At 64.8% G+C, this 47,161-nt stretch carries 40 protein-coding genes; 14 read left to right on the forward strand and 26 right to left on the reverse strand.

Translation table 11 applies throughout. The features are described 5' to 3' along the window. Nucleotides 1-575: 575 nt before the first annotated feature. Together tyrS and CH281_RS00015 are read right to left on the reverse strand one after the other, a co-directional pair. The gene (gene tyrS, locus CH281_RS00010; protein ID WP_094692579.1) at nucleotides 576-1,850 is read right to left on the reverse strand and encodes a tyrosine--tRNA ligase; all 1,275 of its coding nucleotides are present in this window, start codon (nucleotides 1,848-1,850) and stop codon (nucleotides 576-578) included. Between the two features lie 38 nt (nucleotides 1,851-1,888). Continuing rightward, a complete protein-coding gene (locus CH281_RS00015; protein WP_032374312.1) occupies nucleotides 1,889-2,542 on the reverse strand; it encodes a DNA-3-methyladenine glycosylase in 654 nt (217 codons plus the stop codon). A gap of 73 nt (nucleotides 2,543-2,615) precedes the next feature. On the opposite strand from CH281_RS00015, the gene CH281_RS00020 reads away from it, so the two are divergent. Beyond that, entirely contained in the window at nucleotides 2,616-3,347 is a 732-nt protein-coding gene (locus tag CH281_RS00020; RefSeq protein ID WP_027497226.1) for an ABC transporter ATP-binding protein, read from the forward strand. Then, nucleotides 3,344-4,099, forward strand: coding sequence for an ABC transporter permease (locus CH281_RS00025; RefSeq protein ID WP_027497227.1), 756 nt, complete (start codon nucleotides 3,344-3,346; stop codon nucleotides 4,097-4,099). The genes CH281_RS00020 and CH281_RS00025 overlap by 4 nt, the downstream gene beginning before the upstream one ends. A 10-nt stretch (nucleotides 4,100-4,109) precedes the next feature. On the opposite strand, the gene CH281_RS00030 is transcribed toward CH281_RS00025, so the two are convergent. The 17 genes from CH281_RS00030 to infC form a co-directional block, all read right to left on the reverse strand. Continuing rightward, nucleotides 4,110-4,316, reverse strand: coding sequence for a Trm112 family protein (locus CH281_RS00030; RefSeq protein ID WP_027497228.1), 207 nt, complete (start codon nucleotides 4,314-4,316; stop codon nucleotides 4,110-4,112). 104 nt (nucleotides 4,317-4,420) lie between these two features. Further along, a complete protein-coding gene (locus CH281_RS00035) occupies nucleotides 4,421-7,438 on the reverse strand; it encodes an AMP-binding protein (protein WP_032365532.1) in 3,018 nt (1,005 codons plus the stop codon). A gap of 101 nt (nucleotides 7,439-7,539) precedes the next feature. Continuing rightward, the gene (gene argH / locus CH281_RS00040; protein WP_027497230.1) at nucleotides 7,540-8,988 is read right to left on the reverse strand and encodes an argininosuccinate lyase; all 1,449 of its coding nucleotides are present in this window, start codon (nucleotides 8,986-8,988) and stop codon (nucleotides 7,540-7,542) included. Beyond that, on the reverse strand, nucleotides 8,985-10,184 hold the full coding sequence (locus tag CH281_RS00045) for an argininosuccinate synthase (protein ID WP_032370344.1): 1,200 nt from the start codon (nucleotides 10,182-10,184) through the stop codon (nucleotides 8,985-8,987). The genes argH and CH281_RS00045 overlap by 4 nt, the downstream gene beginning before the upstream one ends. Before the next feature lie 52 nt (nucleotides 10,185-10,236). Then, nucleotides 10,237-10,752 (reverse strand): arginine repressor, encoded by a 516-nt coding sequence (locus CH281_RS00050; RefSeq protein ID WP_032365512.1) that lies wholly within the window; start codon nucleotides 10,750-10,752, stop codon nucleotides 10,237-10,239. After that, nucleotides 10,749-11,684, reverse strand: a complete 936-nt coding sequence (gene argF / locus CH281_RS00055) for an ornithine carbamoyltransferase (RefSeq protein ID WP_032365513.1) — start codon at nucleotides 11,682-11,684, stop codon at nucleotides 10,749-10,751. The genes CH281_RS00050 and argF overlap by 4 nt, the downstream gene beginning before the upstream one ends. Beyond that, the gene (locus CH281_RS00060; RefSeq protein WP_094692581.1) at nucleotides 11,681-12,886 is read right to left on the reverse strand and encodes an acetylornithine transaminase; all 1,206 of its coding nucleotides are present in this window, start codon (nucleotides 12,884-12,886) and stop codon (nucleotides 11,681-11,683) included. The genes argF and CH281_RS00060 overlap by 4 nt, the downstream gene beginning before the upstream one ends. Continuing rightward, on the reverse strand, nucleotides 12,883-13,797 hold the full coding sequence (gene argB, locus CH281_RS00065) for an acetylglutamate kinase (RefSeq protein ID WP_094692583.1): 915 nt from the start codon (nucleotides 13,795-13,797) through the stop codon (nucleotides 12,883-12,885). Before argB ends, CH281_RS00060 begins: the two co-directional genes overlap by 4 nt. Next, a complete protein-coding gene (gene argJ, locus CH281_RS00070) occupies nucleotides 13,794-15,032 on the reverse strand; it encodes a bifunctional glutamate N-acetyltransferase/amino-acid acetyltransferase ArgJ (protein ID WP_048318716.1) in 1,239 nt (412 codons plus the stop codon). Before argJ ends, argB begins: the two co-directional genes overlap by 4 nt. Beyond that, nucleotides 15,029-16,084 carry an N-acetyl-gamma-glutamyl-phosphate reductase gene (argC, locus tag CH281_RS00075; protein WP_094692586.1) on the reverse strand — a complete coding sequence of 352 codons (1,056 nt, stop codon included), beginning with the start codon at nucleotides 16,082-16,084 and terminating at the stop codon, nucleotides 15,029-15,031. Before argC ends, argJ begins: the two co-directional genes overlap by 4 nt. 52 nt (nucleotides 16,085-16,136) lie before the next feature. Continuing rightward, on the reverse strand, nucleotides 16,137-16,691 hold the full coding sequence (locus tag CH281_RS00080; protein WP_032374313.1) for a hypothetical protein: 555 nt from the start codon (nucleotides 16,689-16,691) through the stop codon (nucleotides 16,137-16,139). Nucleotides 16,692-16,760: 69 nt separating this feature from the next. Next, entirely contained in the window at nucleotides 16,761-19,247 is a 2,487-nt protein-coding gene (gene pheT, locus CH281_RS00085) for a phenylalanine--tRNA ligase subunit beta (protein WP_032386898.1), read from the reverse strand. A gap of 55 nt (nucleotides 19,248-19,302) precedes the next feature. After that, complete coding sequence (gene pheS, locus CH281_RS00090; protein ID WP_027497240.1) at nucleotides 19,303-20,370, reverse strand: phenylalanine--tRNA ligase subunit alpha; 1,068 nt, start codon at nucleotides 20,368-20,370, stop codon at nucleotides 19,303-19,305. A 70-nt stretch (nucleotides 20,371-20,440) separates the two neighbouring features. Further along, entirely contained in the window at nucleotides 20,441-21,247 is an 807-nt protein-coding gene (locus tag CH281_RS00095) for a TrmH family RNA methyltransferase (RefSeq protein ID WP_094692588.1), read from the reverse strand. Between the two features lie 38 nt (nucleotides 21,248-21,285). Further along, nucleotides 21,286-21,675, reverse strand: coding sequence for a 50S ribosomal protein L20 (gene rplT, locus CH281_RS00100; protein ID WP_008715924.1), 390 nt, complete (start codon nucleotides 21,673-21,675; stop codon nucleotides 21,286-21,288). Between the two features lie 86 nt (nucleotides 21,676-21,761). Continuing rightward, complete coding sequence (gene rpmI, locus CH281_RS00105; protein WP_008715923.1) at nucleotides 21,762-21,956, reverse strand: 50S ribosomal protein L35; 195 nt, start codon at nucleotides 21,954-21,956, stop codon at nucleotides 21,762-21,764. Between the two features lie 116 nt (nucleotides 21,957-22,072). Then, nucleotides 22,073-22,813, reverse strand: a complete 741-nt coding sequence (infC, locus tag CH281_RS00110; RefSeq protein ID WP_045841242.1) for a translation initiation factor IF-3 — start codon at nucleotides 22,811-22,813, stop codon at nucleotides 22,073-22,075. Nucleotides 22,814-23,192: 379 nt separating this feature from the next. Between infC and CH281_RS00115 the strand changes: the two genes are divergently transcribed. Beyond that, nucleotides 23,193-23,573: a DUF1844 domain-containing protein gene (locus CH281_RS00115; protein ID WP_032365519.1), complete on the forward strand. Its 381-nt coding sequence runs from the start codon at nucleotides 23,193-23,195 to the stop codon at nucleotides 23,571-23,573. 81 nt (nucleotides 23,574-23,654) lie between these two features. Here the strand turns inward: CH281_RS00115 and uvrA are convergent, their stop codons facing one another. After that, entirely contained in the window at nucleotides 23,655-26,579 is a 2,925-nt protein-coding gene (gene uvrA, locus CH281_RS00120) for an excinuclease ABC subunit UvrA (RefSeq protein WP_032374518.1), read from the reverse strand. Nucleotides 26,580-26,837: 258 nt separating this feature from the next. Between uvrA and CH281_RS00125 the strand changes: the two genes are divergently transcribed. The 3 genes from CH281_RS00125 (at nucleotide 26,838) to CH281_RS00135 (ending at nucleotide 31,326) form a co-directional block, all read left to right on the forward strand. After that, on the forward strand, nucleotides 26,838-27,527 hold the full coding sequence (locus CH281_RS00125; RefSeq protein ID WP_032391115.1) for an MBL fold metallo-hydrolase: 690 nt from the start codon (nucleotides 26,838-26,840) through the stop codon (nucleotides 27,525-27,527). 140 nt (nucleotides 27,528-27,667) lie between these two features. Continuing rightward, on the forward strand, nucleotides 27,668-28,858 hold the full coding sequence (locus CH281_RS00130) for a DoxX family protein (RefSeq protein WP_027497246.1): 1,191 nt from the start codon (nucleotides 27,668-27,670) through the stop codon (nucleotides 28,856-28,858). Between the two features lie 146 nt (nucleotides 28,859-29,004). Further along, a complete protein-coding gene (locus CH281_RS00135) occupies nucleotides 29,005-31,326 on the forward strand; it encodes a HelD family protein (RefSeq protein WP_094692591.1) in 2,322 nt (773 codons plus the stop codon). A 78-nt stretch (nucleotides 31,327-31,404) separates the two neighbouring features. On the opposite strand, the gene CH281_RS00140 is transcribed toward CH281_RS00135, so the two are convergent. Beyond that, nucleotides 31,405-31,857, reverse strand: coding sequence for a universal stress protein (locus tag CH281_RS00140; protein WP_008715916.1), 453 nt, complete (start codon nucleotides 31,855-31,857; stop codon nucleotides 31,405-31,407). A gap of 182 nt (nucleotides 31,858-32,039) precedes the next feature. On the opposite strand from CH281_RS00140, the gene CH281_RS00145 reads away from it, so the two are divergent. Continuing rightward, on the forward strand, nucleotides 32,040-34,910 hold the full coding sequence (locus tag CH281_RS00145) for an alpha/beta fold hydrolase (protein WP_057473439.1): 2,871 nt from the start codon (nucleotides 32,040-32,042) through the stop codon (nucleotides 34,908-34,910). Beyond that, a complete protein-coding gene (locus CH281_RS00150) occupies nucleotides 34,907-35,764 on the forward strand; it encodes an ABC transporter permease (protein WP_032365525.1) in 858 nt (285 codons plus the stop codon). The genes CH281_RS00145 and CH281_RS00150 overlap by 4 nt, the downstream gene beginning before the upstream one ends. Before the next feature lie 6 nt (nucleotides 35,765-35,770). Here the strand turns inward: CH281_RS00150 and CH281_RS00155 are convergent, their stop codons facing one another. Together CH281_RS00155 and uvrB are read right to left on the reverse strand one after the other, a co-directional pair. Next, the gene (locus CH281_RS00155; RefSeq protein ID WP_057473437.1) at nucleotides 35,771-36,637 is read right to left on the reverse strand and encodes an SCO6745 family protein; all 867 of its coding nucleotides are present in this window, start codon (nucleotides 36,635-36,637) and stop codon (nucleotides 35,771-35,773) included. Between the two features lie 64 nt (nucleotides 36,638-36,701). Next, on the reverse strand, nucleotides 36,702-38,864 hold the full coding sequence (gene uvrB / locus CH281_RS00160; RefSeq protein ID WP_027497251.1) for an excinuclease ABC subunit UvrB: 2,163 nt from the start codon (nucleotides 38,862-38,864) through the stop codon (nucleotides 36,702-36,704). A gap of 78 nt (nucleotides 38,865-38,942) precedes the next feature. On the opposite strand from uvrB, the gene CH281_RS00165 reads away from it, so the two are divergent. Further along, nucleotides 38,943-39,488, forward strand: a complete 546-nt coding sequence (locus CH281_RS00165; RefSeq protein ID WP_094621181.1) for a DUF402 domain-containing protein — start codon at nucleotides 38,943-38,945, stop codon at nucleotides 39,486-39,488. A gap of 14 nt (nucleotides 39,489-39,502) precedes the next feature. Here the strand turns inward: CH281_RS00165 and coaE are convergent, their stop codons facing one another. Beyond that, nucleotides 39,503-40,720 (reverse strand): dephospho-CoA kinase, encoded by a 1,218-nt coding sequence (gene coaE / locus CH281_RS00170; RefSeq protein ID WP_094692593.1) that lies wholly within the window; start codon nucleotides 40,718-40,720, stop codon nucleotides 39,503-39,505. 129 nt (nucleotides 40,721-40,849) lie between these two features. On the opposite strand from coaE, the gene CH281_RS00175 reads away from it, so the two are divergent. Continuing rightward, nucleotides 40,850-41,059 (forward strand): hypothetical protein, encoded by a 210-nt coding sequence (locus tag CH281_RS00175; protein WP_027497254.1) that lies wholly within the window; start codon nucleotides 40,850-40,852, stop codon nucleotides 41,057-41,059. Between the two features lie 148 nt (nucleotides 41,060-41,207). Here the strand turns inward: CH281_RS00175 and rpsA are convergent, their stop codons facing one another. Continuing rightward, the gene (gene rpsA, locus CH281_RS00180; RefSeq protein WP_027497255.1) at nucleotides 41,208-42,686 is read right to left on the reverse strand and encodes a 30S ribosomal protein S1; all 1,479 of its coding nucleotides are present in this window, start codon (nucleotides 42,684-42,686) and stop codon (nucleotides 41,208-41,210) included. A gap of 214 nt (nucleotides 42,687-42,900) precedes the next feature. On the opposite strand from rpsA, the gene CH281_RS00185 reads away from it, so the two are divergent. Beyond that, nucleotides 42,901-43,728: a class I SAM-dependent methyltransferase gene (locus tag CH281_RS00185; RefSeq protein WP_032382851.1), complete on the forward strand. Its 828-nt coding sequence runs from the start codon at nucleotides 42,901-42,903 to the stop codon at nucleotides 43,726-43,728. A gap of 12 nt (nucleotides 43,729-43,740) precedes the next feature. On the opposite strand, the gene CH281_RS00190 is transcribed toward CH281_RS00185, so the two are convergent. Next, a complete protein-coding gene (locus CH281_RS00190; RefSeq protein WP_094692595.1) occupies nucleotides 43,741-44,838 on the reverse strand; it encodes an isocitrate/isopropylmalate dehydrogenase family protein in 1,098 nt (365 codons plus the stop codon). Between the two features lie 9 nt (nucleotides 44,839-44,847). Here CH281_RS00190 and CH281_RS00195 point away from each other — a divergent pair, with 9 nt between their 5' ends. From CH281_RS00195 to trxA, 3 genes are all read left to right on the forward strand, one after another. After that, the gene (locus tag CH281_RS00195) at nucleotides 44,848-45,354 is read left to right on the forward strand and encodes a 2'-5' RNA ligase family protein (RefSeq protein ID WP_027497258.1); all 507 of its coding nucleotides are present in this window, start codon (nucleotides 44,848-44,850) and stop codon (nucleotides 45,352-45,354) included. 210 nt (nucleotides 45,355-45,564) lie between these two features. Beyond that, nucleotides 45,565-46,563 (forward strand): helix-turn-helix domain-containing protein, encoded by a 999-nt coding sequence (locus CH281_RS00200; RefSeq protein WP_032365530.1) that lies wholly within the window; start codon nucleotides 45,565-45,567, stop codon nucleotides 46,561-46,563. A gap of 89 nt (nucleotides 46,564-46,652) precedes the next feature. Continuing rightward, on the forward strand, nucleotides 46,653-47,024 hold the full coding sequence (gene trxA / locus CH281_RS00205) for a thioredoxin (protein WP_027497260.1): 372 nt from the start codon (nucleotides 46,653-46,655) through the stop codon (nucleotides 47,022-47,024). Nucleotides 47,025-47,161 lie beyond the last annotated feature (137 nt).

Here is a 47,161-nt window from a genome sequence, read left to right on the forward strand (position 1 = left end):
AACTCTCCGTAAAAGACTCTCGATCAACAGTCGAAACTGCAAATCAGTCATAAACATAAAGAGTCAAATCACTAGCAAAAAAAACTCAACTAGCATTTTCAAAACAACACCCGACAACAACCACCACAAGCGGATGGCTGGTACATCGAATGCATTCACCAAATAAAATTCGGCACTGACATTCATCGACACACTGTTGAGTTCTCAAAGAACACGCACACACCATCCACGTCCGAGATGATCTCGTCGGTGTCCGGGGCAACCGTTCCAGCTTAGATCGGATGTTCAGGCTCAGTCAAACTGGCCTTCGATCCGCGGTTAAGACACAACCGAAGTAGTATCCGAACCAGATTGTGTAGAGCGCGTCCGCTTCGCTCAGGCCTTGCGGTCTGGGCTGGCGTCCGTGTCGCTCTGACTTGGACAAAGTTACGCCCCGGATAACAACGCGTCAAATCCCCAGGTCGTTCGGACACAATCGGTGTGAACAGCCTGGTCGCGCTCGATGGATTGCCCCTCGAGCGGATGTCCAAACCAAATTACATCAATGTGACTCCGGCCACTGGCCGATCCTGGATTCAGCGAGCCACGCGTGCTCCCGCAAAGTTCCGCTTCCCGCGCCGGACCACCAACCATTGTCCGTGCAAGAGGTCGTCGCTCGACGGTGTCCAGTTCTCGTCGGCGATCTTGACGTTGTTCACCGCTGCCCCGCCCTCTTTGACCGCCCGTCGCGCAGCACCCTTGCTCTCGCTCAACCCTGTCGCGACAAGGAGGTCGACGATCGTGTTCGGAGCACCCACCTCGATGTCGGCCACAGATGCCTCGTGCAACGCCGCTGCCAGAGTGCTCTCGTCGAGGTCGGTGAGCTCGGCCCGCCCGAACAGTGCTTGGCTGGCGAGTTCGACCGAGCGAGTCGCCTCTTCGCCGTGAACCAGAGTCGTCATCTCTGCTGCCAGTCGCTTCTGAGCTTCTCGCGCGTGCGGTCGCTCCTCGGTTGCTGTCTCCAATTCGGCCAGTTCGTCCTGGGACAGGAAGGTGAACCAGCGCAGGTACATGACCACATCGGCGTCACCGGTGTTCACGAAGTACTGGTACCAGGCGTACGGGCTGGTCATCTCGGGGTCCAACCAGAGACTGCCACCACCTGTGGACTTACCGAACTTCTTGCCGTCCGACGACGTGACCAGGGGAACGGTCAGCGCGTGAACCTGTTCGGCGTCCTGCCGACGGTTCAGTTCCACGCCGGCGATGATGTTGCCCCACTGATCCGAGCCACCGATCTGCAGACTGCAGCCGTACTCCCGGCGCAGCTGGACGTAGTCGTTGGCCTGCAACAGCATGTAGCTGAACTCGGTGTACGACATGCCGTCGCCCTCGAGCCGAGTCTTGACCGTCTCCCGCGCGAGCATGACGTTGATCGAGAAGTGTTTGCCGACGTCTCGGAGGAAGTCGATGGTGGACAACTCCCCCGTCCAGGACAGGTTGTTGACCACGACGCCACCGGTAGGGCCGTCGTCCAGGTCTACGAACCGTTCGAGCTGCCCCCGGATACGCGACGCCCACTCGGTGACCACCTCACGGGAGTTCATGGTCCGCTCCCCCACATCGCGAGGATCACCGATCAGTCCGGTTGCGCCGCCCGCCAGAATGATCGGCCGATGCCCGGCCCGCTGGAACCGCTTCAAGGCGAGCAGCGGAACGAGGTGGCCGGCGTGGAGCGAGGGTCCGGTCGGGTCGAAACCGGAGTACAACGTGATCGGCCCGTCCGCGGTGGCCTTCTTCAGTGCTTCCACGTCGGTGGACTGCGCGATCAGTCCGCGCCAGGTCAATTCGTCGATGATGTTCTCGCTCACGACGTCGATCTTCCCGCATGCACTTGCCGCCGCCTCGTTCAGCCCTCACGCAAGCCGGGCTGGGGAGCGCGGGGACTGCGCCGGTAGTTCGACACTGCAGGCGAGGCCGGTAGCCAGAAACGCCACGGTCTGTCTGCTGCCACGCTCACACCCACGCGTGGGCCGACTTTCAACGCCTCGTCGCCCAGCGGATGTTCGAGCAGCTCGAGGGTGATCGGTGACGACGCGTCGAACAGATCGGTCCCGTTGTCGGCAAGTCCCACTCCGAGTGCTCGTCCGAGATTGCCGGGCCCTCGAGCCCACCCGGCCTCGACCCGCGCTGTTCGCGACTTTCCGCCACCGCGCCTGCCGTCGACGAGGTCGTGACCTGCAACTACCTGACCGGCTCGAAGCAGGACGGCAGCGGCCGTCCCGTCCGGCCCGCAACTGACGTTCATGCACAGGTGCATGCCGTAACTCAGGTAGACGTACAGCCGACCCGCCGGACCGAACATCACGGCATTTCGGGGTGTCGGACCACGGAAAGAATGCGCAGCGGGATCGGGCCACGGACCGTCGACCGGACCGCCGTATGCCTCGACCTCCACGATGCGTACCGACACCGCGCCTGCATGGACGGTGGCCCCGAGGATACGTCGGGCTGCGTCGTCCGGCTCTCCGATTTCCAAGTCAGCAGCGTTCACCCGTCCCATGATGCTGAACCCTTGACCTCGAGGCATCGACGGGGCTATGACTGCATCGATCGATGAGAGTCTGGAGGCCGACATGGCGTTCACCGGGCAACATGCCGTCGAGATCACAGGGTTGACGGTTCGCCGCGGCAACCGAACGGTGCTGCACAATCTGTCCCTGACGATTCCGCGGGCTGCCATCACCGGCCTCCTCGGCCCATCGGGCTGCGGAAAGACCACGTTGATGCGCGCCATCGTCGGCACGCAGATCGTTGCCGGCGGAACCGTGACAGTGCTCGGATGCCCAGCCGGCTCCACCTCCCTGCGCCGCACCGTCGGGTACGTGACGCAGGCACCGAGCGTGTACCGAGACCTCACCGTTCGCGAGAACGTGCAGTACTTCGGGTCGCTCTACGGTCGCCGCCACTCCGAGGTGGCGTCCGCCATCGCGGCTGTCGGACTCACCGACCATGCGGCGTCGCGGGCGGGTGAGCTCTCCGGTGGCCAACTGAGCCGGGTCTCCCTGGCCAGCGCGCTGGTCGCCGAACCCGAACTCATCGTCCTCGACGAGCCGACGGTCGGGTTGGATCCCGTCCTTCGCTCGGAACTGTGGTCACGATTCGCCGCAATCGCAGCGGTAGGTACGACAGTGCTGGTCTCGAGCCACGTGATGGAGGAGGCAGAACACTGCAGCCAGCTCGTACTGATGCGCGACGGTGCCGTCCTGGACCGATCGAGCCCCGAAGCGCTACTGGCGCGGACGAAGGAAACGAACCTCGACCGCGCATTCCTCTCGCTCATCAGATCCACGGAACAGACATCGTGAACGCACGAATCTACGCAGCGGGTACGGGTCGAATCCTGCGCCAGCTCAGAGCCGATCACCGATCGGTGGCCATGGTCCTGCTCGTGCCGTCTCTACTGATTGTGTTGCTGTATTTCCTGTACCGAGACGTCCCGGCTCCGCCGAACCAACAATCGTCGTTCGATCGAATTGCGATCACGATGCTCGGCATTCTGCCGTTCGTCGTCATGTTTCTGCTCACGTCGATCTCGATGCAGCGTGAACGCAGCACGGGAACACTCGAACGCCTGCTGACCACACCGATGTCCAAGATGGACCTGCTTGCGAGTTACGGCTCGGCGTTCTCGCTCGCCGCTGTAGGGCAGGCGCTGCTCGCGTGCGCACTCGCATTCGGATTGCTCGGGCTCGACATCGAAGGCTCGATCGGGTGGGTTCTGGTGATCGCGGTACTCGGGGCGATGCTCGGAGTGGCGATCGGGCTGTTGTGCAGCGCTTTCGCACGTACCGAATTTCAAGCGGTCCAGTTCATGCCGGTCGTCGTGATCCCGCAGCTCTTCCTCTGCGGGCTCCTGGTGGCCCGCGATCAGATGCCGAGTTGGCTCGGTGCAGTCAGCAACCTTCTGCCGCTGAGCTACCTGGTGGACGCCCTGCAGGAGATATCCGTCCACCCCGATGCAACCAAGCGCATGGGGGCCGACATCGCCGTGGTCGTGATGTTCACCGTGGCAGCGCTGACCGGTGCGGCAGCGACATTGCGTCGGCGGACACCATGAACGAGGTGGTCTAGGACGTGGCGCGCGCCAGAATCGACTCGTGCTCGGCGTCGTCGACATCGCGCGCATCGTCGGCGAGCAACACCGGAATGCCGTTCTCTATCGGATATGCGCGACGCAGTCGCGGGTTGTAGAGCAATTCGTCCTCGACGAGCAGGAGCGGGCCCTTGTCCACAGGGCACGCGAGGATGGAGAGCAGTGTCGAGTCGATTGCCACAGGTGTCCTTCTGTCTGCTCCGACCGAGTCGGAGTGATGGTCTTCGTTCACGCTACCGAACGCCGATTGTTTCCGTCGTCGGGGCCGCCGGCCGTTCCTTCATGTCAGGAAGACTTCTCGGCGGTGGCCTGACGTCCCACGAAGCGTTCTGCCACAACAGCTTTCGTCAGTCGTCGGTAGCTGTTCGACTCCGGATCGTAGTACCACGATCGTGCGCTCGGAGTAGGAATTCCTGCCTGTTTCAATGCAGACGCGTTGGGTCGATAGGCGCGACCGACCGGGATGTCGGACACAACGTGGACGATCGCCGGGCGCTCGTCCGGAAGCAGGACTCCCAGGGCATCGGTGAGAGCGCGAGCGGTGATCACCGCTTCCGGCTGCAGGGAGACAGCACACACGGCAACCTCGGTGGCCGACGCTTCCATGCGGATCGACCGTGGCCCGTCGACGGCAACACGAACCCCGTAGACCACGGCCGAACCGACCTGATCGAGATCGCCGACGGCGTCGACGATCGGCTGGGTGTACACCGGACCCCGCGCCGAGCGAACAACGGTGTCCTTACGATCGATGAGCCAGTAATCGCCGTCCGAATCACGCCGGAACAGGTTCTCGGTGGGTATCCACGCGTCGGTGGGCTCGAAGACCCCACGCATGACATGGCTGGTCGCTTCACCGTCACCACTCGGGCGGCCCAGGAGCAGCCCGATCTCGTCGTCGCGGCACTGCCGCACGAATCCGTCGTCGTCCTCTTCGAGTCGGCCGGTGATCGGGTCGTACGCCGCCAGAGCCACTCGCGCACTGCCGGGCAGAGGGCGTCCCTTCGAGCCGATCTTCGTCCCGGCGACATTGGCCAGAATGACGTCGTTCTCGGTGGAGGCATAGAACTCGAGCACTCGCGCCGGGGTGAACTTCGCCAGGGTGCGACGCCACAATCCCACCGGCATACCGGAGCCGATGAACAGCCGAACCGGGTGACCGGTGTCGACCGGGAAGCGCCCGTCGTCGACGATCTGCTGCATCATCGTCCAGGTGTAGCTGACGACAGTGACGCCGTAGCGGTACACCTCTTCCCTGAAGCGCTCGGGATCGAGACCACGGGAGAGCGCGATCCTCGATCCGCCGGCAAGCGCGCCGCCGATGGTCACGAGTATGCCCGCCGAATGATGGAGCGGTGCAAGGCAATACACAGTATCGCCGGGACCGAGAGCAGCCGTCGTCGCGGTACCGAATGCGGACAGTGCCCAGCGATGGTTGGTGATGTATCGCGGTTCGAGACCACGGTCGGTGGTGGTGAACAGAATCATCGCCAGTTCGCGAGCGCGACCGGGATCCGGCTCGAACCAGGCCGGTAGCCGGACGGCGTCGGGGTCGATGGCTTCGAGGTCGATCACTTCGTAGCCGTCCGGAACATCGAGCCGCCGCGTCTCGCCGCCGCCGAGCACCAGCACGTTGGGCGCGACCGGAACGGCCGCCGCGGCATTCTCCGGATCGGCGATCACAGTGTCGACGTCCACGGTGCGTAACGCGGCAGTGAGGTCGCTACCCGGCTGCAGCAACACCGGAACAGCGCCGATGCGCGACAGAGCCGCGATGGCGGCGAGGGCACTCGGCCTGGTCTCCATCAGCACACCGATGCGCGATGCAGGCCGTACACCGACACTGATCAGACCTCGAACCACGTTGTCGATACGCACGTTGACGGCGTCGTAGGTGTGCACTCGGTCGTCGAAGAGGAAGCACTCGCCGAGCGGGGACTTTCTGCCCTGCTCAGCGATCAAGCGGCCCAACGAGACCCGACTGTGCGGCTGCATCTGCCCCAGCCGCGCCAGCCGCGGAAGGGTGCGCACGGCCTCGGTCGAGATCTCACGAGTGCCGCGCACGGCACCGGTCGCGGCCGAGGCCAGTCCGCGTCCTACACCTACTCCCACTTCGGCGATGGAGGCAGCGGTGTGAATGAGCCTGTTGGTGATCGACACTCCGCTGTCGCTGTCCGAGTGCTCTTCGTGTTCCATGACGCGCACGGCCTCGGGCTTCGGTCCGAGGTTCTCGCGCCACCGAATCCAGTTTCCAGTGGTCGGCCATGTCTGCGCAGCTGCCGTGCTACCCACCACGAGACCGAAATGTCCTGCACGCAAGGTTGTTTCGAATACCTGAGCACGCGGTGCGGCACGCCGGATTCCGCGCACCGCCAACGGCTGTCCGATGTCGTCGACCTCGCCGACGAACGCCAAGACCGGCACCGTCAACTCGGCAAGCGTCAACAACCTGTCCTTGATGACGAAGCCGCCGGTCATCATGCGGTTGTGCACGACGAACTGCCTGAGCAACTCGGCCACGGCGGGCCCGGACCACGCCACCCAGCCGTCCATCGCCAGGAAGCGGCGCTGCGGCTCCCGAGGCAACAGCGCTTCCCGATCGTGCAACTGTCGCAGGAAATCCAAACGAGACCGCACGGTCTTCGCCGGGTCGAGCAGCTGAAATCCCGTCCGCGCCATCCACCCCGACACGGCCAAGCGCGTGAATACATGGTCGGCGAGAAACTCTGCGCCCCGAGTAGCGACACCGGCCGGGATACCCAACGGCAAGCCGGCCAAGGTGTCGACCGGAGCCCCGAACGTGATGAGGCTGGCCAGGTTTCGTCCACCTCGATAGGCGGCAGCTTGGTAGCAGAACATGCCGCCCTGCGAATACCCGCCGAGGTGAACGTCGCGGCCGGTGTGCTCGTGCACCTTGTCCACGACCTCGCTGATGGCGACGACGTGATCGGCCAGAGTACGGCTCCACCCGCCCTCTTCGGTATCGGGCGAACCGAAATCGACCACCCACGGGTCCATGCCCATGCCGTGCAGAATGCCGGCCGCACCTTGATCGGTGGTGACGTCGTACACGTCCGCGGAGACCATCATCGGCGGAATCAGCACCACCGGAGGACTGTCCACGGGAACGTCGTCGGGGAAGTAACGCCGCAACCGATACATCGGCTCGCGGTCCATCACCCGGAAAGGCGACGGATCGACCTCGGTCTCGAGACCACCCAGCCGGATGACCTCGAGGCCGTTCTGGGCCGTTGCGATAGCACGCCGCAGTGGACCACGTACCGCGTCTGCATTCAGTCCCACAAATACACTCCTGCGTTCGGCCCCGACGGAACGACCGACATCGGTCTTCGCGTGACGAAAGCTTCTCACATCACACTCGTGGAATACGGCGAGGATGTCGACTAGTGCCGCAACACCGGCACCTCGGCCCACGCGCGCAACGTCGACGCAGTCGCCCGCACACCACCGAGCTGGTGCGCCACCTGAACCGCCGCGGTGCCGCCGCGAGCATCACGCGAGGAAATGGAACCCTCCACGGTGAGCACCTCGCGCACCGCCGGAGTGAGCGCCGGATCGATCGACGCGAGCTCGTCGTCGGTCAGATCCACCAGCCCGACGCCCCGCGCTTCCGCCGCGCGCACGCAGGCTCCCGCTGCCTCGTGAGCTACCCGGAACGCAATCCCTTGCCGCACCATCCATTCGGCGATGTCGGTGGCGAGCGTGAACCCGGCCGGCGCGAGTTCGGCCATGCGATCGGTGTGGAACTCCAATGTCGCCGTCAAACCGGTGAGTGCCGGGAGCAGCAACTCGAGCTGAGCCACCGAATCGAAGACCGGCTCCTTGTCTTCCTGAAGATCCCGGTTGTACGCCAAGGGTTGTGCCTTGAGGGTGGCCAACAGGCCGGTCAGATTTCCGATCAGGCGGCCCGTCTTGCCACGAGTCAACTCCGCGACGTCGGGATTCTTCTTCTGCGGCATGATCGAGCTGCCCGTCGACCATGCATCTGCGAGAGTCACGTAACCGTATTCGGGTGTGCTCCACGAGATGACCTCCTCGGCGAACCGAGACAGGTCCACCGCTGTCATCGCCAGGACGAACGCGGCTTCCGCCGCGAAATCACGCGAGGACGTGGCGTCGATCGAGTTCTCGGCGGACGAATCGAACCCGAGTTCGGCGGCGATCTTCTCGGGGCTCAGACCGAGCGAGGAGCCGGCCAGAGCGCCGGAACCGTAGGGCGACACTGCCGCTCGCCTGTCGAAGTCCGCGAACCGCTGGACATCACGCAGCAGCGGATGGGTATGTGCGAGCAGATGATGCGCCAACAACACCGGCTGCGCCGCCTGCGAATGAGTCTTGCCGGGCATGACCGCGGTGGGGTGAGCCGCAGCCTGAGTTGCCAATGCGTCCACGACGTCGAGAACACCGACCGCCACCCGACGGACGGCGTCGCGCAACCACATCCGGAACAGGGTCGCGACCTGATCGTTGCGTGAGCGGCCGGCGCGCAGGCGACCACCCACCTCGGGTCCGACCCGGTCGATCAAACCGCGTTCGAGGGCGCCGTGCACGTCCTCGTCCGACTCGGCCGCGACGAACTCACCGGACGCCACGTCGTCGGCCAGCCGCTGCAAACCGTCGAGCATGGTCTCGAGGTCCTGCGGGGTCAGCAGTCCGGCACCGTTCAGAACCCGAGCGTGCGCCATGGACGCACGGATGTCGTAGGGCGCGAGAACCCAGTCGAAGTGTGTCGATTTGCTCAGGGCAGCCATGGCAGCCGCCGGGCCGGAGGCGAAGCGCCCGCCCCACAGCGAGCCTTCGTTGGTTCCGTGTGCGTTGCTCGAAGTGGTCACAGGCCCAGGTCCCGCTTCGCTGCGATCTTGGAGGAGAGCCCGTGCAGCTGCACGAATCCCTTGGCCGCCGACTGATCGAACGTGTCGCCCTCGTCGTAGGTGGCGAGGTTGAAGTCGTACAACGACTCTCCGCTGCGACGGCCGTTGACGATGATTCCGCCCGCGTGCAGCACCAAGCGGATGTCGCCCGAGACGTGTTCCTGCGTGTGCTGAACGAACGTGTCGAGTGCACCCTTGAGCGGCGAGTACCACAGGCCGTCGTAGACCAGCTCGGCCCACTTCTGGTCGGTATGACGCTTGTAGCGGCCGAGTTCGCGCTCGAGGGTCACGTGCTCGAGTTCTTCGTGCGCACGGATCAGGACCATCGCACCGGGAGCCTCGTAGATTTCACGGCTCTTGATGCCGACGAGCCGATCCTCGACGACGTCCAATCGGCCGACACCCTGAGCGCCCGCACGGGTGTTGAGTTCTTGGATCGCACCGAGCACCGACACCGGACGGCCGTCGATGGCGACCGGGCGACCCTTGTCGAACGTGAGGATCAGTTCGTCGGGTGCCTGGAAGTTGACCGTCGGATCCTCGGTGTAGTCGTACACATCCTTCGTCGGCGCGTTCCACAGATCTTCCAGGAAGCCGGTCTCCACTGCTCGTCCCCACACGTTCTGGTCGATGGAGAACGGTGACTTGGTGGTGACGTTGATCGGAATGTCGTTCTCCTCGGCGAACGCGATCGCCTTCTCCCGGGTCCACGCGTAATCGCGTACCGGTGCCAGCACTTCGAGCTCCGGAGCGAGCGTGTTGAAACCGACCTCGAACCGGACCTGATCGTTGCCCTTGCCCGTGCATCCGTGGGCGACGACGGTTCCGCCGTGCGCACGTGCGTTCTCCACCAGATGCTTGACGATCAGCGGGCGGCTGATGGCCGAAACCAACGGATACCGATCCATGTACAGCGCGTTGGATTGCACCGTCGGCAGGCAGTACTCGTCGGCGAACTCGTCCCTGGCGTCGACGACGACCGATTCGACTGCGCCGCAGTCCAATGCGCGCTGGCGGACGACATTCATGTCCTCACCGCCCTGGCCGAGGTCGATGGCAACAGCGACGACCTCCTTGCCGGTCTCCCGTCCGATCCAGCTGATGGCGACAGAGGTGTCGAGTCCGCCGGAGTAGGCGAGGATGACGCGTTCGGCCATGGTGATGACGCTCCTTCGTGGTTCGTGTGGTGCAGTGCGGAGTGACCGGATCTCAGTTTCCGCGTCGAGCGAGCTTTTCTATCTTGTCGGCGATCTCGCCGCCGGTGGTCGGTTCACGGGCGATGAGCAGGATCGTGTCGTCCCCGGCGATCGTTCCCACGACTTCCGGCAATGCAGCACGATCGAGGGCGCTGGCCAGGTAATGCGCAGCTCCGGGCGGTGTCCGCAGAACTGCCTGGTTTCCGCTGTGATCGGTGGACACCAACAGCTCCCCCAACAGCCGCAGGAGACGGTCGGTTCCGCCCGACACCCCGCGCACCGGGCTGCCGTCCTCGGGGACCACGTACACCCCGACGCCGCCGTCGGGAGCGCGCAACTTCACCGCACCCAACTCTTCGAGGTCACGCGACAGCGTCGCCTGGGTAGTGTCGATCCCCTCGGCGGCGAGCAACGACGCCAGCTGCGGTTGACTGCGCACCTGATGCGTGGCCAGCAACGCGATGATCCGCGCCTGTCTGCCCGCGCGGGTCGACGCGGTCAGCGGAACCGCAGTGACGTCGTCACTCACGGTCGCCGAGCCTGCTCGAGGAGCCAGACCAACAGTGCTTTCTGCGCGTGCAGACGGTTCTCGGCCTCGTCCCAGACGACACTGTGCGGACCGTCGAGCACCTCGTCGGTGATTTCCTCGCCGCGGTGGGCAGGAAGGCAATGCAGCACGACCGCATCGGATTTCGCCTTCGACAGCAGCTCGGAGTCGATGCGGTAGGGCCGGAACGGAGCGACTCGATCGAGTCCGTCGTTCTCCTGACCCATCGATGTCCAGGTATCGGTGACGAGAGCGTCGGCACCGTCGGCGGCCTCGTCGGGGTCTTCGGTCACCGTGATGGACGCTCCGGTCTCCTCGGCGCGCGCACGTGCGGCATCGAGGACGTAACCGAGTGGTGCGAATTCCTTCGGAGCGGCGATCCTGACATCGAGTCCCGCGGTCACTCCGCCGATGAGAAGCGAATGTGCCATGTTGTTGGCACCGTCGCCGAAGTACGCCAGCGTCCTCCCGGTCAGGTTTCCCTTGTGCTCGATCAGCGTCTGCAGATCGGCGAGGACCTGGCAGGGATGGAACTCGTTGGACAGCGCATTGACGATGGGAATCGTTGCACCCGTTGCCATCTGCTCCAGCCGCTTCTGGCCGAACGTACGCCAGACGACCGCCTCGACGTAGCGGGACAGCACGCGGCCGGTGTCCTGCAGAGTCTCCTCGCGTCCCAGTTGAGTGTCGCTTCCGGTGACCACAACGGCGTGGCCACCCAACTGCGCAATGCCCAACTCGAACGAGAACCGAGTTCTGGTGGAATTCTTCTCGAAGATCACACCGACGCCCTTCGGCCCCTCGAGCGGCCGCTTGGAGAACGGAGCCCGCTTGATCTCGGCCGCGAGCGCCAGGATTTCTCCCTGCTGCTGCGGGGTGATGTCGTCGTCGCGAAGGAAGTGCTGAACGGTCATGGCTGGTGTGCCTCCTGTGCTGCGTCGAGAATTGCCGGTAGTGCCGAGACGAACGACGCGGCCTGCTCTTCGGTGATGATCAGCGGCGGTGCGAGCCGCAATACGTCTGGTTGCGCTGCATTGATCAGGAAGCCTGCGTCACGGGCCGCCGCCTCGGCCGCAGGCGCAACTGCGGCCGTGAGCACCACTCCGAGCAGAAGCCCGGAGCCCCGAACATGGCTGACGAGAGGGTGTTCGAGAGCCTCGATGGAATGAGCGATGGTCTTGCCGAGACTGTCGGCGTGCGAAACGAGGTCGTCGGCGGCAATGGTCCGCAACACAGCCAACGCAGCAGCGGCGCAGACCGGGTTGCCGCCGAAGGTGGTGCCGTGCTTGCCCGGATGCAACAACTCCCCCGCCGCCCCGATACCGATGCAGGCTCCGATGGGCAGACCCCCGCCCAGCCCTTTGGCCAAGGTGATCACGTCGGGCACGATGCCGACCGACTGGTGGGCGTAGAACCAGCCCGTGCGGCCGATACCGGTCTGCACCTCGTCGAGGACCAACAGCGCGCCGTGCCTCGCCGTGATCTCACGTGCGGCAACGAGATACCCGTCGGGAGGAACGACCACGCCGCCCTCCCCCATGATGGGTTCGAGAAACACTGCGGCGGTGTCGGAATCGACGGCTGCCTCGAGCGCGGCGATGTCTCCGTAGGGCACGTGCTGGACACCGGCAGGCATGGGTTCGAACGGAATTCGCTTGTCGGCTTGTCCGGTGAGCGCCAGTGCACCCATCGTCCGTCCGTGAAAGGCCTTCTCGGCGGCAATGATGTGGGGACGACCGGTCAGACGCGCGATCTTGAACGCCGCCTCGTTGGCCTCGGTACCCGAGTTGCAGAAGAACACTCGTCCCGTCGCACCCGCACCCAGATGTGCGAGCAATTGCTCGGCCAGTTCGATACCCGGTTCCGTCGCATACAGATTCGACGTATGACCCAGAGTGGAGAGCTGAGCAGTGACCGCCTCGATCACCGCAGGATGAGCGTGGCCCAGGATATTGACGGCGATACCGGCCAGCAGGTCGAGGTACTGCTTGCCGTCGGCGTCGGTCACCACAGCGCCTTCGCCTCGGACGAGCGCTACGCGCGGCACACCGTAGTTGTCCATCAGCGACGTGGACCACCGCTGCTGTAGATCGACCGTGGACTGCGTGCCGGTCATGACGTGACTCCTGACGTAGACGAGTGATCGGGGGTGACCATGGTGCCGATCCCCTCTCCGGTGAACAGCTCCACCAGAACCGAATGTTCGACGCGACCGTCGATGACGTGCGCCGACGGCACACCGGCACAAACGGCCCGCAGGCACGCTTCCATCTTCGGAACCATTCCCGCATCGAGCGTGGGCAGCAATGCGTCGAGTTCCGACGCGTCGATTCGAGAGGTCAGGGAACTGCGATCGGGCCACGCCGTGTAGAGACCCTCGACATCGGTGAGCACGACCAACTTCTCTGCCCCGATCGCACTGGCGAGAGCAGCAGCAGCGGTATCGGCGTTGATGTTGTGCACCACGCCGTCACTGTCGGGTGCGATGGTGGAGACCACCGGAATGCGGCCTGCGGCAATCAGATCGAAGATCGCCTTCGGATCTACCGAGGTGACGTCGCCCACCAGACCGATATCGGTATCGACGCCGTCGACCAGGACCGAACGACGCGTCGCGGTGAACAGGTGTGCGTCCTCCCCCGAGATTCCGACGGCATACGGCCCGTGACTGTTGATCAAGCCGACGAGTTCACGGCCGACCTGCCCGAACAGCACCATCCGAACGATGTCCATGACTTCCGGTGTGGTGACCCGAAATCCGCCGCGGAACTCACCCGTCAGGCCCAGCCTGGTGAGCATGGCCGAAATCTGCGGGCCTCCGCCGTGCACGACGACGGGGTGAATTCCGACGGTGCGTAGAAACACCATGTCGGCGGCGAACGCTCGTTTGAGATCGTCGTCGATCATGGCGTTCCCGCCGTACTTCACCACGACGATCTTGCCCGAGAAGCGCTGGAGCCAGGGCAGCGCCTCGGCGAGCGTGAACGCCTTCTGCGCTGCCGTCAATTGCGTTGCAGCAGCAGTCATGACGAGTACGCCGAGTTCTCTTCGACGTAGGCGTGGGAGAGATCCGTCGTTCTGATCGTGGCCGTACCGGACCCGAGTCCGAGGTCGATGGTCACGGCGATATCGACTCCCGACAGGTCGACCTCGCGCGCACCCGGAGCGCCGACGCCGTCGATGCACACCGGATTGCCGTTGAACGACACAGCAATCCGATCCGGATCGAGTTCGATCGGAGCAATACCGATCGCCGCGAGTACACGGCCCCAGTTGGGGTCCGAACCGAATAGGGCCGTCTTGGTGAGACTGTCCCTGGCGACCGTCCTCGCACCGACGAGAGCCTCGTCCTCGGATACTGCACCGGAGACGGTGATCTTCACTCGCTTCGTGACGCCCTCGGCATCGGCCATCATCTGATCGGCGAGGTCGTCGCATACCGCCAGAACAGCAGCGTCGAGGTCCTCCTGCGACGGGCTCACACCGCTCGCCCCGGAGGAGAGCAGCAGTACCGTGTCGTTCGTGGAGGATGCGCCGTCGACGTCGAGTCGGTCGTAGGACAACCGGGTGGCCGCACGAAGCGCGGTGTCGAGCTGCTCCGCGGTCGCGACGGCGTCGGTGGTGATGACACTGAGCATCGTGGCCAGCGAGGGTGCGAGCATGCCCGCGCCCTTGGCCATGCCACCGACATTCCACTTGTCTGCGTGATGAATCGCGGCCTGCTTCGGAACGGTATCGGTGGTCATGATCGCGTAAGCGGCATCGGTGCCACCGGAGATACCGCCGGCCAGTTCGTGCACCACCTCGGTCACCCCCGGCAACAGCTTGTCCATCGGCAACCGATCGCCGATGAGACCTGTCGAGCACACGGCAACCTCGATGGCCCCTGTTTCCGAACCCCAGTTGCTCAACACGGATGCGACCTCCTCGGCCGTCCGATGCGCGTCCTGGAAACCGGGTGCACCGGTACAAGCGTTGGCACCGCCCGAGTTCAACACCACCGCGCGAAGCCGACCGGTGGTGAGCACCTGCTGCGACCACAGCACCGGCGCGGCCTTGACCTTGTTGCGGGTGAAGACGCCCGCTGCCGTGAAGTCCGGGCCCTCGTTGAACACCAGAGCCAGATCGGACCTGCCACTTGCCTTGATACCCGCGGGAATCCCGGCCGCACGGAATCCGGCGGGAGACGTCACGCCCTGGGAACGCACGAGCTTCCCCGCGATCGAGGCGACCGTATCCGTCTCGCTCTTCAGGCCGGTCATGGAGCAACTCCTACGGTAGAGAGACCGTCGGTCTCGTCGATTCCCAACGCCAGATTCATCGATTGCACTGCTGCACCGGCTGTTCCCTTGGCCAGGTTGTCGATGGCCGCGATGACCACCAGCAAGCCGGCGTCTGCATCGACGGACACACTCATCTGCACGGCGTTCGATCCGATGACCGAACCGGTCTGCGGCAGCCGCCCGGCCGGAAGAACATGAACGAAAGGCTCTGCGGCATAGGCCTTCTCGTACACCTCGACGGCCTGAGCCTCGGTAGCGGTGGTCACGGCCGTACAGGTGGACAGAATGCCACGCGGCATCGGCGCGAGTACCGGAGTGAACGACACCGACACGTCGGTACCGGCCACAGCCGACAGGTTCTGCACGATCTCGGGAGTGTGCCGGTGCGCGCCTGCTACCGCGTATGCGCGAACCGAGCCCATCACCTCGGAGCCCAGCAGGTCGGCCTTGGGTGCCCGGCCCGCACCGGACGTGCCGGTGACCGCAACGATGTTGACCCGTGGCTCGATGATTCCGGCGGCAACTGCCGGGGCCAGGGCTAGGCTCGACACCGTCGGATAGCACCCGGGCACGGCGATACGCGTGGCCCCGACCAGGAGCTCGCGGTGCCCCGGTAGCTCCGGGAGCCCGTACGGCCAAGTCCCCGCATGCGGGGACTTGTAGTACTTCTCCCAGGCTGCCGAGTCGTTGAGGCGGAAATCGGCACCGCAGTCGATGATCACCACGGATTCGGGCAACTGGAGCGCGAGTTCGGCGGATTTACCGTGCGGCAACCCGAGGAAGATCACGTCGTGTCCGGCAAGTTCGTCGACCGTCGTGGGGCCGAGCACACGGTCGGCAAGCGGCAACAGGTGGGGATGGAACTCACCCAGTGTCGCGCCTGCATTGCCACCCGCAGTCAGCGCTCCGATGACCAACGAGCCGTCGCGAACAGCTGGGTGGCCGAGCAGCAGGCGAAGGATCTCACCACCGGCGTAGCCACTGGCACCCGCCACCGCGATGCGCTTCGGCGTTGCCTCCGAAATAGTCATGCGGTTTATTATGCAGCATCATGCAAGCTCATTCATCGGCGGGCCAGAAGCGCTAGCTGCTACCCATCGATCTACGAATTTCGTCGAGCTTCTTTCGGCCGGCTTCCTGCCGATCGTTCCACTGTTTGTCCAGGTCCTGACCGGCTCTCGATTCCCGGTCCAGCTCCTCCGCCCCGACAGCCGTACCCGAGCGATGCTCCACCTTCTCTCGCACCCCATCCCAGGTCGGCACCCCGGAGTCGGTGAACTCGCCCGTAGTCGCACCGCCGACATAACCCCCACCCGGGCCGACGGGAAGGTCGTCGACCAATTCCGCATCGATGACGCCCGGCACCGTTCCGCCCAACGGAGCTCTCGGTGGTGGATCGCCGAGCGGCTGGTCGATACGAGGTTTCGTCACCTGCGGAACATCCACATCGGGAACGGTTCCCGGCGGGACGCCGCGATCCGGACCGGCGGGCTCGGGTTCCGCCGTCCCCAACTCGGCCGCCAGAGCGGATGCCGCCGCTGCCACCGGAGCCAACCGAGGTCGGCCGGCCACCGCCGCGAGAACCTCGTTCAACACCTGCAGATCCGAGGCCGTGGCTTGCGTGTCGGATTCACTCATCGGCTGCTCCCGTCGTCGTGCCCGTCATGACACCACGCTACGCACAACACCGGCCGCGCCGTCGACGGTTCAGCTACGCAGCTGGGCACCGACCGCTGTGGATGCCGCCGCCACGGCTGCGTCGCGAGCCGCCGTCGCCTGATCCTCGGTCAGGGTTCCGTCCGAACCGCGGAACCGGAGGGCGAACGCCAACGACTTACGCCCCTCGCCGACCTGTTCACCCTCGTAGACGTCGAACAGTCGGATGGACTCGAGCAGTTCTCCACCGCCGATCGTCAGTGCTGCCTCGACGGAGGCCGCGGGCACAGACGCGTCGACCACGACAGCGACGTCCTGCAACACGGCCGGGTATGGGGATACTTCGGGGGCCGGAAGCGATTCGACGACGGGCAGAGCGCTCAAACTCAGCTCCACCGCACACGTACGCGGCGGCAAACCGGCTCGCTCGAGCACAGCCGGATGCAGTTCGCCTGCGTGCCCGACGACCTCACCGTCGAGAAGAACCTCGGCGCACCGGCCCGGATGCCAGGGAAGGTGTTGTGCTGCACGAAGATCGACGTGCACGCCGGACGCCGCGGCAACCGTGCGCACAGCGGCGAACGCGTCTGCAGCCTCGGCTGCTCGGCCCGGCCCCCACGGCCCGGAGGGCTCACGCTGACCGGCGAGCACCACGCCCACGTGTACCGGCTGTGCGGGGAGAGACCCACGGAGCATCGCGATCTGATCGTCGGTCGGTCGCCGATCGACCGGCAACGCGTCCACTGCAGCGGTCGCGTCGTGCCGGAGAACGACCTGGGCGATTCCGAACAACGACACGTCCCGCTGACCGCGCGCGATGTTCCTGCTCAGCATTTCGAGCAGACCGGGAAGCACGGTCGTCGCAAGCTCGGGGCGGTCGGCCTCGAGCGGGTTCAACACCGACGTCGTCGCCCGGCGCGGGTCGTCCGCGTCGAGGCCCCACGTGTCGAAGATTCCCTTGGGCAGGAACACCGGCGGAAGAACTTCGACATAGCCGGCGAACGCAAGGGCCTTGCCGACTGCCCGCCGACGCTTCTGCTCGGCGGTGAGGCCGCGCCCACCGGGAGCGGACGGCAGAATCGACGGGATCTTCTCGAGCCCTTCGAGCCGCAGCACCTCTTCGACCAGATCGGCGCGCTGCACCAAGTCGGGTCGCCACGAGGGAGGATCGACGACCAGTTGTCCGTGGCCGCCACCGTCGACATCCACCTCGACGGTGCATCCGATCTGAGCGAGCCGTCGAGCAGCGGTCCCGTCGGGGTACTGCACACCCGCGATCCGATCGGGCAGGTCGAAGTCCATCGTCACCGATGGGAAACGGGCAGCCTCGCCGATGTCGGTCAGCACCGGTTCGATACGTCCACCGGCGATCTCGACGAGCAACTGTGCGGCCCGATCGAGCGCCGCAACCGGGAGCGCCGAATCCACAGTCCGCTCGAAACGTTTGCTCGCCTCGCTCGACAGCTTGTGGCGACGGCCGGTTCGGAACACCGCGAGCGGATCGAACGATGCTGCTTCGAGAACGACATCGCTGGTCGAGTCGTCGACCTCGGTGGACGCCCCGCCCATGACGCCGGCCAACGAGATGGCTCCCGTTCCGTCGGCGATGACCACGTCTTCCGCATCGAGCGACCGCTCGACGCCGTCGAGCGTCGTGAGCGTCTCCCCCGCATTTGCGCGCCGCACGACGAGATCACCGTCGAGCTTGCTCGCGTCGAAAGCATGCAACGGCTGGCCGAGCTCGTGGAGCACGTAGTTGGTCACGTCCACCGCCGCCGAGATCGGTCGCACCCCGGCCAGCAGCAATCTCCGCTGCATCCACCAGGGAGTGACGGCAGCGGGATCGATACCCACGACCTTGCGCAGAGCGAACCGAGAAGCACCGGACTCGGGCTCGACCGTCACGGGCCAGGCGTCACCGGTGACCTCGGTGGGCATCGTGCGCGCCGGATCCACATACGGAAGATCGAAGCTGCACGCCAACTCACGGGCCAGGCCGCGCACCGAGAAGGCGTACCCGCGATCCGGTGTCACGTTCAGCTCGATCACCGAATCATCGAGACCCAGAACGACTTTGGCATCGTCGCCGGGCTGCGCAGTCCCTTCCGGTAGCACCAGGATGCCGGAGTGGTCCCGGCCGAGACCGAGCTCGAGCGTCGAGCAGATCATCCCGTTGGAGTTGCGGCCGTACGTCTTGCGCGACGCGATGGCGAACCCGCCGGGCAGAACGCTGCCGGGCAGCGCCGCGACGATCAGGTCCCCCTCGGCGAAATTGCGTGCACCGCAGACGATCTCCTGCGGCTCGTCGGCCCCCACGTTCACGAGGCAGAACCGAATGGGCTTCTTGAATTCGGTCAGTTCCTCGATCGACTCGACCCGACCCACCACGAGGGGCCCCGTCACGTTGTCCAACGAGACCAGCTCCTCGACCTCGAAACCGACGCGTACGAAACCCGCGTCGAGCTCGTCGGGCGAGACGGACCAGTCGGGAGTACCCGCGTGCAGGACCTCGGTCAACCAGGAATGTGGGACTCGCACGTGTGCTCAGCTCTTTCTTGTATCCGAGATGAAGTGGGGCTGGAGAGTGGCCGCGTCAGGCCTGAACACCGAAGGGCAGAGTGAACCTGATATCCCCCTCGACGATGTCCCGCATGTCCGGGATGTCGTTGCGGAACTGCAGAGTTCGCTCGAGACCCATGCCGAACGCGAAACCGGTGTACACCTCCGGGTCGATGCCGCTGGCCTGCAACACCTTCGGGTTGACCATTCCGCAGCCACCCCATTCGACCCAACCGGCTCCACCCTTCTTCTTCGGGAACCACACATCGACCTCGGCGGAGGGCTCGGTGAACGGAAAGTAGTTGGGCCGCATCCGAGTGCGCGTATCGCTGCCGAACAGAGCCTGCGCGAACGCGTCCAACGTTCCGCGCAGATGCGCCATCGTCAGGCCCTTGTCGATCGCGAGCCCCTCGACCTGATGAAAGACCGGAGTGTGCGTCGTATCGAGCTCGTCGGTACGGAACGTTCGGCCAGGGCAGACGACGTAGATCGGTACGTCGCGGGAGAGCATGGACCGCACCTGCACCGGCGACGTGTGCGTACGCAGTACCTGCCGCGAGCCCTCCGGTGCGATGTGGAACGTGTCCTGCATCGTGCGAGCCGGGTGATCGGGCAGGAAGTTCAACGCGTCGAAGTTGAAGTGCTCGGTTTCCACCTCGGGGCCTTCTTCGACCTCCCAGCCCATACCGACGAAGACATCGGCGACCTGCTCCGAGATGATCGTGATGGGATGGCGCGCTCCGACGGGTGCCCGGTCGGTCGGCAGCGTCACGTCGATCGTCTCGGCCACGAGAATCGCTGCATCGCGCTCCGCCGACAGCACTGCGCGGCGCTCGTCGAAGGATTTCTGCACCCGGTCTCGTGCCACCTTGACGCGCTTGCCTGCGTCCGCCTTCTGATCACCGGGTAGAGCTCCGAGGGCGCGCTGAGCCAACGCCAGTGGCGCCTTTCCACCCACGTGATCGATTTTGACCTTCGTGAGCGCATCGAGGTCCGACGCGTCGGCGAACGCCTGCTCGGCCGAGTCCACCGCAGCGTCGAGTGCGGACTCTTCGAGAACGCTCGGATCTACCGGCTCGGGCCCGGACTCTTTCTTCGCCACGACAGATGCACTCCTCGAATAATGGTCGGTCTGCACGAAGCAGAGTGGTAACGATCCTAGGCGACCGTATTCACGGGGTCGCCGACCGTCGTCGAACACGGGCGCTCGCGTAGAGGCACAGTGCCGCGGCGGTCGCCAGGTTCAGACTCTCCGCCCGACCGTGGATGGGAATTCTGATCCGGTGATCGGCAGCTTGGGCAACGGGGAGGGACAAACCGTGGGCCTCGTTGCCGAACAACCACGCAGTCGGCTGCTCGAGCAGCTCGTCTGCGTCGTCCAAGTCGACTTCGCCGTCGGCGGCAGTCGCCACGACCGTCAGGCCGGCACGGCGCAGTGCGTCGATACCGTCTTCGATCGAGCGCTCCCGCGCAATGGGAAGATGGAAGACGCTGCCGGCCGAGGCCCGCACGCATTTGCCGTTGTGCGGGTCGACGGAGTCGCCGAGCAGGACCACCGAATCGGCCCCGGCGGCATCGGCAACACGAATGATCGTGCCGGCATTACCAGGCTCGGCCATTTGCACCGGAACGGCCACCAGCCGCGGTTTTCCTGCCAACGCACGGTCGATCGGGACGTCGACCAACTCGGTGACTGCGATCAGACCCTGCGGGGTGACGGTGTCCGACAATGCCTTCGCAGCACGATCGGTGATCGGAAACATCCGTGCGCCACCGGCCTCGATGGAGGCGATTAGGCTCTCGTGTCGGTCGAGGGCATCCGCGGTGAAGAACAGCTCGCGGACCGAACCGAACCGAGCAGCCTCGGACACAGCGTTGAAGCCCTCGGCAAGGAACAGTCCCGTCTTCTTGCGCTCTGCTGCGCGAGCGAGCTTGACGGCCGAAACGACCCGCGGAGTTCGCTCGGTCAGCGAATCCACGGGTCGTTTCGGAGTTGAATCGTCGTGCGGCAACTCGCTCAGGCTGCTTCTCCAGCAGGAGCGTTGACATCGGCAGGCAATGCAGCCTTGGCGATGGCGACCAAGCCGGCGAATGCCTCGGCATCGGACACAGCGAGCTCGGCGAGGATCTTGCGGTCCACCTCGACGCCCGCGGCCTTCAGGCCCTGGACGAAGCGGTTGTAGGTGATGTCGTTGGCCCGCGCTGCAGCGTTGATACGCGTGATCCACAGCTTGCGGAAGTCACCCTTGCGCGCGCGGCGGTCCCGGTACGCGTAGGTGAGCGAGTGGAGCTGCTGCTCCTTGGCCTTGGTGTACAGACGTGAGCGCTGTCCGCGGTAGCCCTTGGACGCTTCGAGAATCGAACGGCGCTTCTTCTGGGCGTTGACGGCCCTTTTTACGCGTGCCACTGGTGAATCCTGTCGATCTGGGGGCGTGTGAAACCCCGAATGGTAATGGGATGAAGCCGACCGAAATCAGTCGGCGGCGAGCCGGATCAGATGCCGAGCAGGCGCTTGATCCGAGGCACGTCGGCCTTCTTGACAACGGCGACACCATCGAGGCGACGAGTCACCTTGGTGGGCTTGTGCTCGAGCAGGTGGCGACGGCCGGCCTTCTGGCGCAGGATCTTGCCGCTGCCGGACACCTTGAATCGCTTCTTGGCACCACTGTGCGTCTTCTGCTTGGGCATGAAATCCTCTGTTCTGTATTAGCTCTTCGGTGGTGCATGGCACAGCCACGCAGCGCCTCGGAACGGACTGCGCACCGAGGCGGGTGCGGGACTGTCTTACTGGTAGAGCGCGAAGCTCAGTTGGTCTGAGCCGGAGTAGCCGGAGCTGCTGCGGCCGGTGCCTCGGCAGCCGGAGCTGCTGCGGCGGGCTGTTCCGGCGCGGGGGCCGGTGCGCGTTGCGCAGGCGGCGCGGCAGCGCTTTCCTGAGCCTTCACGCGAGTCTTGGCACCCTTGTGCGGAGCCAGGACCATGGTCATGTTGCGGCCGTCCTGCTTGGCCGACGTTTCCACGAAACCGAGTTCCGCGACGTCGGCACCCAGGCGCTGCAACAAACGGAAACCCAGCTCGGGGCGCGACTGCTCGCGACCACGGAACATGATGGTGACCTTGACCTTCGAGCCGGCTTCGAGGAAGCGAACCACGTTGCGCTTCTTGGTCTCGTAGTCGTGCGCGTCGATCTTGGGGCGGAGCTTCTGCTCCTTGATGACGGTGAGCGTCTGGTTCTTGCGCGATTCGCGCGCCTTCTGCGCAGCCTCGTACTTGAACTTCCCGTAGTCCATGATCTTGCAGACCGGCGGACGTGCGTCGGGAGCTACTTCGACAAGATCGAGGTCGGCTTCGAGAGCCAAGCGGAGTGCATCTTCAACACGCACGATCCCCACCTGTTCACCGCCTGGTCCGACAAGACGGACCTCGGGAACTCGGATGCGATCGTTGATGCGGGTCTCAGTGCTGATGGGGCCTCCTAGGTAGTGCGGTGTGGTGTGTAACCCGACCGCCTGCCACTTACACAGCCCGTCGCCCTCGAACCTCGACATCACGCTCGGCGAACCAACACCGAAAACGAAAAAACCCTGCAGCCGGTCTGTACCGACAGCAGGGCCCGATGTCGACCGGTCGATCCGTACGACATAGCGCGTCGTACAGTCTCCTCACGAGGAGGAAGCACTGGGGAATCCCGATTGGGAGACCTTCGTGCGACCGGACCGGAAGCGATCCATTCGGATCACATACCGGTGGGAGTCGGGCTCCACTTGCTGCCTCCATGCGGTGAACTCCATCGAGGAGCGCACGCCGAAGACGGTCGTCGAGTCAGACTACCAGCAGAATGCCGAAACCGACAATCGCACCGGTCGATGAAGCCGAGTCGACACCCGATCCGACCGACGGCACCCGCGGCGTGGGATTCTCGTAGGTATGACCAGTTCATCCACGCCCGCCGATCCCGCAGGCTCCGACCCCACCGGTATCGAGCAAGAAGTCCGGGAACTCGCCGAGGTTCCCGCGGTCGAGGTCATCAGCCGTGCAGCGGTGATGCTGATGAGTTCCGCGGCCGAGAAGCTGGGTCTGTCCGAGCCCGATCCCGCGGAGAGCCCCTACCTCGATCTCGACGAGGCCCGACGCGTCATCACCGCACTCGCCGGCTTGGTCACCGCGTCGGTCGAGTACCTCGGTCCCCACGCTGGACCGATTCGCGACGGCCTCCAGGCACTGCAACGCGCGTTCCGGGAAGCCTCGGCACACCCGGACGAGCCAGGACTCGGCCCCGGTGAGAAGTACACCGGCCCGGTGCACTGAACGAGCGCACCCCACCCCACCCACAGACGACGAAGCCGCATCCGGCAATCCGGATGCGGCTTCGTCGTCGACGTGTTCGCGTCAGACCGCAGCGACCTTACGAGCCCGACGCTTCTTCGGGGCCGCCTTCGGCGTGGACGCCACTACCTCGCGGGAGAGCGCCTCCTGCAGGAATTTTCCGGTGTAGCTTTCGGGCACCGCTGCTACGGCTTCCGGATTACCCTGCGCCACAACCGTTCCGCCGCCCGAACCACCTTCGGGCCCCATGTCGATGACCCAGTCGGAGACCTTGATGACATCGAGATTGTGCTCGATGACAATCACGGTGTTCCCCTTGTCGACGAGTCCGTTCACCACGCCGAGCAACTTCCGGATGTCCTCGAAATGCAGGCCCGTGGTCGGCTCGTCGAGAATGTAGACGGTGCGGCCGGTCGATCGCTTCTGCAACTCGGCTGCGAGTTTCACACGCTGAGCTTCGCCGCCGGACAGTGTCGTCGCCGGTTGACCCAGGCGGACGTAACCGAGGCCGACCTCGACGAGTGTCTTGAGGTACCGGTGAATAGACGTGATGGCCTCGAAGAAGTCGGCAGCCTCCTCGATCGGCATGTCCAGGACCTCGGCGATGGTCTTGCCCTTGTAGTGCACTTCGAGCGTCTCGCGGTTGTAGCGAGCGCCTTCGCACACCTCGCAGGGGACGTAGACGTCGGGCAGGAAGTTCATCTCGATCTTCAACGTGCCGTCTCCCGAGCATGCCTCGCACCGACCGCCCTTGACGTTGAACGAGAATCGCCCGGGCTGATACCCACGAACCTTGGCCTCGGTGGTGGCCGCGAACAACGTACGGATCTTGTCGAACACCCCGGTGTACGTCGCGGCGTTGGACCGGGGCGTGCGGCCGATCGGCGACTGGTCGACGCGAACCAGCTTGTCCAGTTGGTCCAGACCGTTGATCCGGGTGTGCCGACCGGGAACCTGCCGGGCACCGTTGAGCTTGTTGGCCATCACGGTCGCGAGGATGTCGTTGACCAGCGTCGACTTACCCGAGCCCGAGACACCGGTGACCGACGTCAGAACACCGAGAGGGAAGCTGACGTCGATTCCCTGGAGGTTGTGTTCACGGGCACCCACGACGGTGACCTGTCGCTTCTTGTCGACCACCCGACGGGTGTCCGGCAGCGGGATCTCCATGCGACCCGACAGGTACGCACCCGTGAGCGATTCGTCGTTGGTGAGGAGGTCCGCGTAGGAACCGCTGTGCACGACGCGTCCGCCGTGCTCACCGGCCAACGGTCCGATATCGACGACCCAGTCGGAGGTACGGATGGTGTCCTCGTCGTGCTCGACGACGATCAATGTGTTGCCGAGATCGCGCAGTCGCGTCAGCGTGTCGATGAGCCGGCGGTTGTCCCGTTGGTGCAGTCCGATGGACGGCTCGTCCAGTACGTAGAGCACGCCGACGAGGCCGGAGCCGATCTGCGTGGCGAGCCGGATACGTTGGGCCTCGCCGCCGGACAGCGAGCCCGCGGTGCGCGCCAACGACAGGTATTCGAGACCCACGTCCAGCAGGAAGCCGAGTCGAGCCTGAACCTCCTTGAGGACCTGGCCCGCAATCGCTTCCTCGCGTCGCCCCAGAGTGAGACTGTTGAGGAAGTCGGCCGTATCGGCGATGGAGAGTTCACACACCTCGGCGATCGACTTCGGCCCGAAATCACCTGCCGCGATGGTGACCGACAGAATTTCCGGACGCAGCCTGGCTCCGTTGCAGGTAGGACACGGAACGTCGCGCATGTAGCCGTCGTAGCGTTCCTTCATCTGTTCGGATTCGGTCTGCTCGAGGCGGCGGTGCAGGAAAGGCATGACGCCCTCGAACTCGGCGTAGTACGACCGGGTGCGGCCGTACCGGTTCTTGTACTTCACGTGCACCTGGTGGTCGCTGCCCTCCAGGACAGCTCGCTTGACCTTCGCCGGCAGCTTGTTCCACGGAGCGTGCAGATCGAAGCCCATGGCGTCGGCGAGTCCGGACAGCAAGCGACCGAAGTACTCCGACGTCTGGCCCATCGACCAGGGCGCGATGGCACCGTCGGCCAGACTCAGATCACCGTCGGGCACCACCAGCTCGGGATCGACCTCCTTGCGCACGCCGAGCCCGACACAGTCGGGGCAGGCACCGTAAGGCGAGTTGAACGAGAACGATCGCGGTTCGAGGTCGTCGATGGACAGCGGGTGGCCGTTGGGGCACGCGAGCTTCTCCGAGAAACGACGCTCCCGATCGGGGGCGTTCTCCTCACGGTCGACGAAGTCGAGAACCACGATGCCGTCCGCGAGCCGCAGTGCGGTCTCCACCGAGTCGGTGAGCCGCTGCTTCGAGCTGGACTTGACGGTGAGTCGGTCGACAACGACCTCGATGTCGTGTTTTTCCTGCTTCTTCAAGACCGGCGGGCTGCTGAGCTGGTGGACGACACCGTCGACGCGCACACGTGAGTAGCCCTGGGTGTTGAGCGAGTCGAACAGGTCGACGAACTCGCCCTTACGGGTTCGGACCACCGGCGCGAGGACCTGGAATTTGAGGCCCTCCTCCATGTCGAGAACCTGATCGACGATCTGCTGTGGGGTCTGCTTGGCGATCTGCTCGCCGCACACCGGGCAGTGCGCAGTGCCCGCCCTGGCGTAGAGCAACCGTAGGTAGTCGTAGACCTCGGTGATGGTGCCCACGGTGGAGCGTGGGTTGCGGTTGGTCGACTTCTGGTCGATCGAGACCGCGGGCGACAGGCCTTCGATGAAGTCGACGTCGGGCTTGTCCATCTGCCCGAGGAACTGCCGTGCGTATGCGGACAGCGACTCCACGTAACGACGCTGGCCTTCGGCGAAGATCGTGTCGAAGGCGAGAGACGACTTGCCCGAACCGGACAAACCGGTGAACACGATCAGCGCGTCCCGGGGCAGGTCGATATCGACCCCCCTCAAGTTGTGCTCCCGTGCACCTCGCACTATCAGGCGATCCGCCACTGTGTTCCCTTCTTTTCTCACGAGCACGTCGAGCCGTGTTGCTGCTCGACGCAGCATTGTCCGACGTCGAGTCGATGATGACGCGTGGTGCCGATGCACCGATCACACGCCGTGTAGCCGAGGACTCCACGTCGAAAACCTGTCGAGGTGAGGGACGAACCTCACCTCATAGCAATGGTAGGTCCAGGTACCGACACACTTTTCCACGAGCGTGACCCCGGCGCTCCCGTCGTTGCTGCCGACGGTAGCGTCCTCGAAATGGACGAGCACCTCATGGTCATCGACGACAATTACACCGGCGTCGTTGCACAGGGTTCACCCCCGCAGCGGCGGACGATCCCCGGAGCCACGATCACCAAGATGTCGGTCGGCCCCATGGACAACAACACCTACCTGGTCGTCTGTTCCGCAACGGGCCATTCTCTGCTGATAGACGCCGCCAACGAGGCCGACCGCATCTCACTGCTTCTCGACGAGAACGCACCGACGCTGTCTCTGATCGTGACCACACATCAGCATGCCGACCACTGGCAGGCGCTGGCCGATATCGCCGGTGGCACCGACTCCCCCACCGCGGCCCACGAGCTGGACGCAGAACCGCTGCCGGTAGCTCCGGACCGTCTTCTTGCCGACCACGACACGGTGTCGGTGGGCGAGCTCACGTTCGATGTGGTGCATCTGACCGGTCACACTCCGGGCTCGATAGCACTCGCGCTGACCGACGCCGAGGGCAAGACGACGCACCTCTTCACCGGTGATTCCCTGTTCCCCGGCGGCGTCGGCAAAACCAACGGCCCCGAGGACTTCACCCACCTGCTCGACGACGTGAGCGCCAAATTGTTCGACCGTTTCGCCGACGACACCGTCGTCTACCCCGGGCACGGCAAGGACACCACCCTCGGTGACGAGCGGCCGCACCTGGCGGAATGGCGCGAACGCGGCTGGTGACGCCGCACGTGCTTGAGACCGTGAAACACGGGGTATGAAGAGTGTGACAAAAGTGCACGCACCGGTGATTTCGAACTACTTTCGGTGCGAGTCCGCACGTACAACCGCCATGACACGAGAAACTACGCAGGAGGCTGTCAATGCTGGTCCGCCGTATCGCCCGTCCGCTGATGTCTACGATTTTCATCTCCGGGGGCGTCGATGCACTTCGTAATCCCGCCGGCAGGGCGAAGGCAGCCGCTCCGTTGATCGAGCAGAGCAAGGATGCTCTGCCCAACGAGGTCACCGCGAACGTGCCGACCGATCCCGAGACGTTGGTTCGGATCAACGGCGGAATCCAGGTCGCCGGCGGCATTCTGTTGGCCACCGGCAAGGCACCGCGTATCGCATCGCTCGCTCTGGCTGGAAGCCTCGTTCCGACGACGCTGGCCGGACACGCGTTCTGGAACGAAACCGACCCGGAGACCAAGGCTGCGCAACGCATCCACTTCTTCAAGAACCTCAGCCTCCTCGGCGGACTGCTGATCGCGGCCGTCGACACCGAGGGCAAGCCCTCCGTCGCGTGGCGCAGCAAGCGGGCGGCACGCCGCGCACAGGAATCTGTGGTCTCTGCGCTGCCCGGTCACACCACTCACGACACCGGGGAACGCGTCAAGGAAATTGCCTCGATCGCAGCGAGCCGCGGTGCCGATCTGGCCGACGCCGCACAGCCGAAGCTGGCCAAGCTCGCCGACGCCGCACAGCCGAAGCTGGCCAAGTTCGCCGACATCGCCGGCGAGAAGGGCTCGGAGCTGGCAGAGGTCGCGCAGCCCGCTCTGAACCGGTGGGCTCACATCGCCGCCGACAAGGGTTCGGAGCTGGCCGAAGAAGCCCAGAAGCGTGGCTCGAAGCTGGCCGAGCTTGCTGCCGACCGCGGAAGCGATCTGGCCGAAGAAGCGCAGAAGCGTGGCTCGAAGCTCGCCGACAAGGCCGCGCACCGCAGCTCGGATTGGGCCGAGCTCGCTCAGAAGCGGGGCTCGAAGTTGGTCGACGTCGCTGCCGACCGTCGCAGTGAACTGGCCGAGGTGGCACAGAAGCGCGGAGCGAAGCTCGCCGATCTCGCTGCCGAGAAGGGATCCGTTCTGGCCGAAGAGGCTCAGAAGCGCGGTGCCACGTGGGCCGACATCGCGTCGGATCGGGTAGACACGCTCGGCAAGCGCGCTCGTAAGCGGGCCGAGAAGCAGAACAAGGAACTCGAGAAGGCAACCGAGCAGGCTCGGGCCAAGCTCGAGAAGCGAGTTGCCAAGGCGCAGAAGAACTTGGACAAGAAGCTCCAGCAGTACGCGAAGTAGGTCTACCCACGACGCTCGGCGTCGTTCGCGCGCACGGCCCTGTCCCAGAACTCGCGGTTCTGCGGCAGGGCCGTTCTGCGGCGTAGACTGCTCTGGCTGATTTCGAGGCGATATCGTCGCCTCGGCCGAACTCCCGAGGAGAACCTTTGCCGGACGACGGCCACACATCGAACGATCCCGGTGCACCCATCGAGGAAGACCTCGAACAGGCGCACCTGACGCGGTTGTACACGCAGCTCGATTCGCTGCGCGAGTATGCAGCAAACCGACTTCGCGCCGTGCTGCTCGAGACCGGCGGAACACCGCAGGCCCGAAGCGAGCGCGAATCCTTCAACCAGATGTACACCGAGGACATCGCCAAGTACGACGCAGCCGAGAACGGGCTCTGCTTCGGACGCATCGACCTCGACCCGGACACCCTCGATCCGAAAGTCGACGACCGCCCCGAGCGTTACATCGGCCGTGTCGGCATCCTCGACGACAAGAACGATTACGAGACACTACTGCTGGACTGGCGAGCCCCCATGGCCCGTCCGTTCTATCTGGCGACACCGGCAGCCCCCGAAAACGTGTTGCGCCGCAGGCATATTCGTACCCGCGGACGCAAGGTGACCGCCATCGCCGACGAATTCCTGGACCTCGAGTCCGCGCAGTCGTCGAACGATGCGGCTGTCGCGGGTGGCGTCGCCAGTGAGGGTGCGCTGCTGTCCGCGCTCGATGCGGCGCGAACCGGTCAGATGAACGACATCGTCGAAACGATCCAGAGCGAGCAGGACGCGATCATCCGCTCACAGCATCGCAGTGTGCTGGTGGTGCAGGGCGGACCGGGCACCGGCAAGACGGCCGTGGCACTGCACCGAGCAGCGTATCTGCTGTACACGTACCGTCAACAGCTCGGCAAGAGCGGTGTCCTGATCATCGGGCCCAACGCCACGTTCCTCGACTACATCGGCCAGGTGCTGCCGTCGCTGGGCGAAACCGGGGTACTGCTGTCGACGATCGGCGATCTGTACCCCGGAGTCCGTGCGCAGCGCGAGGATTCGGCTCTGGCCACCGAGGTCAAGGGCAGACTGTCGATGGTCGACGTACTGACGCAGGCAGTGCGTGATCGCCAGGAGGTGCCCGCACAGCCGCGCCGGCTGAAGTTCGACACCTACGACATCACCCTCGATCGAAAGATAGTCACGCGTGCCCGCGGCCGCGCCCGGTCCTCCCGGCGACCACACAACTTGGCTCGACCTCTGTTCGTGTCCTCGGTCATCGACCAGTTGGCCAATCAGCTGGCCGCGAAACTCGGCCAGAACGTGGTGGACGGATCGAGCTTGCTCAGCGCCGACGACATTGCGGACATGCGGGACGAGATGCGCGAGGACCACGACGTGATGGCTGCGATAGACGAGTTGTGGCCGGATCTGTCACCCCAGCAGGTTCTTCGAGACCTGTTCGCATCGCCGGAGAAGATCGCATCGGCCGCACCTGCGCTCGGCGAGTCGGAGCGCGAGTCGCTGCTGCGCCGCGGCCACGGCTTCTCGTCCGCGGATGCCCCGCTGCTCGACGAGCTCGCCGAGCTGCTCGGCGTCGACGATGCTGCCGAACGTGAGCAGGCCCAGCGTCAATGGCGTGGCCAGATCGCCGATGCCCAGGGCGCGCTGGACATCCTGACTGGGTCTGCACCACAGGACCTCGAGGACGAACTGGACCCGGAGATTCTGATGGCGTACGACCTGATCGACGCCGATCAGCTTGCGCGACGCCAGAATTCGGGTCAGCGACTCACCACCGCGGAACGCGCAGCCGGCGACCGTACCTGGACCTACGGGCACGTGATCGTGGACGAGGCACAAGAGCTGTCGGCGATGGCGTGGCGAATGGTGATGCGGCGCATCCCCAATCGGTGGATGACACTGGTGGGTGACACCGCGCAGACCGGTGATCCGGCCGGAACCTCGTCCTGGGGATCGGTGCTCGAACCGTATGTGGCTCAACGCTGGAAGCTCACCGAACTGACGGTCAACTACCGAACGCCGTCGGAGATCATGACCGTGGCGCACGACGTGCTCGCGGCGATCGATCCGGAGCAGTCCGAACCGCGATCCATTCGCAGCACCGGCGTCGAGCCGTGGGCTCAACGCGTAGCCGCAGCAGATCTGGTGACGACGGTCGAGAAGCGAGTGGCCGACCACCCTCGTCCCGGCCTGAGCGCAGTGCTCGTTCCCTCCGAACTCGTCTCCCAACTGCAGCACCTGGCGTCGGATGTGGTGACCGTGTCGACGGTCAAGGACGCGAAAGGGCTCGAGTTCGACTCGGTGCTCATCGTCGAGCCGAGCGCGATCGTTGCGGAGTCCGTCAAGGGTATGAACGACCTCTACGTGGCCCTGACCCGAGCAACCCAGCGACTCGGAGTCGTCCATGTGGATCCTCTGCCCCAGGAGCTCGGGGCCCTGCAGCCCTTCGACGCCGAGGTCTGACGAGAACAGTCCGACGAGAACAATCGGCCCGCCCCGTCATCGTCGACGGGGCGGGCCGATTGTCGTACTACGAGAAAATCAGCGGACGGTATGGACGATCAGGACGTCACAGGTCGACTTGCGGGCCGCGTCGGACGGAACCGAACCGAGCAACCGCCCGGTCAGCGAGTTCAGCCCACGGTTGCCGACGACGAGTAGATCGCCCTTGACCTCGTCCACGAGTGCCAGGAGGGACTCGACGGGCGCTCCGACGATCGGCTTCTCCTCGATGTTCTTCGCGCCGGCCTTGGTGGCGTGCTCTCGGGCGGTGCGCAGGATTTCGCGCGTCGGTGCCGAACCGGTGATCTGGTAGGCGTCCTCGCGGAGTGCGTCGGCGGCGGCAGAGGTGTCTTTCGGATCGGCCGGGTAGTAAGCACACGCGATCACCAGGGTGGCATCGGCATCTCCCGCCAGAGCCGCGGCCTTCTCCACTGCCCGCAGTGACGATTCGGAGCCATCGGTTCCGACGACGACGGTGCGGTAGGCGCTCATTCATTCCTCCATTTGTCGGTCACACACAGATGTGACACTTCTGGTCGAACTGGATTGGTGCAAGTCACAGGACCGAAAGACGTGGTCCGGGGACTGATGCGCTGACAGTAGCCGGAAGTCGACGATCGGCACGTGAACTTGGGGAACAACACGATCCGCGCCACTCACATACATTGGTTTGCATGCCGATCCCCCGCCCGCCGTTGTCGAGACGGGCCCTCGCTCTCGGTGCCGTCGCGATCTCGATCGTGATCGTGGCCGCCCTCGCATTCGCACTCCTCCCCCAGGGACGCGAAGCCGACACTGCTACGCGTGACGCGCGCATCACGCTACCGGACAGCCCCGGTTCGACGGAGACCGTCGACCTCGACACCCGGCTCTACATTCCCGAGTCCACCCCCGCTCCGGCTGTGTTGCTCGCGCACGGCTTCGGCGGCAGCAAGGACTCGGTCGACGGCGAAGCTCGTGATCTCGCCGCGCGCGGATACGTGGTTCTCGCCTACACCGCGCGCGGCTTCGGTGACAGCACGGGTTCCATCTCCATCAACGACCCCGATCGCGAGGTCGCCGATGCCCGCGGCCTGATCGACTGGCTGGCCGAACAGCCCGAAGTACAGCTCGACGCTCCTGGTGATCCCCACGTCGGCGTGGCAGGCGGGTCGTACGGCGGGGCACTGGCCCTCAGCGCAGGCGGAACAGACCCCCGCGTGGACTCGGTGGCCGCTGCCATCACCTGGAACGACCTGGGCCAGGCCCTGTTCCCCAACTTCGGCGTCACCTCGTCCGCAGGTCGAGAAGCGCTCGGAAGCATCGACTCCCCGGCCGGTGCCGAATACGGCGGACCCGGCGTCCTCAAACGTGGATGGGCCGGCGTCTTCTTCGGAGCGGGTGCCTCCAGCGCTGCGCCCGGTAGTGCCGGGGACGGTAACAGTGGTGGTAACGATGGCGGTGGCGCATCCGCATGCGGCAGATTCGCCCAGGAATTCTGCGACGCATACGCACAATCCGCAGTGACCGGCATCCCCAGCCAGCCGCTGCTCGATCTGCTGACTGCCCACTCGCCCGTTGCGGTGGCGTCGAACATCACGGCTCCGACGCTTCTCCTACAGGGCACCCAGGACACTCTGTTCGGTCTCGACCAGGCCGACGCGACGGCTCGGCAGATCGCAGCCGCAGGCGGTGACGTGACCGTTCGGTGGTTCGACGGTGGGCACGATGCCGGTGGAACGAACGGAGCGTCGGATCGAGCCGTCGCGGACTTCTTCGACCGGACTCTGCGCGGCACCCCCGATCCCGCGACCTCCGAGAGCGCGCCGTTCGTGTATTCGACGCAGCGCGCAGCCGATGAGCGAGGAGGCGAACGCAATCGTCGGATGACGGCTCCCGACTACCCAGGCCTGACCCCGAACTCCGCACCCACACAGACGAATACGGTGACCTTCACCCCCGCCTCGGACGACGGGACGATCATTCGTCCGCCCGGCGCGTCACCGTCCGCGATCTCGACGGTCCCCGGTCTGGGTTCGGTGTTGTCGACACTCGGATCGACCGGAGCCGGTGCAGCGCTGACTGCGGACCTTCCGGGCCAGTCCGCGATCTTCACCAGCGAGCCCGTCGACTCGTCACTGACCATCACCGGCGCGCCGAGAGTCGATCTCCGGGTGGCGTCCCTCGCCGGGCCCGGCCAGGCTGTGCTGTTCGCGAAACTGTACGACGTCGCCCCGAACGGCACACGGACCCTTCCCGGCGGCGCAGTGTCGGCCATCCGACTGCCCGACACCGGGAGCATCGATCCCGTCGACGTCACCGTCGCCCTCCCGGGAATCAGCTATACCGTCCAGCAAGGTCATCGTCTCGAACTGAGCGTCTCCACCACCGATCAGGCCTACGCCGTCCCGCTGGAGCCCGCACAGTTCAGCGTGACCATGGCGAACACGTCCGTCGCGTTGCCGACGGTTCCCGCGGTGGCGAGCGCGAACAGCACGGTACCCGTCGCTCCACTGATCGGAATCGGCGTGGTCGTCCTGGTCGTCGGATGTATCGTCGTGGCGACGATCGTGCGAACCAGACGCCGCACGGTGGCCGAAGTCGACGAGGCTCTGGTCGACACTCCCCTGGTGATCACCGACCTGGCCAAGACGTACTCGAACGGATTCCGTGCCGTGGACGGCGTCAGCTTCGAGGTGAAACAGGGGCAGGTACTCGGACTGCTCGGACCGAACGGTGCCGGAAAGACCACCACGTTGCGCATGCTGATGGGCCTGATCACCCCCACCGGCGGCGACATCCGGGTCTTCGGTCACAAGGTCACACCCGGTGCCCCGGTGTTGTCGCGGCTCGGCTCCTTCGTCGAGGGTTCCGGCTTCCTTCCGCATCTGACCGGCACCCAGAACCTGCGGCTGTACTGGGAGGCGACAGGGCGACCGATCGAAGACGCTCACCTCGACGAGGCACTCGAGATCGCAGACCTCGGCGCAGCGATCGAACGCAAGGTCAAGTCCTACAGCCAAGGCATGCGTCAGCGCCTCGCCATTGCACAGGCCATGCTGGGTCTACCCGATCTCATGGTGTTGGACGAACCGACCAACGGCCTCGACCCGCCACAGATCCGAACCATGCGTGACGTGCTGATCAACTACGCGAAGACGGGACGCACCGTGTTGGTCTCGAGCCACCTCCTCGCCGAAGTGGAACAGACGTGCACGCACGTCGTGGTCATGAACCGTGGCTCCGTGATCAGCTCGGGCACCGTCCGCGAGCTGACAGCGGCCGGAGGGCAGACCGAGATCAGGGTCGACGACGCCGGCCGCGCCCAGTCGGTACTCGACGCCGCCGGCCATGACGGCGCGGTGATCGTCGACGACGGCACGGTGACCGTCGACCTGACCGACGCCGATTCCGCCGTTGTCATCAGAGAACTCGTCACGGCGGGGGTGTCGGTCCGCGGCTTCTCCCAGTCCACCCGACTCGAGGACGTGTTCCTCGACCTCGTTCATCGAGATACCCCAGGCACAGTCGTTCACGAGACCGACTCCAGCGAGGATCGCTCATGAGTACAACGCACGCAGACGGCCGCGCAGCGGGCTACAGCGGCGGCCGCACCCTGCCGTTTCGTACCGAACTGCGTCGACAGCTGGGCCGGCGACGCACTCAGCTCGCCATCGGTTTCCTTGCCCTGCTACCGGTGATCCTTGTCGTCGCCTTCACCGTGGGCAGCTCCAGCGCCGACTCCGACGCCGGCGGGCTCATCGAGCTCGGCACGCGAGGCGGCATGAACTTCACCGTCTTCGCACTGTTCATGTCCGTCGGATTTCTGCTCATCGTCGTGGTGGCGCTGTTCTTCGGCGACTCCGTTGCGAGCGAGGCATCGTGGTCGAGCCTGCGCTACCTGCTCGCCATCCCGGTTCCTCGAAGCCGACTGTTGACCCAGAAGGCACTCGTTTCGGCCACGTTGTCCAGCGCCGCCATTCTGGTGCTGGTCGGAGTGTCCCTGCTGATCGGGACGGTGATGTACGGCGCCGAATCATTGGTCACGCCGCTGGGTGAGGGACTGTCGTACGGCACTTCCCTGGTGCGACTACTGATTGCGGTCGCCTACATCGGCGTCAATCTGCTGTGGGTGGCAGGTCTGGCGATGTTGCTGTCGGTGCTCACCGACGCCCCTCTCGGGGCCGTCGGCGGCGCGGTGATGACGTCGATTCTGATGCAGATCCTCGATCAGATCACGGCATTGGGGTCGCTGCGCAACTATCTGCCCGGGCACTACGCGAACTCGTGGATCGACGCCTTCGGCACGAACATCGACTGGAACGACATGGTGGTCGGATCGTTCTCGGCCATCACCTACGCGGCGGTCTTCGGGCTGATCGCGTGGAGACGATTCGCCACCAAGGACATCACCAGCTGAGGCGGCCTACTTCTTTTTGATCGCTGGCCCGAAGACGCCCTCGGGAATGGTGCCCTGGCCGACGATCGACTCACGCCACGGCGTCGCGAGCGAAACCAGCCGAGCTGCACCGTCCTCGCCGAGGGCGGCCCACGGCGCGACGGCGAGGTCGTTGGTGATGTCCTCGACCAACGTGCGGAGATCTTTGCCGTCCTGAGTCAAAGCGCCGTCGGCCGTCACCAATTCACGATCGGCCAAGGACGCCACGGCTTCGTTCCACTGCTCGGTCGACCATCCACGACGCTTGCGCGCGAATTCCTTCTCGAAGCCGTACCCGGTGGCGGTGTGGGTGATCAGCGCGTCCAGGCCGTTCAACCCCGCCGTCTGCAGCGCGGCAATGTGGCCGTCGCCGCGGTATTCGCGGATCAGGGTGAGAGCGTGCCACAACACGAGGTGCGGCGCTTGCGGCCAGTCGAGTTCGGCGTAGGCGGCGTACAGCGGCCGACCGTCGTCTCCTGGGATTCCACGCGCAGCGATCGATGCGAGGTCGGCAGCTTCGGCCATATCCGGGGACGCCAACGTCTCGGAGCCCAACAGACGCTCGAATGCGGTGTCGAGTGTGGCGTAACGGATTGCCATGATCTCGTCGGGAGAGGCGATGGCCCAGGCTGCCGGAACCAGCGGGCTGATCAGATCGCGGTTGAAGTTGTAGAACGTGGCTGTCACGACACCTGCACCGACCGGCCCGAGAGGTGCTGCACGACCGGCAAAATAGCAGGCCCGTGGCGGTAACCCAGCAGCAACGAGAGCGTCCTGCGTCTCCGGCAGGAAGTAGGTCATCGAGTGGATCAGTTCGAGTGCACGAGAGGTGCGGCCGGCGGTGGTTGCGTCCATCACTGAACCGTAACCGAACCATTTCGGATCGTTCCGCAGGCTCGACTCGCACCACCCGCCCGACCTACTTGAGGCCGGCCGCGTCCATGCCCCGGAGCTCCTTCTTCAGGTCCTGGATCTCGTCGCGCAGTCGACCGGCCAGCTCGAACTTCAACTCGCGGGCAGCGTTCATCATCTGATCGGTCATGTTCTTGATCAGGTCCGCCAACTCGGCGCGCGGCATCGACGAGACATCCTGCCCCTCGTACACGCCGGAGCTGACCGACCTGCCTGCTTCGCCCTGCGCTCGCCGACCACGGCTGGCGTTCCGACCCGAGCCACCCACTTCGACGGCCGTGTCGGTGTCCTCTGCTTCCTGATACACCTGATCGAGAATGTCGGCGATCTTCTTGCGCAGCGGTTGCGGATCGACTCCCCGCTCCTTGTTGTAGGCGATCTGCTTCTCGCGCCGACGTTCGGTCTCTTCGATCGCGTACGTCATGGAGTCGGTCATCTTGTCGGCGTACATGTGCACTTCACCGGAGACGTTTCGAGCGGCGCGGCCGATCGTCTGAATGAGGCTGGTGCCGCTGCGGAGGAATCCCTCCTTGTCCGCGTCGAGAATGGCGACCAATGACACCTCGGGAAGGTCGAGCCCCTCCCGGAGGAGGTTGATGCCGACCAGGACGTCGTACTCACCCAGCCGAAGCTGCCGCAGCAGCTCGACTCGGCGCAACGTATCGATGTCGGAGTGCAGGTACCGGACGCGGATGCCCAGCTCGAGCAGATAGTCGGTCAGGTCCTCCGACATCTTCTTGGTCAATGTGGTGACGAGAACTCGTTCGTCCTTCTCGGCACGCTCGCGAATTTGGTGCACGAGGTCGTCGATCTGCCCCTTGGTCGGTTTGATGACGACCTTCGGATCGACGAGGCCGGTAGGACGAATGACCTGCTCGACGAATTCGCCGCCGGTCTGCCCCAGTTCGTACTTGCCGGGAGTAGCGGACAGGTAGACGGTCTGGCCGATCCTCTGTGTGAACTCTTCCCACGTCAGCGGCCGGTTGTCCGTCGCAGACGGCAACCGGAACCCGAAATCGACCAGGTTCCGCTTGCGCGACATGTCGCCCTCGTACATCGCGCCGATCTGCGGGACGGTGACGTGGGATTCGTCGATGACGAGTAGGAAGTCCTCGGGGAAGTAGTCGATCAATGTCGCGGGTGCGGTGCCGGCCCCGCGACCGTCTATGTGCCGCGAGTAGTTCTCGATGCCGGAGCAGAAGCCGACCTGCTTGATCATTTCCAGGTCGTATTGCGTGCGCATCCGAAGCCGCTGCGCCTCGAGCAGCTTTCCCTTGCCTTCGAGCTCCGCCAGGCGCGCCTCGAGCTCGGCCTCGATGTCCTTGACCGCCCGTTCCATGCGCTCCGGTCCGGCGACGTAATGGGTGGCCGGGAAGATGCGTACCGAATCGACTTGGCGAACGATGTCGCCCGTCAGCGGATGCAGGTAGTACAGCGCCTCGATCTCGTCACCGAAGAACTCGATGCGAATAGCGAGCTCCTCGTACGACGGAATGATCTCCACGGTATCGCCGCGGACTCGGAACGATCCGCGGGTGAACGCCATGTCGTTGCGCGTGTACTGCACGTCGACCAGAAGCCGGAGCAGCGCATCGCGCTGGACCTCGACGTTGACCTCGAGCTCGATCGACCGATCGACGTACGACTGCGGGGTACCGAGACCGTAGATGCACGACACCGACGCCACCACGACCACGTCTCGGCGAGAGAGCAGGGATGCCGTCGCTGAGTGCCGCAGACGCTCGACGTCGTCGTTGATGGACGAGTCCTTTTCGATGTAAGTATCGGTCTGCGCGATGTACGCCTCGGGCTGGTAGTAGTCGTAGTACGACACGAAGTACTCGACTGCGTTGTTGGGCAACATGTCTCGCAGCTCGTTCGCCAACTGCGCTGCGAGCGTCTTGTTCGGTGCCATCACCAGGGTGGGGCGCTGCAGTTTCTCGATCAGCCAGGCGGTGGTGGCCGACTTACCGGTACCGGTGGCACCGAGAAGCACGACGTCCTTCTCGTCCGCCTTGATCCGACGTTCGAGTTCGGCGATGGCGGTCGGCTGGTCACCGGCCGGAACGTGTTCGCTGACGACCTCGAACGCCGGTCCGGTGCGCTCGATCGCTCCCACCGGACGGTGTTCGGAGTGCGCGACAACGGGATGTTCGGATGCAAACGCCATTACACAAGCGTAGACGCGACCACCGACAAGTTCCGTCGGAGAGACCTCGGAGGTCTGTTCCCGGTAGCTTCTACAGGCATGGTCGCTCACACGTCAGCCGGTGCGCACACCGTCGTTCATGCCCCGAAACACGAAACGTTCGACCTGGTCGCGAAGACCAACGTCGACCCCAAGGGGTTCGTTCGCGTGGTCGACGAATACCGGGTCGAGCCGTGGGGGCTGTACATGGCCCGGCCTTCCGACCATGCCCACTTCGACTACCTGGAGTCCTGGCTACTGCCTGCTCTCGGGCTCCGGGCCTCGGTGTTCCATTACCTGCCCGCGCACGCAAGAGACCAGGACTACTACGTCGACATCGGCGAGTACACGGCCGGGGCCAGCCGATGGACCTCGGTCGATCACTATCTCGACCTCAGTGTTCGCACCGGCCGCGACTACGACCTGCTGGACGTCGACGAGCTGTTCGACGCGCGCGTGGCGCAGCATCTGGACACCCCGACGGCCGAGCGGGCGCTGTCCCGATCGATCGCGGCCATCGAAGGACTGACGCGGCACGATTACGACCTGAACGCCTGGCTCGCGTCGATCGGAATGCCGACGGAATGGAACGGCAAACCGGCCTGACGCGCAGTTCTGCCTCAGGCAGTCCAGTTCGTCTCCTCCGCCCACTGCCACGCCCGCCGATACGCCACGTCGAACCACGGTGCCTTCGCGTCTACGTAGGCATCGATCGCCGGTTGATATTCGGCGATTCCGGCGGCGGCTTCTGACGCACGCCGCTTGATAGCGGCGTATTCCGTCGCGACAGCCGCGTCCGCCCGGAGCCAGTCGCGGAACAACAACGCGAACGTCTGGTTCGGCCAACCGTCGACTCGAACATGGACGTTGGCCGGTCGCCCGGGGTCTGCGTTGCCGTGAAAACGCTTGCCCCACACGGCCGGATCGGCCTCACCACCCTCTCCGTACGCGGGCTTCGGATCGTCGAAGTCACTGGACTCGACGCCGGGGAACCCGGCGACGCGCAACTGTTCGCCGACCGAATCTGCGTCGGCCAGCGAGCGGACCGTGATCTGGATGTCGAGCACGTCCTTGGCGTCGAGTCCGGGTACCGCCGTCGATCCGACGTGGTCGATCCGCACAGCCTTGTCCCCACACGCGAGAGCAAGGCGCGCGATCATTCGCCGCGCCTGGGATTCCCAGGCCGGGTCTGCAGTCACGAGTTCCGGATGCGTCCGGGCGACAATGCCCTCTCTGAGGTTGCGCTCGAAGGGAATCACGCGCTCGTTCCACAAGTTTCGTACCTGATCGTCGACGCTACCGGGCGCACCCGTGTTGTCTATCCACACATCTGCCGCAGCTCGGCGCGCATCGTCGGTCGCCTGCGCGGCGATGCGCGCGCGGGCATCGGCCTCGGGCATGTTTCGTTGGCCGGTCAGCCGACGTACTCGTTCCTCGGCGTCGACCCAGACGACGACGACCAGATGGAAGAACGGAGCCATCGAGCCTTCGACGAGAAGTGGAATATCTTGCACCACCACGGCATCCGCAGCCGCACCCTCGATGATCTCGGTAGTGCGCTGTCCGACCAATGGATGCACGATGGCATTAAGCTTCTTTCGCGACTCCTCGTCGCCGAAAGCCTTGGCGGCCAAGGCCGGCCGATCGAGTGACCCGTCGGGTGCCAGTATCTCGGTACCGAAGGTGTCCGTCAGTTGTTGCAGCCCAGGCGTTCCCGGCTCCACCACTTCGCGGGCAAGTACGTCCGAGTCGACGAGCACTCCCCCGAGTTCGGTCAGCACTTTCGCCACGGTCGATTTGCCGGCACCAATTCCGCCGGTCAGTCCCAGTCTCAGCATGCGTCCAGTCTGACACTCGAACACGCCGAAGCCCACCAGCCCCAAATGCACCGGTTTTGCGAGCCTGTCGGTTATCTTCGACGAGCGCGACCTCGATGTGCCGACCCACCGCCAGCGAAAAGGACACCCATGCAAAGCAATCAGATCCAACCGGGTCGGCACCGCCTCGGCATGGATGCAGGCGTTCACTGCATTCTCATTCCAGAAGTAGCCTCGGCGCTGGCCGACCACCGGCGTAACTGGTTCACCAACCTCCTGACCCCTGCCCGCCACAGCTTTGCCACGATGCGTAAGCGCACGGCGAGCGTCGGCCAGTGGAGTCCAGCCACCGCCGCGTAGTTCGCACTCCCCCTCAACCTTGGACCCGGTTCACCAGAACCGGGTCCATTGTCGTTCCCGTTGCACTTGCGTATTCGAACGAGAAAGCCCCGGTTCTCACAGGGAGAACCGGGGCCGAGGTCACACCCTCACGGGTGGACTACTTCTATCAGGCGTTGCCCGACAGCTTCTCGCGAAGTGCAGCGAGCTGCGCATCGCTGGCCAGCGATCCACCGGTCGAGGCGGGAGCCGACGCTGCGGGAGCATCGCCTTCTGCATCGGCGGGAGCCTGACCCGACTCGGAGGAGTAGTTGGTGTTGGCGGCTTCGGCAGCTTCGTCCTTGGCCGTCTTCTCCATCTGAGCGGTGTGCATCTTGTGGCGACGCTCGGCCTCGGCGTAGCGACCTTCCCACTCTTCACGCTGCTTCTCGTAACCTTCGAGCCATTCGTTGGTCTCGGAGTCGAAGCCCTCGGGGAAGATGTAGTTGCCACCCTCGTCGTACGAGTCGGCCATGCCGTACTTGGACGGATCGAACTCTTCTGCGTAGTCCTCGTTGGCCTGCTTGAGGCTCAACGAAATCCGGCGACGCTCGAGATCGATGTCGATGACCTTGACGAGTGCGTCGTCGCCGACACCCACGACCTGGTCCGGAACCTCCACGTGGCGCTCGGCCAACTCGGAGATGTGCACGAGGCCCTCGATGCCCTCTTCGACGCGCACGAACGCACCGAACGGAACGAGCTTGGTGACCTTGCCGGGCACGATCTGGCCGATCGCGTGGGTGCGAGCGAACTGGCGCCACGGATCTTCCTGCGTTGCCTTGAGCGACAGCGACACACGCTCGCGGTCCAGGTCGACGTCGAGAACCTCGACGGTGACCTCGGTGCCGACCTCGACAACCTCGGACGGGTGATCGATGTGCTTCCAGGACAGCTCGGAGACGTGCACCAGGCCGTCGACGCCACCCAGGTCCACGAAGGCACCGAAGTTGACGATGGAGGACACGACGCCCTTGCGGACCTGGCCCTTCTGCAGCTGGTGCAGGAACTCGCTGCGGACCTCGGACTGGGTCTGCTCGAGCCATGCGCGACGCGACAGGACCACGTTGTTGCGGTTCTTGTCGAGCTCGATGATCTTGGCCTCGATCTCCTTGCCGACGTACGGCTGGAGGTCGCGGACGCGACGCATCTCGACGAGCGAGGCGGGGAGGAAGCCACGGAGACCGATGTCGAGGATGAGTCCACCCTTGACGACCTCGATGACGGTGCCCTTGACGGCCTCGTCCTTCTCCTTGAGCTCCTCGATCGTGCCCCAAGCGCGCTCGTACTGAGCTCGCTTCTTGGACAGGATCAGACGGCCTTCCTTGTCCTCCTTGGTGAGGACGAGTGCTTCGATCTCATCTCCCACGGAGACGACCTCGTTGGGGTCGACATCGTGCTTGATGGAGAGCTCGCGGGAAGGGATGACGCCTTCGGTCTTGTAACCGATGTCGAGTAGAACCTCGTCACGATCGACCTTGACGATGGTGCCCTCGACGATGTCACCATCGTTGAAGTACTTGATCGTGGCGTCGATGGCGGCGAGAAAATCCTCTGCGGAGCCGATATCGTTGACGGCTACCTGCGGTGAGGTTGTGGTTGAGGGCATGTGTTGAGTTGCTCCGGACGGGTTGGGTATCGGTTGATGGATGTTCGGTCGGACTTGTGAAACGTGTGCAGCACGAGCATCTTCCGCGGATCCGTTTCCGGCTCCGCACGCGTCGACGCCGGGCGAACCCGACCTGGGCGCAGCATGAACACACTCGCGTTGATCAGGGTACGCGATGCCGCAGTACCAGCACAAACCCGGTTAGAGTCGGCGTGTGACCGATCCTTCCGCACCGTCGTCCACCCCCGGCCGCGGCCGAATCGATTCGGTCGCGAGTGACCGCGCGAGTCGAACCTGGTGGGATTCGGATGCCGACAATTATCACCGTACGCACGGCGCGTTTCTGGGCGCGTCGACCGAATCCGGAGAGTTCGTCTGGTGCCCGGAGGGACTGCACGAGGGCGACGTGCATCTGCTGGGTGACGTCGCGGGCAAGGACATTCTCGAGGTGGGCTGCGGCAGCGCACCCTGCGCCCGCTGGCTCGGGACTCAGGGGGCGCGCGCCATCGGCCTCGACATCTCGATGGGCATGTTGCAGCGCGGCGTCGACGCGATGACCGCGGGCGGGTCGACGGTTCCGCTGGTGCAGGCCAGTGCCGAGTCCCTACCGTTCGCCGACGAGCGGTTCGACATCGTGTGCTCGGCCTTCGGTGCGGTTCCGTTCGTCGCGGACTCCGCCAACGTGATGAAGGAAGTGGCGCGGGTACTGCGGCCGGGCGGCATCTGGGTGTTCGCGGTCAACCATCCGATGCGCTGGGTGTTCCCCGACGATCCCGGGGTGGGCGGCCTGACCGCGACGATTCCGTACTTCGATCGAACCCCGTACGTCGAGTACGACGCCGACGGGACCCCCAACTACGTCGAGCATCACCGCACGATCGGTGATCGCGTGCGCGAGCTGGTCGCCGCAGGTCTCGAGGTTCGCGACATCGTCGAACCGGATTGGCCGGAGTGGCTCGACCGCGAGTGGGGTCAGTGGAGCCCACTGCGCGGCCAGCTGTTTCCCGGCACCGCGATCTTCAGTAGTCGAAAACCGCGGTGAGTCCGTAGTCGATCAGCGCCGGTGCACCCTGGCTTCGACGGTCTCGGTGAAGGTGCTGGTCGACGCCTGACCGCCGAGGTCTGCTGTCGCGACCCCGGATTCGACGGTGTCGTCTACGGCGTGCCGAATCCGGCCGGCTGCGGCGGCGAGCCGTACGTCCCCGTGCCGATCGTCGAGCCACTCGAGCAGCATCGCGGCCGACAGGAACAGTGCCGTCGGGTTGGCGCGATTCCTGCCTGCGATATCCGGGGCGGATCCATGGGAGGCCTGCGCCATGGCCTGGGTACGCGAAGAGTTGATCGACGGTGCCGTGCCGAGTGACCCGGACAGCTCTCCGGTCAGGTCGGAGAGGATGTCCCCGAACATGTTCTCGGCCACGATGACGTCGTAGTCCTCACCGCGTCGAACCAGATGCGCCGCGAGGGCGTCCACGTGCTCTTCGGTGACGTCTACCTGCGAAAACTCCTCGCCGACGGACCGGCAGGCATCGCGAAACAACCCCGTCGTCAACGACAGCACGTTGGTCTTGTGCACGATCGTCACTTTCTTCCGCCGCCGGTCTGCGAGCGAGAAGGCCTCACGAGCGATGCGTTCGCACGCCGAACGGGTGAACACTCCCACCGCGAGCGCTACATCGGGCGTGGGCATGAACTCGCCACTGCCGACGAACATGTTGCGGTCGGCGTAGAAGCCCTCGGTGTTCTCCCGCACCACCACCAGGTCCATCTGCGGCGACATCGCGCGCACTCCAGGAAGTGCCTTGGCCGGACGGATGTTGGCGAACAGATCGAAATGCTTGCGAATTCGTCCGCCAGGAGTCAGCTGAGATCGGAACGGCTCAGGGTACGACGCGCTGTCGTGAGGCCCGAGAATCCACGCCTCGAGCCTGCCGAGCTCGTTCAACGTGTGCTCGGGCATCGGCGTTCCGTGCTCGTCGAGAGCACCCAACCCCAGCGGCAAGTGCTGCCAGTCGACGACGGGACCGTGCACAGCGGCCAGAGCTGCGTCCACCACCCGGATCGTCGCAGGGACGATCTCGTGACCGATACCGTCGCCGGTCATGGCCCCAATTCGTAAAGTCGGTGCATCTCGTCCGTCCGTCTGCGCCATCATGACTACATGGTGCAGTCCGCCGAACTCCTCCTCGACTCGGGGCTCGATACTGCGGTTCGCCGCGAGTGGGCGGCACTCTCCGATGCCGGCCTGCCGAGCCAGAACCGTCATCGGGGCGAGTCGAATCGCCCGCACATCACCGTCTCGGTGGCGTCGTCCATGCCCGCGTCCGTCGATTCCGGTACGGCCGTGCGTTTCGACCCGTTCGATGTTCGTCTCGGCGGCCTCGTCGTATTCGGTGGCCGGACCGCCACCCTGGCCCGTTTGGTCGTGCCGAGCGTCGAACTGCTCGACCTGCATGCTCGGATGCATGCCGCCGTAGGCCCGGGCTCGTTCGACAACGTCGCCATCGGGCATTGGACGCCGCACGTGACGCTGGCCCGGCGGTTGACACCCGACGAAGCCGGTGCCGCGACGCGCCTGCTGTGCCCGCACCTGGACGACCTGATCGGCTCTGCCGTTGCCTTGCGTCGGTGGGACGGCGACAACAAGTGCGAATGGCGCATCGGCTGACCGCCGGGCCTGTCAGAACCGGAAGTCTCCGAACTGGGTCACCTCCGCGTGTGTATCCGGCGTGCGGCCGACAGCGACCCACGCATCGAGGGCGAGAAACATCAACACAACCACCAGTACAATTGTCATGCCACCAGCGTCCTACCTGCGCCGACCCAACACGAGTGGCAGTAACGACATGTATCGTCGATTTTCTGCCATACTGCTGTCATGCTAAAGAAGGTGGTCGCAGTACTGCTGCCGTTGACCGAGCAGTTCGAGCTCGGCGTGGCCTGCGAGGTGTTCGGATTCGACCGCTCCGACGAGGGACTGCCCACCTACGACTTCTCGTTGATCGCCGGGGTCCCCGACACGATTCGCACCCGGGTGGGTTACACGATCGATGTGCCCCACGATCTCGACCGGCTCGACAGCGCCGATCTGATCATCGTTCCGGCCGGCGGCACCGAATCGGCCGACGACGGAAGCTACGTGTGCGGCAGTAAGTACAGCCCCTCGATCGAGCCACTACTCGACAAACTCCGTGCGGCGGTGGACCGAGGCGCGCTGGTCGCCAGCCTGTGCAACGGCGCGTTCGTACTCGGCGCGGCGGGCCTGCTCGACGGCAGGCGGTGTACGACCCATTGGCGACACTCGGCCTCCCTGGCCGCGAAATACCCGTTGGCCCAGGTCGATCCGAACGTTCTCTACGTGGACGACGGGAATGTACTGACCAGTGCGGGCACGGCGGCCGGTATCGACCTGTGCCTGCACATCGTCCGCAAATACCAAGGCAGTGTCGTGGCCAACGGAATCGCGCGCAGAATGGTCGTTCCGCCACACCGTGACGGCGGCCAGGCGCAGTTCGTCACCAGTCCACTACCGGCGATTCGAACCGAAACGTTGGCACCGTTGCTCGATTGGATGACCGAGAACCTCGATTCGGAACTCACGATCGGCCGACTGGCGGCGCGGGTGAACATGTCGGCTCGCACATTCGCCCGGAAGTTCGCCGCCGAGACCGGCACGACGCCCGCGCGGTGGCTCAACGACCAACGCGTACTGGCTGCGCAGCAGCTCCTCGAAAACTCCGACCTGCCCATGGATTCGATAGCCGAAGTCGTTGGTTTCGGCAATGCCGCAGCCCTGCGCCAGCATTTCGTCAGACTTCGCTGCACGACGCCCAACTCGTACCGCCGAACATTCCGGGCCGCGCCGCAACCCGTGTGACGGACCACGGAGAGGAGTGGGTCCGGGAAGATTCCGGAGAACCTCTGCGTTGAGACGAACAAGAAGCGCAATCAATCGAAAGGGTACGCGTGGCCACTCAGACTTTGACTCAGCAGAATTTCGACGAGATCGTCACCAGCAACGACGTGGTATTGGTCGACTTCTGGGCCTCTTGGTGCGGTCCGTGCCGCCAGTTCGCGCCGACGTTCGAGAAGTCTTCCGACGCGCACCCGGACATCGTGCACGCCAAGGTCGACACCGAAGCCGAACAGGGCTTGGCCGCTGCCGCGCAGATCCAGTCGATCCCGACGATCATGGCCTTCCGCGAGGGCATCCTGGTCTACGCCCAGCCCGGCGCATTGCCCGCTCCGGCGCTCGAAGACCTCGTCGGCCAGATCAAGGCACTCGACATGGACGTCGTCCGTCAGCAGATCGCCGAGCAGGCACCCGCAGCGGAGTAGTTCCCTCACAGCACAAAACGAAGGGCCGCTCACCGAATGGCGGATTCTAGGGGTCCTCGCAACACCTGATGGTCAGATGCCTGTCAGTAGATCACGTAAACGCTCGGCTGGAGTTTTCCAGCCGAGCGTTTTGCGTG

It is taken from the genome of Rhodococcus sp. 06-221-2 (assembly GCF_002258365.1).
Taxonomy (GTDB): domain Bacteria; phylum Actinomycetota; class Actinomycetes; order Mycobacteriales; family Mycobacteriaceae; genus Rhodococcoides; species Rhodococcoides fascians.

What these genes read in the sequence shown, in the direction of transcription:
- uvrB (WP_027497251.1), bottom strand. Translation starts at nt 38,864, where the DNA reads ATGGCGTTTGCATCCGAACATCCCGTTGTCGCGCACTCCGAACACCGT.
- rpmI (WP_008715923.1), bottom strand. Translation starts at nt 21,956, where the DNA reads ATGCCCAAGCAGAAGACGCACAGTGGTGCCAAGAAGCGATTCAAGGTG.
- CH281_RS00125 (WP_032391115.1), top strand. Translation starts at nt 26,838, where the DNA reads ATGGACGAGCACCTCATGGTCATCGACGACAATTACACCGGCGTCGTT.
- CH281_RS00200 (WP_032365530.1), top strand. Translation starts at nt 45,565, where the DNA reads ATGCTAAAGAAGGTGGTCGCAGTACTGCTGCCGTTGACCGAGCAGTTC.
- CH281_RS00140 (WP_008715916.1), bottom strand. Translation starts at nt 31,857, where the DNA reads ATGAGCGCCTACCGCACCGTCGTCGTCGGAACCGATGGCTCCGAATCG.
- CH281_RS00080 (WP_032374313.1), bottom strand. Translation starts at nt 16,691, where the DNA reads ATGAGTGAATCCGACACGCAAGCCACGGCCTCGGATCTGCAGGTGTTG.
- argJ (WP_048318716.1), bottom strand. Translation starts at nt 15,032, where the DNA reads ATGACCGGCCTGAAGAGCGAGACGGATACGGTCGCCTCGATCGCGGGG.
- CH281_RS00155 (WP_057473437.1), bottom strand. Translation starts at nt 36,637, where the DNA reads ATGGACGCAACCACCGCCGGCCGCACCTCTCGTGCACTCGAACTGATC.
- CH281_RS00060 (WP_094692581.1), bottom strand. Translation starts at nt 12,886, where the DNA reads ATGACCGGCACGCAGTCCACGGTCGATCTACAGCAGCGGTGGTCCACG.
- CH281_RS00045 (WP_032370344.1), bottom strand. Translation starts at nt 10,184, where the DNA reads ATGGCCGAACGCGTCATCCTCGCCTACTCCGGCGGACTCGACACCTCT.
- CH281_RS00145 (WP_057473439.1), top strand. Translation starts at nt 32,040, where the DNA reads ATGCCGATCCCCCGCCCGCCGTTGTCGAGACGGGCCCTCGCTCTCGGT.
- argF (WP_032365513.1), bottom strand. Translation starts at nt 11,684, where the DNA reads ATGACCGTTCAGCACTTCCTTCGCGACGACGACATCACCCCGCAGCAG.
- argB (WP_094692583.1), bottom strand. Translation starts at nt 13,797, where the DNA reads ATGACTGCTGCTGCAACGCAATTGACGGCAGCGCAGAAGGCGTTCACG.
- CH281_RS00015 (WP_032374312.1), bottom strand. Translation starts at nt 2,542, where the DNA reads ATGGGACGGGTGAACGCTGCTGACTTGGAAATCGGAGAGCCGGACGAC.
- argC (WP_094692586.1), bottom strand. Translation starts at nt 16,084, where the DNA reads ATGACTATTTCGGAGGCAACGCCGAAGCGCATCGCGGTGGCGGGTGCC.
- infC (WP_045841242.1), bottom strand. Translation starts at nt 22,813, where the DNA reads ATGTCGAGGTTCGAGGGCGACGGGCTGTGTAAGTGGCAGGCGGTCGGG.
- coaE (WP_094692593.1), bottom strand. Translation starts at nt 40,720, where the DNA reads ATGCTGAGACTGGGACTGACCGGCGGAATTGGTGCCGGCAAATCGACC.
- CH281_RS00020 (WP_027497226.1), top strand. Translation starts at nt 2,616, where the DNA reads ATGGCGTTCACCGGGCAACATGCCGTCGAGATCACAGGGTTGACGGTT.
- CH281_RS00195 (WP_027497258.1), top strand. Translation starts at nt 44,848, where the DNA reads ATGGTGCAGTCCGCCGAACTCCTCCTCGACTCGGGGCTCGATACTGCG.
- CH281_RS00115 (WP_032365519.1), top strand. Translation starts at nt 23,193, where the DNA reads ATGACCAGTTCATCCACGCCCGCCGATCCCGCAGGCTCCGACCCCACC.
- rpsA (WP_027497255.1), bottom strand. Translation starts at nt 42,686, where the DNA reads ATGCCCTCAACCACAACCTCACCGCAGGTAGCCGTCAACGATATCGGC.
- CH281_RS00190 (WP_094692595.1), bottom strand. Translation starts at nt 44,838, where the DNA reads ATGGCGCAGACGGACGGACGAGATGCACCGACTTTACGAATTGGGGCC.
- CH281_RS00175 (WP_027497254.1), top strand. Translation starts at nt 40,850, where the DNA reads ATGCAAAGCAATCAGATCCAACCGGGTCGGCACCGCCTCGGCATGGAT.
- CH281_RS00165 (WP_094621181.1), top strand. Translation starts at nt 38,943, where the DNA reads ATGGTCGCTCACACGTCAGCCGGTGCGCACACCGTCGTTCATGCCCCG.
- CH281_RS00150 (WP_032365525.1), top strand. Translation starts at nt 34,907, where the DNA reads ATGAGTACAACGCACGCAGACGGCCGCGCAGCGGGCTACAGCGGCGGC.
- CH281_RS00130 (WP_027497246.1), top strand. Translation starts at nt 27,668, where the DNA reads ATGCTGGTCCGCCGTATCGCCCGTCCGCTGATGTCTACGATTTTCATC.